45 protein-coding genes and 1 pseudogene (2 of these 46 cut by a window edge) are annotated in these 57,164 nt (G+C 69.1%); 17 read left to right on the forward strand and 29 right to left on the reverse strand.

Translation table 11 applies throughout. From position 1 onward, the window contains the following. The 4 genes from G4D83_RS29725 to G4D83_RS29740 form a co-directional block, all read right to left on the reverse strand. Window positions 1-3,719, reverse strand: partial view of a hypothetical protein gene (locus G4D83_RS29725; protein WP_163868225.1) — the 5' portion only. The gene continues 2,851 nt to the left of window position 1, outside the view; only the first 3,719 of its 6,570 coding nucleotides appear in the window; its start codon is at window positions 3,717-3,719; its stop codon lies beyond the left edge, outside the window. Window positions 3,720-3,734: 15 nt separating this feature from the next. After that, the gene (gene priA, locus G4D83_RS29730; protein ID WP_163868226.1) at window positions 3,735-6,128 is read right to left on the reverse strand and encodes a replication restart helicase PriA; all 2,394 of its coding nucleotides are present in this window, start codon (window positions 6,126-6,128) and stop codon (window positions 3,735-3,737) included. A 182-nt stretch (window positions 6,129-6,310) separates the two neighbouring features. Continuing rightward, the gene (locus G4D83_RS29735; RefSeq protein WP_163868227.1) at window positions 6,311-6,862 is read right to left on the reverse strand and encodes a GNAT family N-acetyltransferase; all 552 of its coding nucleotides are present in this window, start codon (window positions 6,860-6,862) and stop codon (window positions 6,311-6,313) included. Between the two features lie 45 nt (window positions 6,863-6,907). After that, window positions 6,908-8,380, reverse strand: a complete 1,473-nt coding sequence (locus G4D83_RS29740) for a PI-PLC domain-containing protein (protein WP_163868228.1) — start codon at window positions 8,378-8,380, stop codon at window positions 6,908-6,910. A gap of 138 nt (window positions 8,381-8,518) precedes the next feature. Between G4D83_RS29740 and G4D83_RS29745 the strand changes: the two genes are divergently transcribed. Beyond that, window positions 8,519-9,178 carry a GNAT family N-acetyltransferase gene (locus tag G4D83_RS29745; protein WP_163868229.1) on the forward strand — a complete coding sequence of 220 codons (660 nt, stop codon included), beginning with the start codon at window positions 8,519-8,521 and terminating at the stop codon, window positions 9,176-9,178. On the opposite strand, the gene G4D83_RS29750 is transcribed toward G4D83_RS29745, so the two are convergent. After that, the gene (locus tag G4D83_RS29750; RefSeq protein WP_163868230.1) at window positions 9,179-9,934 is read right to left on the reverse strand and encodes a hypothetical protein; all 756 of its coding nucleotides are present in this window, start codon (window positions 9,932-9,934) and stop codon (window positions 9,179-9,181) included. Next, window positions 9,931-10,833 carry a UTP--glucose-1-phosphate uridylyltransferase GalU gene (galU, locus tag G4D83_RS29755; RefSeq protein ID WP_163868231.1) on the reverse strand — a complete coding sequence of 301 codons (903 nt, stop codon included), beginning with the start codon at window positions 10,831-10,833 and terminating at the stop codon, window positions 9,931-9,933. Before galU ends, G4D83_RS29750 begins: the two co-directional genes overlap by 4 nt. Window positions 10,834-10,893: 60 nt before the next feature. Between galU and G4D83_RS29760 the strand changes: the two genes are divergently transcribed. After that, window positions 10,894-11,745 (forward strand): PorV/PorQ family protein, encoded by an 852-nt coding sequence (locus tag G4D83_RS29760; RefSeq protein ID WP_163868232.1) that lies wholly within the window; start codon window positions 10,894-10,896, stop codon window positions 11,743-11,745. Between the two features lie 10 nt (window positions 11,746-11,755). Here G4D83_RS29760 and G4D83_RS29765 read toward each other — a convergent pair whose 3' ends face one another. Further along, window positions 11,756-12,898: a hypothetical protein gene (locus G4D83_RS29765; protein ID WP_240356738.1), complete on the reverse strand. Its 1,143-nt coding sequence runs from the start codon at window positions 12,896-12,898 to the stop codon at window positions 11,756-11,758. 158 nt (window positions 12,899-13,056) lie between these two features. Between G4D83_RS29765 and G4D83_RS29770 the strand changes: the two genes are divergently transcribed. Next, complete coding sequence (locus G4D83_RS29770) at window positions 13,057-13,362, forward strand: hypothetical protein (protein ID WP_163868233.1); 306 nt, start codon at window positions 13,057-13,059, stop codon at window positions 13,360-13,362. Between the two features lie 4,812 nt (window positions 13,363-18,174). On the opposite strand, the gene G4D83_RS29775 is transcribed toward G4D83_RS29770, so the two are convergent. Then, complete coding sequence (locus tag G4D83_RS29775) at window positions 18,175-19,095, reverse strand: RluA family pseudouridine synthase (RefSeq protein WP_163868234.1); 921 nt, start codon at window positions 19,093-19,095, stop codon at window positions 18,175-18,177. 170 nt (window positions 19,096-19,265) lie between these two features. Between G4D83_RS29775 and G4D83_RS29780 the strand changes: the two genes are divergently transcribed. Then, window positions 19,266-20,786 (forward strand): peptidase M3, encoded by a 1,521-nt coding sequence (locus G4D83_RS29780; protein WP_163868235.1) that lies wholly within the window; start codon window positions 19,266-19,268, stop codon window positions 20,784-20,786. A gap of 18 nt (window positions 20,787-20,804) precedes the next feature. Here the strand turns inward: G4D83_RS29780 and G4D83_RS29785 are convergent, their stop codons facing one another. The 3 genes from G4D83_RS29785 to G4D83_RS29795 form a co-directional block, all read right to left on the reverse strand. Continuing rightward, the gene (locus G4D83_RS29785) at window positions 20,805-21,149 is read right to left on the reverse strand and encodes a hypothetical protein (protein ID WP_141646503.1); all 345 of its coding nucleotides are present in this window, start codon (window positions 21,147-21,149) and stop codon (window positions 20,805-20,807) included. Between the two features lie 146 nt (window positions 21,150-21,295). Continuing rightward, window positions 21,296-21,823 carry a hypothetical protein gene (locus G4D83_RS29790; RefSeq protein ID WP_163868236.1) on the reverse strand — a complete coding sequence of 176 codons (528 nt, stop codon included), beginning with the start codon at window positions 21,821-21,823 and terminating at the stop codon, window positions 21,296-21,298. Between the two features lie 212 nt (window positions 21,824-22,035). Next, a complete protein-coding gene (locus G4D83_RS29795; protein ID WP_163868237.1) occupies window positions 22,036-23,073 on the reverse strand; it encodes a hypothetical protein in 1,038 nt (345 codons plus the stop codon). 106 nt (window positions 23,074-23,179) lie between these two features. Between G4D83_RS29795 and G4D83_RS29800 the strand changes: the two genes are divergently transcribed. Beyond that, window positions 23,180-24,106, forward strand: coding sequence for a DUF2058 family protein (locus G4D83_RS29800; RefSeq protein ID WP_163868238.1), 927 nt, complete (start codon window positions 23,180-23,182; stop codon window positions 24,104-24,106). Between the two features lie 78 nt (window positions 24,107-24,184). On the opposite strand, the gene G4D83_RS29805 is transcribed toward G4D83_RS29800, so the two are convergent. Next, window positions 24,185-25,366, reverse strand: a complete 1,182-nt coding sequence (locus G4D83_RS29805; protein ID WP_163868239.1) for an acyl-CoA dehydrogenase family protein — start codon at window positions 25,364-25,366, stop codon at window positions 24,185-24,187. Window positions 25,367-25,474: 108 nt separating this feature from the next. On the opposite strand from G4D83_RS29805, the gene G4D83_RS29810 reads away from it, so the two are divergent. Both G4D83_RS29810 and G4D83_RS29815 read left to right on the forward strand, forming a co-directional pair. After that, window positions 25,475-26,281, forward strand: coding sequence for a sterol desaturase family protein (locus G4D83_RS29810; RefSeq protein WP_163868240.1), 807 nt, complete (start codon window positions 25,475-25,477; stop codon window positions 26,279-26,281). Window positions 26,282-26,332: 51 nt separating this feature from the next. Beyond that, window positions 26,333-27,094, forward strand: a complete 762-nt coding sequence (locus G4D83_RS29815; RefSeq protein WP_163868241.1) for an SDR family NAD(P)-dependent oxidoreductase — start codon at window positions 26,333-26,335, stop codon at window positions 27,092-27,094. A gap of 117 nt (window positions 27,095-27,211) precedes the next feature. Here G4D83_RS29815 and G4D83_RS29820 read toward each other — a convergent pair whose 3' ends face one another. After that, complete coding sequence (locus G4D83_RS29820; protein WP_163868242.1) at window positions 27,212-29,038, reverse strand: methyl-accepting chemotaxis protein; 1,827 nt, start codon at window positions 29,036-29,038, stop codon at window positions 27,212-27,214. 147 nt (window positions 29,039-29,185) lie between these two features. Beyond that, a complete protein-coding gene (locus G4D83_RS29825) occupies window positions 29,186-29,932 on the reverse strand; it encodes a PP2C family protein-serine/threonine phosphatase (protein ID WP_176436929.1) in 747 nt (248 codons plus the stop codon). 335 nt (window positions 29,933-30,267) lie between these two features. Between G4D83_RS29825 and G4D83_RS29830 the strand changes: the two genes are divergently transcribed. Beyond that, the gene (locus G4D83_RS29830) at window positions 30,268-31,419 is read left to right on the forward strand and encodes a hypothetical protein (protein ID WP_205522738.1); all 1,152 of its coding nucleotides are present in this window, start codon (window positions 30,268-30,270) and stop codon (window positions 31,417-31,419) included. A 188-nt stretch (window positions 31,420-31,607) separates the two neighbouring features. On the opposite strand, the gene G4D83_RS29835 is transcribed toward G4D83_RS29830, so the two are convergent. The 3 genes from G4D83_RS29835 to G4D83_RS29845 all read right to left on the reverse strand — a co-directional run bounded on the left by G4D83_RS29835 (window position 31,608) and on the right by G4D83_RS29845 (window position 35,124). Next, entirely contained in the window at window positions 31,608-32,903 is a 1,296-nt protein-coding gene (locus G4D83_RS29835) for a choice-of-anchor X domain-containing protein (protein WP_163868243.1), read from the reverse strand. A gap of 24 nt (window positions 32,904-32,927) precedes the next feature. Further along, complete coding sequence (locus G4D83_RS29840) at window positions 32,928-33,809, reverse strand: hypothetical protein (protein WP_163868244.1); 882 nt, start codon at window positions 33,807-33,809, stop codon at window positions 32,928-32,930. Window positions 33,810-34,005: 196 nt separating this feature from the next. After that, the gene (locus G4D83_RS29845; RefSeq protein WP_163868245.1) at window positions 34,006-35,124 is read right to left on the reverse strand and encodes an aminotransferase class I/II-fold pyridoxal phosphate-dependent enzyme; all 1,119 of its coding nucleotides are present in this window, start codon (window positions 35,122-35,124) and stop codon (window positions 34,006-34,008) included. A 169-nt stretch (window positions 35,125-35,293) separates the two neighbouring features. Here G4D83_RS29845 and G4D83_RS29850 point away from each other — a divergent pair, with 169 nt between their 5' ends. Continuing rightward, window positions 35,294-35,770 (forward strand): peroxiredoxin family protein, encoded by a 477-nt coding sequence (locus tag G4D83_RS29850; RefSeq protein WP_163868281.1) that lies wholly within the window; start codon window positions 35,294-35,296, stop codon window positions 35,768-35,770. Window positions 35,771-35,797: 27 nt separating this feature from the next. Then, on the forward strand, window positions 35,798-36,847 hold the full coding sequence (locus G4D83_RS29855; protein WP_163868246.1) for an SDR family NAD(P)-dependent oxidoreductase: 1,050 nt from the start codon (window positions 35,798-35,800) through the stop codon (window positions 36,845-36,847). Window positions 36,848-36,859: 12 nt separating this feature from the next. On the opposite strand, the gene G4D83_RS29860 is transcribed toward G4D83_RS29855, so the two are convergent. Continuing rightward, complete coding sequence (locus tag G4D83_RS29860; RefSeq protein ID WP_163868247.1) at window positions 36,860-37,969, reverse strand: MJ1255/VC2487 family glycosyltransferase; 1,110 nt, start codon at window positions 37,967-37,969, stop codon at window positions 36,860-36,862. A 63-nt stretch (window positions 37,970-38,032) separates the two neighbouring features. Between G4D83_RS29860 and G4D83_RS29865 the strand changes: the two genes are divergently transcribed. Continuing rightward, window positions 38,033-38,326, forward strand: a complete 294-nt coding sequence (locus tag G4D83_RS29865) for a hypothetical protein (RefSeq protein ID WP_163868248.1) — start codon at window positions 38,033-38,035, stop codon at window positions 38,324-38,326. A gap of 148 nt (window positions 38,327-38,474) precedes the next feature. After that, window positions 38,475-39,380 (forward strand): LysR family transcriptional regulator, encoded by a 906-nt coding sequence (locus G4D83_RS29870; RefSeq protein WP_163868249.1) that lies wholly within the window; start codon window positions 38,475-38,477, stop codon window positions 39,378-39,380. Window positions 39,381-39,386: 6 nt separating this feature from the next. Here the strand turns inward: G4D83_RS29870 and rsmB are convergent, their stop codons facing one another. From rsmB to G4D83_RS29890, 4 genes are read right to left on the reverse strand one after another with little or no spacing between them, the layout of a single operon-like run. Then, window positions 39,387-40,703 (reverse strand): 16S rRNA (cytosine(967)-C(5))-methyltransferase RsmB, encoded by a 1,317-nt coding sequence (gene rsmB, locus G4D83_RS29875; RefSeq protein WP_163868250.1) that lies wholly within the window; start codon window positions 40,701-40,703, stop codon window positions 39,387-39,389. Next, window positions 40,700-41,659 (reverse strand): type II 3-dehydroquinate dehydratase, encoded by a 960-nt coding sequence (locus G4D83_RS29880; RefSeq protein ID WP_338041950.1) that lies wholly within the window; start codon window positions 41,657-41,659, stop codon window positions 40,700-40,702. The genes rsmB and G4D83_RS29880 overlap by 4 nt, the downstream gene beginning before the upstream one ends. Before the next feature lie 43 nt (window positions 41,660-41,702). Further along, window positions 41,703-42,638, reverse strand: coding sequence for a methionyl-tRNA formyltransferase (fmt, locus tag G4D83_RS29885; RefSeq protein ID WP_163868251.1), 936 nt, complete (start codon window positions 42,636-42,638; stop codon window positions 41,703-41,705). A gap of 28 nt (window positions 42,639-42,666) precedes the next feature. Then, entirely contained in the window at window positions 42,667-43,248 is a 582-nt protein-coding gene (locus tag G4D83_RS29890; RefSeq protein WP_163868252.1) for a signal protein, read from the reverse strand. A 104-nt stretch (window positions 43,249-43,352) separates the two neighbouring features. On the opposite strand from G4D83_RS29890, the gene G4D83_RS29895 reads away from it, so the two are divergent. Next, entirely contained in the window at window positions 43,353-44,948 is a 1,596-nt protein-coding gene (locus G4D83_RS29895) for a HEAT repeat domain-containing protein (protein WP_163868253.1), read from the forward strand. A 24-nt stretch (window positions 44,949-44,972) separates the two neighbouring features. On the opposite strand, the gene G4D83_RS29900 is transcribed toward G4D83_RS29895, so the two are convergent. Further along, window positions 44,973-47,096 (reverse strand): FUSC family protein, encoded by a 2,124-nt coding sequence (locus G4D83_RS29900; RefSeq protein WP_163868254.1) that lies wholly within the window; start codon window positions 47,094-47,096, stop codon window positions 44,973-44,975. Between the two features lie 22 nt (window positions 47,097-47,118). Next, window positions 47,119-47,829 carry a dienelactone hydrolase family protein gene (locus tag G4D83_RS29905; RefSeq protein WP_205522739.1) on the reverse strand — a complete coding sequence of 237 codons (711 nt, stop codon included), beginning with the start codon at window positions 47,827-47,829 and terminating at the stop codon, window positions 47,119-47,121. 310 nt (window positions 47,830-48,139) lie between these two features. On the opposite strand from G4D83_RS29905, the gene G4D83_RS29910 reads away from it, so the two are divergent. Further along, window positions 48,140-48,343 carry a hypothetical protein gene (locus tag G4D83_RS29910; RefSeq protein WP_163868256.1) on the forward strand — a complete coding sequence of 68 codons (204 nt, stop codon included), beginning with the start codon at window positions 48,140-48,142 and terminating at the stop codon, window positions 48,341-48,343. Between the two features lie 164 nt (window positions 48,344-48,507). Here the strand turns inward: G4D83_RS29910 and G4D83_RS29915 are convergent. Further along, a pseudogene (locus G4D83_RS29915) lies at window positions 48,508-49,713 on the reverse strand (IS701 family transposase). 178 nt (window positions 49,714-49,891) lie between these two features. Continuing rightward, window positions 49,892-50,308, reverse strand: a complete 417-nt coding sequence (locus G4D83_RS29920; RefSeq protein WP_163868257.1) for a DUF4267 domain-containing protein — start codon at window positions 50,306-50,308, stop codon at window positions 49,892-49,894. 147 nt (window positions 50,309-50,455) lie between these two features. Between G4D83_RS29920 and G4D83_RS29925 the strand changes: the two genes are divergently transcribed. Further along, window positions 50,456-51,391, forward strand: a complete 936-nt coding sequence (locus G4D83_RS29925; RefSeq protein WP_240356740.1) for an AraC family transcriptional regulator — start codon at window positions 50,456-50,458, stop codon at window positions 51,389-51,391. Window positions 51,392-51,471: 80 nt separating this feature from the next. Further along, the gene (locus G4D83_RS29930) at window positions 51,472-51,879 is read left to right on the forward strand and encodes a hypothetical protein (RefSeq protein ID WP_163868258.1); all 408 of its coding nucleotides are present in this window, start codon (window positions 51,472-51,474) and stop codon (window positions 51,877-51,879) included. A 276-nt stretch (window positions 51,880-52,155) separates the two neighbouring features. Here the strand turns inward: G4D83_RS29930 and G4D83_RS29935 are convergent, their stop codons facing one another. Further along, on the reverse strand, window positions 52,156-54,357 hold the full coding sequence (locus G4D83_RS29935) for a metallophosphoesterase (protein ID WP_163868259.1): 2,202 nt from the start codon (window positions 54,355-54,357) through the stop codon (window positions 52,156-52,158). Between the two features lie 276 nt (window positions 54,358-54,633). On the opposite strand from G4D83_RS29935, the gene G4D83_RS29940 reads away from it, so the two are divergent. Next, window positions 54,634-55,794: a nucleotide kinase domain-containing protein gene (locus G4D83_RS29940; protein ID WP_205522740.1), complete on the forward strand. Its 1,161-nt coding sequence runs from the start codon at window positions 54,634-54,636 to the stop codon at window positions 55,792-55,794. Here the strand turns inward: G4D83_RS29940 and G4D83_RS29945 are convergent. Together G4D83_RS29945 and G4D83_RS29950 are read right to left on the reverse strand one after the other, a co-directional pair. Continuing rightward, entirely contained in the window at window positions 55,718-56,677 is a 960-nt protein-coding gene (locus G4D83_RS29945) for a nucleoside triphosphate pyrophosphohydrolase family protein (RefSeq protein WP_163868260.1), read from the reverse strand. The two genes, G4D83_RS29940 and G4D83_RS29945, sit on opposite strands and share 77 nt — an antisense overlap. Next, window positions 56,664-57,164 carry the 3' portion of a thymidylate synthase family protein gene (locus G4D83_RS29950; protein WP_163868261.1) on the reverse strand. Its footprint extends 309 nt past the window's final position, so the window shows 501 of its 810 coding nt (coding positions 310-810); its start codon lies off the right edge, out of view — the gene reads right to left on this strand; the stop codon is at window positions 56,664-56,666. The genes G4D83_RS29945 and G4D83_RS29950 overlap by 14 nt, the downstream gene beginning before the upstream one ends.

Here is a 57,164-nt window from a genome sequence, read left to right on the forward strand (position 1 = left end):
AGCAGACCGCGCAGTTCGATGAAGTCCTGCTCGCGCGACTCGATGCGCCCCAGGGCCGCCTTCGCGGCGGCGTCCACCGTGGCTCGCGCATGGGCTTCCGACCGTGCACGGGACTCCGCCTCTTCGAGTCGCCCCTGGAGCTTCGTCAGCTCCGCGCGGAGGGACTCCGACTCCGAGCCACTTCGAACGTCCAGTTCGGACTCTCGCTGCTTCGACAGCTCCAGCTCGGCTTCGAGCTCTCGCCGCTGGCGCTCTTCCCGTGCCTGGGACGTCGCGAGCTCGGCTTCTCTCGCTCGCGCCTCCTCGAGTTGCTGCTCCGACTCCGCGCGCAGCGTGGCCTCTCGCGAGTGCTCCTCTTCCAACGCGTCGACCCGCGCCTGAAGCGACTGGAGCTGCTCTCCGCTCCGGTCGCGTGCGGCCTCGGCCTCCACGCGCAGGGCCGCTTCGCGGTCCAGGATTCCTCGCAGCGACTCGCTCAGCTCGCGCGACTCCTCGATTCGCCGCTCGGCGTCCTGATGGAGCGCGGTCTCCTGCTCCAGCGCGGCCCTCAGAGAACGGACACGCTCGTGGGCCTCCTCGAGCTGTTGCTCGAACTCTTCCAGTCGAGCGTTCGTCGCGAGCGTCGACGTCTGTTCGTCGAACGAGGCCCCGTGTTCGGCCCCTGGTTCCGTTACGTGCTGGGTTCCCGGGGCGGCCTCAGACGAAGCGGTGTCCGTGTTCGAGTCGAACCACACGGCGCCAGGCGAGGGCTCGACTGGCGCGGGCCCTTCCGACTCTGAGTCGAACCACCCTACCGAGGCATCGGCCGTGGGCGTCGTGATGCCGCTGGGCCCGGGGGCGGTTGCGACAGTGCGTGGGTGCGCCTCCGCGGCCGTCGACGTCGCATCGGCGATGGCGGCTGGCGACTGGACGTCACCAGTTTCCGAGTCGAACCAGCCTCCAGCTACGTCCGGACCCGGCGGCTCGGTGCCTGGCTCCGTTCCGGACCAGTCCGTCTCGTCGTTCGCGCTCGACGCTTCGGCCCCTGGCTCCGTTCCGGACCAGTCCGTTTCCGCACGAGAGACCTCTGCCGCGGGCTCCGCGCCGGACCAGTCCGTCTCATCGTTCGCGCTCGACACTTCGGCCCCTGGAGCAGCACCGGACCAATCCGTCGTCTCGTCCGCGCTCGACGCTTCGGCCCCCGGAGCAGCACCGGACCAATCCGTCGTCTCGTCCGCGCTCGACGCTTCGGTGCCAGGCTCCGCACCAGACCAGTCCGTCGCCTCGTTCGCGAGCGACGCTTCTCCGGTGCCAGGCCGCGCACCGGACCAGTCCGCCGTCTCGTCGTCGCTGGCTGCCCTGGTGGCTGGCTCAGCGTTGAGCTCGCTCGGCGCGGCCTCCGCGCTCGTTGCTTCGGCGCCGGGCTCCGCGTCAGACCAGTCCGTCGCTTCGTTGGTGACCTCCACTTGAGCTTGCACGGGGTGCGCGCTCGCCACCGCATCGCTCGCGGAGGAGTCCACGGGAGCATTCGTTGCCGCCGTGTTCGCCGCGGCCTCGGCACCACCTGGCTCCGAGTCGAACCAGTCAGCGCCAACACTGCTCGCGGGCGGCTCCGTCGGCGGCCCGTCGGAGTCTTCCCGCCGAACCTTGGCCTGAAGCTCCGCCTCCAGCACGTCCCAGGGCGAGGCAGGCAGGCTTTCTTCTTCTGACGAATCGCTGGAAGTGGACTCGATGCTGGCCGACTCCTCGGCACCGGTCGCTTCAGTCGACCGCGCATCATCTGCCGAGCCCCCCCGCAGGGAGTTCTCGACCTCGGGGTCTGGTGGCAACTCCGTCCACGGAGACGCCTCGAGCGGCGCGGCGGGCCTTGCGCCCCCATCACGCATGGCGGCCAGCTCCGCTTCCGCCGCGGAGAGCGCATCCCCCTGTGGGGTCACCGGAGTGTCGACGTCGAAGAACCCCGCATCCCCAAGCCGCGGTGGCACCGCCGTGGGCCGTGAAACCGGCTCGGAAACGGGCTCCTCCGTCCAGGCGAGGCTCCCTACTGGCGGCGAGGGCTCGACATCACCTTCCCCCTCCGACGGAGCCCCAGTCCAGTCCGTCGGCGCCCCATCCTCCGAAGCACTCACGCCATACAGGACCGTGGCCGGACCACTCGCACCTCCCGGACTCACTTCACCTGTCACCGCGCTCGCGAAACCCTCGGAGAACGCATCGTCCAGGCTCCCGGAGGTCGCACCACTCGCCTGTGCGGACTGTCCGCCCCATCCCGCGAGCCCAGGGGACGTCGCGACTTCGCGCGAGGCACTCTCGGAGCGGCCCCACGCCATCGTCGGGTCATCGGTCCCGTACGCCGCGTCCATCGCCGCTTCATCCAGCGCATCCGTCGCGGAGCCGTCGACATCCGGGCCACCCGCCATGCCCGCGTCGTAGCCTTCCGCACCGTAGTGCGCGGCCTCTGTCGCGGGGTCCGAGGAATCGTAGCCAGTTGCAGCACCCTCGGCGTACGCGCCTGCGTCATACCCTTCGCCACCGTAGGCGCTGGCTGCGGAGTCCTCAGTGGCGGTTCCATCCGGCGCGCTGGCGTCGTACCCGGTGTCGGCGCCCTCGTGAGGGTCGGCTGCGTAGCCCTCCGCACCCGACGCGTACCCCTCGACGCCTGCTCCACCGTAGGTGCTGGCGTCATACCCGCCCGCCGCGATTCCATCGTCAGCAGGAGCCGCATACCCCTCGACTCCAGCGTAAGCGCCGGACTCGTACCCTTCCGTGGCGGCACCCGTGCTGGCTTCATCCCCTTCAGCGACAACTCCAGCGTTGGCGCTGGACGCGTACCCTTCGGTGGCGGCACCCGCGTCATGACCGTCCACAGGCGCGCTCGACGCGTACTCCTCGTCAGCACCCGCGTCATACCCGCCAGCGGAAGCGCCTGCCTCGTACCCTCCTGGGGCCACCCCACCGTCAACGCCCGCCGCATCCCCCTCCGCCCTGAACATCTCGCCCGCTGACAGCGCGCCCCCATCGAAGGCCTCGCCCTCGCCTCCCGCCACGGCCGCGCCCCAGTCCTCGCCTCCTCGCGCGGAGTGGATGGACGCCATCGCCGCGGCCTCCACCTCCTGGTTCGCCTGCTCCAGCGTCGCCCTCACGTCGAGCGTCGAGCGATGCGCCTGCTCCTCGGCACGCGCCGACCGCTCCTCGCGCGTCATCGCCGCCAGTTCCCAGTCCGTCTGGTGCAACGGCGCCAGGTCCCCGAACAACGCATTCGCCAGCGTCGGGTCCCCACCCACCGCCCCAGGCCCCGTCACCTGCCAGGCCTCCTCGCCCTCCCCGCCTCCCGCCCCTTCCCCTCGGACTCCCGGCAGGCTCCGGTTCTCCAGCACATGCCACGCGTCCGCCTCCGACGGCGCGCGGATGAGCGAGTCCACCTGCGCCACGAAGCTCGTCCCATCCAGTGGCAGCGGCGCCACCGGCGCACTGAACCCCGCGATGGCCTCGCCCAGCAGCAACACCCGGGCCGCCTTCCCGTCCGGATGCTGGAGCAATTCCTCCAGCACCAGCCGACCCCGGCCACTCTCCACGCCAGGGGCCAGCACGATGAGCGCCGGCAGGTGATGCCCGTAGGCAATGAGCGCATCCGCGGCGGAGGTGGCGAGGATGACCTCGTGGCCGTCACGGGTGAGCAGACGCCGCACTGCGGCGATGGTGGCGATGTCGTCGTGGACGAGGAGGACCGGTGCGCCCATGGGGGGGCACCGAGTCTACAGCATGGCCCCCGGATCCACGTCGATCACGACCTTCACCGCGGACGGAACGTCCACCAGGGCCGCCTCCACCCTGGCGAGCAGTGGGGCAAGCGCCACATGCGTCGGCCCCTTCAAGAGCAACTGCCAGCGCGTCTTGCCCCGGATTCTGGAGATGGGCGCCAGGGCCGGCCCCAACAGCCGCACCCCCGCCGACGCCGGGGGCATGTTCTTGGACACGAGGTTCCCCAGGTGCCGGGCCACGCTCGCCGTCTGCTCCGGGTGCTCCCCCTCCAGCCGGATGGACGCCATCCTCGCGAAGGGCGGATACGCCAGCGCCCTGCGCCACTCCAGTTCCTGATGGGCGAACCCATCGAAGTCGTGGGCCAGCACCCGCTTCACCGGCTCCGCGTCCGGGTTGTAGGTCTGCACCAGCACCCGCCCCGGGTCCTTGCCTCGCCCCGCGCGCCCGGACACCTGGGTCAACAGGTGGAAGGTCCGCTCGGAGGCTCGAAAGTCGGGAATCGCCAGGGATGTGTCCGCCATGACGACACACACCAGCGTCACGCCCGGGAAGTCGTGCCCCTTGGCCACCATCTGCGTGCCCACCAGCACGTCCAGCTCCCGACGGGCGAACGACGCCAACATCTCCGTCAGCCGCTCCGCGCTCGTCGCCGAGTCCCTGTCCAACCGCGCCACCCGCGCCGTGGGGATGCGCTCCAGGACCTCCGCCTCCACCCGCTCCGTGCCGATGCCCAATTTCAGCAGGGGGCCCGTGCACTCCAGGCACCGGTCCGGCACCGGCATCGCCAGCCCACAGTAGTGGCACACCACCCGGTTCTGGGAGCGGTGGTGCGTCAGGCACACGTCGCACGCGCTGCACTTGAGCGACAGCCCACACACCTCGCACAGGAGCACCGTGCTGTGCCCGCGACGGTTGAGGAAGAGGATGACCTGCTGCCCGCGCGCCAGCGTCTCCTCCATGGCCACCAGGAGCGGCGGACTCAGGATGGGCGCCTCCTCCGTCACCATGCCCTCGCGAGGCCGCTCTTGACGCAGGTCCACCAGCTCGATGGTGGGCATGGGCCGGTCATCCACCCGACGCTTGAGCTCCAGGAGCCGGTAGCGCCCGCGCTTCACGTTCTCCAGCGTCTCCAGCGCCGGCGTGGCCGAGCCCAACACCACCACCGCCCCGGCCTGCTTGCCGCGCACCACCGCGAGGTCGCGCGCCTGGTAGCGCAGGCTGTCGTCCTGCTTGAACGAGGGGTCATGCTCCTCGTCCACGACGATGAGCCCCAGGTTCTCCACCGGGGCGAACACCGCCGAGCGCACGCCGACGGCAATCTTCACCTCGCCCCGACGCAGCGCCTGCCAGTGGAACAGCCGCTCCCTGTCTTTCAGCCCCGAGTGCAGCACGGCGACCTCCGCGCCGAAGCGGCTGCGGAAGCGCCCCACCAGTTGCGGCGTCAGCGCGATTTCCGGCACGAGGATGAGGCTGCCCTTGCCCAGCGACAGCGCATGCTCCGCGGCGCGCAGGTACACCTCCGTCTTCCCGCTGCCCGTGACGCCGTGGAGCAGGAACGGCTGGAACACCCCGGTGTCCAGCGCCGCGCGCAGCTCGATGCCCGCAGCGTCCTGCTCCGACGTGAGGCGGTCCGGACGGCCTTGAATCAGGCCCTCCTTCACTCCCGCCTCCAGCTTCTTCTCCTCGACGCGGACCAGCCCCTTCTTGGCCAGGTTCTTCAAGAGCTCACGCGCGCCGGGGATGGCGTGGCTCACCTCCTCCAGCGGAGCACTGCCTCCCACGGCCAGCAGATACGCGAGCACCGCGGACTGCGCATGCGCGCGAGCGAGCGCCGGAGGCACCTCGCTCACCAGCGCCACCGCGAACTGCTGCACGTCCGGCTTCGCTTCCTTCTCGTCCAGGGGCTTCGACAGCCCGGGAGGCAGGGCGCCTCGGATGACCTCGCCCAGCGGATAGCGGTAGTGCTCGGCCGCGAAGCGCAACAGGGCGATGAGGTCCTTGGGCAGGGAGGGCGAGTCCTCCAGCACGCGCTGGATGGGCTTGAGCCGGACCTTCTCTCCGAGCGGCTTGTTGGCGGGCCCCAGGTAGAAGCCCAGCGCGGTGCCTCGGCCGAAGGGCACCAGCACGCGCTGCCCCGGCGCCAGGTGGCCCAGGAGGGCCTCCGGCACGGAGTAGGTGAACTCACCCCGGACGGGGCGGGCCACGGCGACGGACGCCAGGACGGGAGGACTCTCGCTCACTGCGGGCGCCACTGTAGCGGCCTGTTGCGGCGGGGACAGTTCCCGGCGGCGCCTCGCACCCGAGGTGCGCACCTCCATGGAACCCGTGGTGGAGGGTGCGTCCTCCACGCTCTGGGTCGGCTCGTCCCACAAGGGTCGCTGTTCCATGGCACTCCCTTCAACCACCGCCCCTGCCCCGTCCGTCCTGCCACCGGCAACCACAGTGCCAGGGCTGTCTGACATGGCCCCGCCCTCCGGTCCACGTCCTGACACATGCCGCGCGCGCATCCACCCTCCCCGCCCCGTGGGAGTGCCTGCTCGCACGTCACCTGGCCGGGCGGACGTTGGACTCAGCCCCCCATCGCTCGCGGGTCCATCAACAGCGCACAGCGCCGCTCTCGGGGCAGACCCGAGCGTGCTTCGTGCGCCAGCACCTCGCGGAGCCGAGCATCCAGCGCGTCGTCCGGAACGCGGGTGAAGCCAAGCCCGACATAGAAGGGCTCGTTCCACGGCACATCGCGGAAGGTGGTCAGGGTGAGCGTGGACAGGCCCGTCTCACGGGCAGGCGCGGCGGCGGCCTGGAGCAACGCGCGGCCCAGGCCTCGCCGCTGATGCGAGGGGTGCACCGCCATCTGCCAGACATGCAGCGCGGAGCCCACCTCTTGAGCCGTTAGGAAGCCCACGACGCCCGCGTCCTCGTCCCGAGCCACCCATACCGTGCCCGCGAGGATGTGAGGGCGGTGGTCGGCCTCCTCCATGACGTCGTCGTCGGCAATCCAGGCCAGGTCGTCGAGCTGACGGAACACCTCACCGGAGGCCCGTTCGAGCGCGGCGAACCGCGCGCCGTCCTCCTGGGTGGCGAGGAGCACGGCGACGCGGGACTGGGAGTCGGAAGGAGGCATGGGCGTCGGCTCGACGGCGTGCGCCCGACGACAGGACGACGCGGGTCAGTATTCGGCGAGGCGCGTGTACCAGGGCGACTTGCGCAGGTCGACCACCCCTGTCACCCCGCGCTCCCGCAGCTCCTCGGTGGCCTGCTTGGGGTCGCCCACCGGACTCTTGCCGGGGTGCTGGTACGAGTTCCAGACCGAGACGCTCCCCTTCTCCTCCAGCAGCTTGAGGGACGCGTCGATCTCCTCGTTCTTCGCGTACCGCTCGTGGGTGAGGCTGTCGTAGTTCACGACGTACGTCACCGGCCCGGGGCCCGCCTGCTCGGCGACGGCAATCATCTCCTTCGCCTCCGCCTCGTTGAGCTTGCCGTCGCCGTTGGAGGGATTGACGGCCAGCGTGGCGTTGGGGAACAGCTCGCGGATGGTGGAGCCGAACTGCTTCGTCTCGCCGATGCCCACGTTGAACATCAGCCGCTCGTCCGGAATCCCCGACTCCTTCGCCAGCTTGAGCATCTCCTCGAAGGCCGCCTTCTGCTTCGCGGGGTCCTCGACCTTCGGGTCGTCGAACTTGATGTCGAGCTTCATGCCGACCCCCAGCTCCTTGCCCTTCGCGAGCCAGTCCTTGAGCGAGAGCTGGTTGCCGCCCTCGCCATGACTCATCTCCAGGACTCCGTCCGAGTTGAGCTGGACGTCGCCCTCGAACCAGTTGTGGTCGCTGTTCACCGCGTCGGCGAACTGCTCCTGTGTGTTCGTCAGGTGGGCGTTCTTCGCCTCGGACAGCGGCTGGCCGGGCTTCCACCGTCCGCCGTAATCGAGGGCGTCATGGTCCTTGGACAGCTCCTTCGCGGCCTGCTGCTTGCCCAGGCCCTGGAGCTCCGTCACGGTGGCGCCGCCCAGCCTGGCCACGCCCACCGCGTGGTCCTTCTTCAGGGACTTGAGCACGTCGTCGAACTGGTTGAGCTGGCCGTCGTCGGGCAGCCCCGTCGCGAGCGTCTTGCCCAGGGACTTCAGGGCCTCGGGCCCCGCCTTCTCCGCGACGGCGGCCAGCGCCGTCAGCGTGTCACGCGTGACGTCCTTCTTTCCGAACGCGTCCTTCGTGTCGTCGTCCACGTCATTGCCAGCCCGGTGCCCCAACACCTGGCTCACCTGCTCCAACGTCGGCTGCGCGGCCTGGAGGAGCTTGTCCGCGTACGTGGGGTCCGCGCCCGTCGCCGGGTCTCCGTGGTGCTGGTTCACCAGTTCCTGGAGCTTCTGAGCCGCCGCGGAGGCGCCGCCCGTGCGGAAGGACTCCGCCACCGCCTGGGCCTCCTGCGGGATGAGGTCCTGCGCCGGAGGCGGCCCCGCGACGACGCCGAGCGCGGGCATGCCCGGCTTGGGCGCGGCGGCGGCGACGAACTCATCCTTCGTCGGCATCCCCGTCGGCGGCGCGAGAGGAGGCGGAGGCGGAGGCGGGGACTCCGGCAGCTCGACCTTCAGGGGTTGGGGCTGCACCAGACCACCAGAGCGAATCTTGCTGTCGAGCCAGGCCATCGGGGACTCCGTCCTTGGGGTGGGAGACGAAACAGGGACCTCTGACAAGTAGAGTCCGCTGCTCCCCAGGTGGCGCATTGATGGGGATTTACGCCGAGGCGCGCGGGCCCGCTGGGGGCGGACTACAGTCGCGTCACCATGACGGTGAGCGTCCAGAATCTCGGGCCGGAATTGTTGGAGCAGGTCGGCCCGATGTGCGCGCGGGCCTTCGACGACTACCCCTTCCTCGCGGAGCTGTTCCCGGGCTCCTCGGAGAAGCGCGCGCATGTGGCCGCGGCCTTCTACCTGGCCACCGTGCGCGACTGTCTGGAGCACGGCGTGGTGCACGCCACCGTCGAGGATGGACGACTGACGGGGGTGGCGGCTTGGCTGCGGCCCGGAGCGTTTCCGCAGTCACTCCGCAGGCAGGCCGGATTCCTGCCCACCGTCTGGGCTGGCCTGCGTCACTTCCCGGGACGCGCGCGGCTGGCGATACAGGCGCTGGCGAGGCTGGAGCGCTACCACCCGCACACGCCCACGCATTGGTACCTGGCCACCATCGCCGTGGACCCGGCGCACCAGGGGCGCGGTCTGGGTGTGAGGTTGCTGCGCGCGGGCCTGACCCTGGCCGAGGAGACTCGCGCGCCGTGCTTCCTGGAGACGGCCAAGGCCTCCAACCGCGACTGGTACGCGGGCTTCGGCTTCGAGCTCCAGCGCACCGAGCCGTGCTTCGACGGAGGACCGCCCCAGTGGTTCATGTGGCGGCCCTCCAAGGCGCGCTCCGACGCGGGGCCGGAGCGCACGGCGGTGCCCGGGTGACTACGGCGTGAAGAGCTTGTCGGCCAGCGTGGCCCGGGTGTCGCCCTTGAGCGCGGTGAAGCGCACGACGCGCTGCTCTCCCCGCCACACCTCGATGCTGCGCGGCATCGCCTCACCCATCGCGGGCGAGTTGTAGTCCAGGAAGCGCACGTCCCACGCCACCTTCGCCGAGTCCGTGTAGCGCAGCCGCGCGGGGCGGAAGGAATCCTTGTACACCCAGAACTGGGAGCGCCCCTCGGCCTGGTCTCCGAGCACGTACGCGACTTCTCCACCGAAGCGCGCCAGGCCCGTGCGAGTCGTGTCGACGCCCAGCCCCTGAAGGTACTGCTGCATCGACTCCTTGGTCTGCTGCACCGGGCCACCGCCCGAGGCGAAAATCGGGCACACCTGCGCGACGAGCACGGAGAGCGAGGGGATGTCATTGCCCTCCAGCCGACGACGCCCCGCCACCTGCACCACGGCGGTGCGCGCGTTGCCGTCCGGCACCGAGGCCTCGAAGCGGCAGCGGCCCGGCACGCGCAGGTACAGCACGCCGTCTCCCTGCAGGTCGGGACGGTCCGTCGCCGCTCCCAGCGCCGAGCCCGCCTCCTTCACCGCGGGGCCACTGAAGCTGAGCGAGCCTTCCACCCGCACACCGGAGAGCTTGAGTTCATCTCGCTCGCCCACCATGCGCCGGAGGATGGAGCCCCCCGGCAGCACGTAGGCGACAGCGGTGAAGGACAGCAGGACTGCGACGAGTGCGACAATGCGCTTCACGGCTTCTCCGTCTTCACGACCTCACGCATGTACTCGAGCAACCCGCCTCGCAGCTCGGGGCGCTTGAGGGCGTAGGCGATGTTCGCCTTCAGGTATCCCACCTTGTCGCCCGCGTCATAGCGCTGACCCTTGAATTTGTACCCCAACAGACCGTGCGACTTCTGGAGCGTGGCCAGGCCGTCGGTGAGCTGGATTTCCCCGCCCACGCCCGGCGTCTGGGTCTCCAGGATGGGGAAGATTTCCGGCGGCAGGACATAGCGGCCGATGACGGCGAGGTTGGAGGGCGCGGTGCCCTTCTTCGGCTTCTCCACCACGCGGTCGATGCGGATGACGCCGTCACCCAGGTCCGTGCCCGCGGCGATGCCGTACATATGCGTCTCGTCGTCGGGCACCTCCATCAGCGCGATGACGGCCTGGTTGTACTGGCGGAACACACGAGCGAGCTGGCGGATGCCCGGCTCCTCGGCGTCAATCATGTCGTCGCCCAGCAGCACGCCGAAGGGCTCGTCGCCGATGGCGCTCTTGGCGCACAGCACCGCGTGGCCCAGGCCCTTGGGCTCCTTCTGACGGATGCTGACGACGCGGACCAGTTCGGCGATGGCGCGCAGCTTGTCCGCGTCCGCCGTCTTGCCCCGGGCGCGCAGCGTGGTCTCCAGCTCGAAGCCGATGTCGAAGTGGTCCTCGATGGCGCTCTTGCCCCGGCCATTGATGAGGACGACGTCTTCGATGCCGGCGGCCACCGCCTCCTCCACGATGTACTGGAGGGTGGGAGTGTCCACGATAGGCAACATCTCCTTGGGGATGGACTTCGTGGCGGGGAGGAAGCGAGTGCCCAGCCCGGCTGCCGGGATGACACACTTGCGGATGAGGGGCTCTGCCTTCGGTGCGTTGGCGGACATGGGGCCAGGGAATCTATTGGCGCCCACCCACCCCATCAAGCTGGTTAGGATGATGCCCCCATGTCGCTCCGTCCCGTCGTGCTGCTGTTCGCCGTGTGTGTCTCCACCGCCGCCCTGGCCCAGCCCGAGGAGGACTTGAGGGATGTCATGAGCGCGCGCGCCTACGGCATGGGTGGCGCCTACCGCGCCCTGGGCCTGGGCACGGAGGCCGTGCTGGGCAATCCCGCCGCCATGGCCCTGTATCCGGCCTACCGCGTCGAGGGCACGGGGGCCTGGGACCACCGTCTCAAGGAGGGCGTGCTCGGCGTCTCCCTCATCGACGGCGCCACCAGCAGGCTGGCCATGGGTGTGGACTACCACTGGGTCAGCCTGGGCCGCGGCGGGGCTCGCACCACCGCCCATCTCAGCTCGCTGGGCGTGGGGTTTCCATTGACCCCGGGCATCCTGCTGGGCGCGGCGGCGCGTTATCTGCGGATGAGCGGCTCGGACCGATATGCCAACTCGGTGACAGTCGACACGGGGCTGTTGTTCCGGCTGTCCGAGTCCCTGGTGGCGGGCATCTCCGGGCACAACCTCATCAACACCGACAACGTGGAGTTGACGCGGTACTACTCGGGCCACATCGGCATCAACTCGGGGATGTTGACGCTGGCCGGTGACGTGCGCGCGGACTTCGAGACGAACGACAAGACGACGCTCACGTACAGCGGCGGGCTCGAGTACATCCTCGGGATGCAGGTTCCGCTGCGCGCGGGCTATCAATATGACGGCTTCACGCGCACGTCGCGGTTGAGCACGGGCCTGGGCTTCATGACGGAGACGGGTGGCGGTCTGGACCTGGCGTACCGGTACGAGCTGGGTGGCGAGAAGGGCCGGATGCTGGCGCTCACCATCCGCATGCAGATGAACTGAGCGGGGTGCTTCAGCGGGCAGGCACGCGCAGGGCGAGGTAGCGCTCGGACGCGGCGAAGCGCAGCAGCTCCACCAGCTCCGAGTCGTTCGAGCGGCGCGAGCGAATCACCGTCACCGCGGGCCCCACGCCACCGCAGGCCACCAGGCCCGCGCGGTTGGCGGAGTCGCGTGCGGCATCCGCGAGCGCCGAGGCGTTGAAGTCCCGGGTGCCTGAATCGAGCAGCTCCAGGGTGCGCTCCAGAGCGCGCGGGGACAGTGTCTCGCGCACCAGCCGCGCGTCGGAGCTGGAGTCCTTCGGGTTCTTGAGGACGGTGGACAAGAGGGCCAGGGCGCGCAGGAGCTGGGCGCCCTTGAGCGCGCGCAGGGCGAGCAGGTCGGGGGACAGTGACACGAGGGCGCGGCCCGCGTGGAAGCGCAGCTCGGCGGCGGGCAGGGGCTGGTGAATCGCGGCGCGGCCCACGAGGAGGCGGGGCTTGTCGGTGTGGACGGCGGTGAAGGGCGGGCCATCGTCCTCGGCGAGCACGAGCTCCGGCAGGTTGACCGCGAGCACTCGCGCGGAGGTGTGGAGGGCGTCGAGGACGGCGGGCGCGCCCGGGCCCGCGACGGCGCGCAGGGGCTCCGAGGCATCGGCGGCGCGGCCCTGGGCGGGGAAGAGGCGGCAGAGGGCGATGCCCGCGTAGGCGAGCAGTTCGCCCGAGGTGGTCCGCAGTCCGGGGTGACGCAGGCCCGCGCGCTCGTCGGCGGTGAGGGGTGGCCGCTGGAGGCGGGACACGGGGACTTCGCGCCCGGCGAGGGCCTCGACGATTTCGCGCATGAGGGCGGCGCGCGGGGCGTCGCCTCGGGTGTCGAAGAAGTCGGCGAGGTTCGCGTAGGAGACGGGGTCTAACGGGCGCTCGCGGAGCTGGCGGAAGACCTCCGGCTCGGTGTCCGCCGGTGGAGCGGGCTCGGGGATGATGGGATTTTCGCGCGTCTCGGCGGCGCCCACGGGCTGCGCGGGGGGCTTCGAGATGAAGGAGCGGCCCGGCGCGGGACCGGCGGAGGTGCCCTCGGGACGCGAGTTGCGGAGGACCCGGCGCACGGGGTCCATGCGTCCCGGCGGGGCTTCCCAGGAGATGACGCGCGTCTCGGGGACGGACGCGGCGTCGAGGTCCATGGGCTTGCCGCTCATCAGGTCGATGGCCTTGCCACCTCGCGGTGCGTCCGGAGGACTCGCGGGACGGGAGGGGGCGGCGGCGCGTGGGGGAGGACTGTCGGACGGCGGGGCCGCGCGGGCGGGGGGCGCGGGGGCGCGTTCTCCGGGGGCGCTGTCAGATGGAGCGGCTGCGCGCGCTGGGGCTCGCTCACCTCGTGCGGCGGGAGGAGATGCGGGGGAACTGTCGGGCGGTGCGGCGGCTCGTGCTGGCTGTGCAGGAGCACGTTCTCCGCGCGCGGCGGGGGCACTGTCGGCTGGTGCGGCACCGCGCGCGGCTCGTTCTCCGCGTGCCGCAGGCGCACTGTCGGCTGGTGCGGCACCGCGTGCGGGTGGTGCGGCGGCTCGCTCGCCGCGCGCAGCGGGGGCACTGTCGGCTGGTGCGGCACCGCGCGCGGGTGGCGAGGAAACTCGGTCACCGCGTGTAGCGGAGGCACTGTCAGATGGTGCGGCGGCGCGTGCGGACGGCGCGGCGACATGTTCGCCGCGAGCTGCGGCAGGAGCGTTGTCGACCGGAGGCGCCGCACGTGATGGCCGCGCGGGGGCTCGCCCACCACGTGCCGCAGGCGCACTTTCGGGCGCAACGGCACCACGGCCGGACGGCGCGGGGGCTCGCTCATCACGTGCAGCGGGGGCGCTGTCGGACGGTGCGGCGGCTCGTGCGGAGGCGCGATCACCACGTGCAGCCGGCGCACTGTCGGCCGGCTTTGCGCCATGTGCTGGCGGCGCGGGAGCCCTGCCGTCGGCCGGATTGACCGAACGTGCTGGCGGCGCGGCGGAACGTTCGCCGCGAGCAGCGGAAGCACGAGGTGCCTCAGGAGCCGCTGGTCCCTTGGCTTCAGCGGCGGGCTTGTCCGCGCGCGGCGCGGGCGCATTCTCGCCGAAGACCACCGTCGACCCAGAAGGCGCGGGCCTGTCCAGCTCCGGCCCCAGCGCGCCCAGTCTGTCCTCGTATGCCGCGGGCCCACGAGCGGGCGTGGACTTCTCGCCGCGCGACGCAGCGGCAGCGGGCTTCTCCGCGCGCGCACCCACGGGCCTTTCGCGAGCGCCTTCTGCTCCAGCAGATGCGGCGGCTGAACCCCCTTGCGGTGCGGACCGCTCGAGGCGTGCACCCGCGCCACCACCCTGCGCACCCGAGGTGCCCGCTGGCGGCGCGGACCTCGCATCTCGTTGCCCCGCGCCTTCGCCTGTCCCACCGGGAAGAGCACTGGGGTCGGAGGTCGACGTAATCTCTTCGGACAGGTCATCGCGTCCGGCCGCGACGAGCGACGTCGTCGTCATGGGCAACGGAACGAGGAGCGCCTTCGGTCCACTCGGCTCGCGGCGAGGTGTCGCGCTGCGAGGAGGCTCGGGAGGAAGCACCGCCTCCCGTTCTTCACGTGCGAGCCTCAGTCCCTCCGCGCGACGGGCATAGACTTGCGCACGCTCTGAATTACCGAGCGACTCACGCCACATGCGCGCCAGTCGGTCCCAGGTCTGCTCGCGTTCGAGTTCATCCTCGGTCGCGGTGGCGGCGTGTTCGAGCGCCCAGGCCGCCTCGCCCTTGTTGTCTCGCGCCAGCAAACGCTCCACGAGCAACAGCCACGCTTCCTTGTGTCCTGGCTCGAAGCGCACCGCCTGACGCAGCTCGTTCAGCGCGGCCTCGGCATCCCCCGATGACTCCAGGGTGGCCACCAGCTCCAGGCGAGACTGCCGTGCGACAGGGCCCCGCGACTCGCGAGCTATCTGCGCGCGCAGAAGCTGTCCGAGCGCCGCCGTGTCACCCAGCTCTCGCGCGAGCCACAGGAGGCGCTCTCGAGCCTGCTCGCTGTCAGGGCTCTCGATGAGCACCTCGCCCCAGGCCCACTGCGCGAGGCGGGAATCATCGAGCTGTTCCTCCGCGGTGCGCGCGAGCACCCGGAGCGCCTCCGCGCGGTCCGCCGCCCGGCGCGGCGTCGTGGCGAGCACGGAATGCAGTCGCTTCGCGACAGCCGAGCGCTCCGAACCCTCGACACACGACAACAGGCCCGCGAGCGCGGGAAGCAAATCTGGAGCGAGCGCCTCCGAGGCCTCGAAATCCGCACGGGCCTTCCCAGGCTCCCCCATGTGGAGCCAGCGCTCTCCTCGAGTCAGCAGCGCCATGGCGCGCGCGCGGCCCGTCCTTGCCCGCTGGATGGCCTCATCGAGCGCTCGGCGAACCAGTGAGGCGTCGTCCCGCGAGGCCAGCAAGCGGACCTGCTCGCGCAGCGCGGAGCGGTCTCCGGTCAGCTCGACAATCTCCCGGTACATTCGCGCGGCGCCAGCGGGGTCCTGGAGTTCGGTCTCCATCACCTCCGCGAGTCGCGTCAGTGCTTCCGCGCGAGCCCCCGGGTCTTTCGCCCGGTCCGCGCGCTTGAGATAGAGCTGGGCCAGCTCACGCCACGCTCGACGCGCGACGAACTGCGCCTCCAGTTTGTGCGAACGCGCCAACTCCTCCGCGTCTTCTCCAGGAGTGGGCTCCGCCACACCCGAGCGCCCGGGCCGGGACGGGGCCACGGGGTCAGGGCGAGAAGAGACAGGACCACTCTTGCCTGGGACTCCAGGCTCCGAAACGCCGGCGGGTGCGCCCCCCAACGCGGCGAAGAGGTCAGCGAGCGGGACCTCCATCGTCTCCGAGCGCGGAGCGTCTTCGCCTCGCTTGGGAGCCGGAGCAGGCTGGGGCTTGGAGCGAGCGGGCTCCGTGCCCACCGGATGGAGGACGGGTGGTGAACCCGAGGCGGCGGGCTTCCCCTTCGAGGGAGGAGTCGCGGTCCCGCCAGGAGACCGCGCGGGGAGTGGCGCCTCCTGAGGATGCACGTCCCAGGGGAACAGGTCTTGGACCCTGACAGCGGGCATCTCCACCTGGGTCTTCGCGCGGAACTCGCTGTCGTCCTCCGGTTCGACCGCGGCAGCACGCGCGGAGCTGGGGGCATCCTCCTCGGGAGGAATCGCCTTGTCGCTCGGCTCGGTGCTGATGGGCGAGGCCGTCGGAGCGGTCAACTCCAGGCTCGCCGCGACCTGTGCATCAGGACTCGGAGTCGACTCGTGCGACGAAGCGCGGGTTGAAGCCGGCGTCAGGCGCCGCGCGGCGGAAGCGGGTGCAGGGTCCACCGCGCCGTTCGGAGTGGTTCCTGCGGACACGTCACGAGTGTCGAGCAACCCCTCGCCAGGGTTCGCCTCTGTCGGCAAATCCGTGGCGTCACTTCGTTCCGCGCCCGAGGCCGTTCCGCGCGAAAAGGCATCCGCATCGCCCGGCCCGACAGTGGAAGCCACCTCGGTCGGCAAGGCATCCACATCACTCAGCCCGACACGCGAAGCGACCTCTGTCGACAAGGCAGGCACATCACTCGCCCCAGGAGGAGCTGCCTGATTCGGCGAAGCATCCACGCCGCTCGAACCAGTGGATGCCACCTTGCGCGGCGACAGCTCCACGCCGCTGGTCCCAACAGAAGCCGTCGTGCTCGGCACAACCTCCGCGCTACCTGGGACACTGAAAGCCGTCGTGCTCGGCACAACCTCCGCGCTACCGGGCCCGAGGGAAGCCGTTTTGTCTGGCGAATCCTCCGCGAGGCCAGTCCCGACAGAGGCCGCATTGTCTGGCGAGTTCTCCGTGACGCCGGCCCCGACAGAGGCCGCATTGTCCGGCGAGCCAACCGCACTACCCGGTGCACTGGAGGCCGCATCGTTCAGCAGGGCCCCTGAGGCACTCCGCTCGGCACTCGAGGCCACATCGTTCGGCGCGACCGCTTCATCACCGTGCCCGACACGTGACACCTGCTCGGTCGCCAGCGCCCCCGTGACGCGCTGCCTCGCGACCGAATCCACCTCGGTCGGAGAAGCCTCTCCGTCGAGCAGCCCCACCTCCGAAGCCGCCTTCGTCGACAGGTCCACGGCGTCACTCCGCGCCGCACCAGGACCTGAATCCTCCGACGACTCCCCCGCCCCGCCCTCGACCTTCGAGCCCGGCACCACCGCATCCACGGGCAATCCACCGGTCCGCATCCCCTGCCCGGCAACGGAGGGACCCGATTGAGGCACCGACTCCGTCGGCGCCACATCCCACGGAAACGGAACATCCGCTGGAGCCTGAGGCGCGGACACTGCGTGCTCGACCGGACGCGTCCCCTTCCCACTCGGCACCACCGGGGTCGGAGCCTCCGGCGCGCTCCCGCCCTCGGGCCCAACGCCCCGAGCCGATGCCCCGCCAGGCACCGTCAACCCAAGGGGCGGCGCCTCCACCTGGAACTGCACCCGAGCCAGCTCCATCGTCAGCGTGCGCGGCGGAGGCACCACGGCGGGCGGACCCAAAGTCGCTCCCGTCGCATCGACCACCGTCGCCGCGTGGTAGTCGACCTCGTCCTCTTCCCAGACCGCCAGGGCCTGAACGCCCGACTTCTTCGTGGGCAGCTTCTCCAGCACGGCGCTCGGCGGAGCCGGTGCGCGCCCTCCATCCCCTCGGCCCTTGGCTCGGAGCAGTTCCAGGATCCGCCGCGCGCGACGTTCCTCGGGGAACTCCCCGACCAAGGCTTCGAGCACGGAAAGAGCACGGGCCGTCTGATGCGTCCGGCGCAACACCCTCGCGAGCTGGCGACGCACGGCACGCCGCACCTCGGCGGGCGCGGTGGCCGGAACGGAATCCAGCAATCCGATGGCAACAGTTTCAGCCCCAGCGGTTCGCGCGAAACGCACCAGCCCAGCAGCCAGGCGGGGGGACATGGGCAGGGTGTGGCAGGCCTTCTCCAGCTCCTCGAAGGCCCGAGAGGGAGCACCTTCGCGCAGCCAGCGCACAGCGGCCCGGAAGTGGCGAGCCACCCCGGCTTCCGCATCGTCCGTCGGCCCGACCTCGAGCATGCCGGATCGCGGCACCTCCTGTCGGACGGCCGCGGGCTCCGGCGTGCCGGCGCCCTTGCCGTTTCTCACGCCACCCATGGGTGCGGCAGTCTACACAACGCGGGCCATCCGGGCTGTCACCGTCATGCTTCCCGCGCGAAATGCCGAGCCCACCGTGGCCCGAGCGGCGGAGAGCCTCCTGGAAGGCACCCTCCAGGCCCTTCGGCTGCTTGCTGTCGAAGCGGGCTCAACGGATGGCCCCCCGCGCCGTGAGGCCGGTACTGCCCGCCCGCGACTCGCCCGTGGAGCCACTTGACGGGGAGGGCCTGGGTCTGGTGGCGACCCTGAACCGGGGGAGCCATGAGGCCACGTCGCCAGGATGAGGCGGAGGCACTCCGCCGCGGCGCATCCCGTCACTTCTCGGGCACGGCCCCCTGAGGCACCGCGACGCCCGCGAGAGTGAAGAAGCGCAGCAGGTCCTCGGGCACCAGGGCCTCCACACGCAACGGTGCTCCCGTGGCCGGATGCGCCAGCTCCAGCGCCTGCGCATGCAACAGACACCGAGCCACCTCCACCCCTCCCGCCCGCGCCGCGCCGCCATACCGCGAGTCCCCGAGGATGGGCGCTCCGAGCGCCGTCAGGTGCGCACGCAACTGGTGCGTGCGTCCCGTCTGAGGCAGCAGCTCCACCACGCAGAACTCCGGCCCCGCATACAGCGTGCGGAAGTGCGTCAGCGCGGGCACGCCATTCGCCGCGCGACTCGCCCGCCAGCGCCCCGGACGCGACGGGTCCTTCGACAAGGGCAGGTCCACCGTCCCCGACTCCGGCAGCCCAGGCCCGGTGGCCGCCACGTAGCGCTTGCGCGCCCGGCCCTCGCGAAACTCCGCCGCCAGCGCGGACGTCGCCTGGGGCGTCTTGCCGAACACCGTCACCCCCGACGTCTCCCGGTCCAACCGGTGCACCAGCCCCGCCTCGCGTCCCAGGTAGCCACTCACCTGGTCCACCAGGCTCGCGCCCACGCGGGCCTCCGTCGGCTGTGCGTTGAGGCCCGCCGGCTTGTCCACGGCGAGGACGTCCGCATCCTCATGCAGCACGCGGAACGTGGGCGCGGCGGGCGCCTCCGCCAGCGAACTCTGGCCGCCCTCCTCCAGCACCACCGCCACCACCTGCCCCGGCGTCAGCCGCGCCTTCGAGTCCCTGCAGCGCCGCCCCGCCACGTACACCGCGCCCACCTCCACCAGCCCGCGCGCCTGCTCCACGGGCAGGCCCAGCTCGAAGGCCACCGCCTCCACCACCGCCCGCGCGCCTTCCGCCCGGAATGTCCGACGCTTCACGGCCCACCTCACACGCGTCCAATGCCGGGCTGCTCGCTACAGAAAGGCACGGCGAACCACAAGCAGGAGCCTTCCTCCTCCCAGGATTCGCTGTCTGACAGGCTCGACAATCGACCGAGCGTCGTAGCCTCGGCCCTTTGTGCTCGCGAGCCCTGGTACGGTCCGCGCCCATGGACCGCCCCCTACACGCCGTCCGCACACGGCTGGACGACTTCCTCGCCGAGCTGGCCACCCTTCAGTACCGGCATGGTGCCGGCCTCGCGCGAGAGCTTCCCATCGCGAGCCTCCACGCCTCCTTCCCGGAGCTGTCCGCCCCGGAAACCTTCGTCGCCGCCACCGAGGCACTCGCCAAGGCCCGCGCGAAGAACGACCTCGTCGCCATCCGCCGCATCCAGCTCGTGCGCGAGCTGGTGGCCACCCAGGTGGAAGAGGCCCTCGCCGCCCGTCCCGCCCAGGCCATGGCCACCGTGGAAGCCAACGCGGTGCTCAACGTCGACGACGAGTCCTTCGACTTCGCCGGAGCGATGAGCCGACTCCCCCACGAGCCGAATCGTGCCCGCCGCGCCGGCCTGGAGCGCGCCGTCGGCAACTACCTCTGGGAGAACCGCGGCCCCTATGGCGACCGCCGCGAAGCCACGCTCCTCACCGCCGAGAAACTCGGCGCCAGCGACTACCTCACCCTGCGCGGGAACATCACCGGCATCGACTACCCCCAGCTCGCCGAGGCCGCGAAGCTGACGCTGAAGCACACCGAGGACGCCTACCGCGACGTGCTCACCTACGTGCTCAAGAAGACGGACCCGCAGTTGCGGCCCCTGCCCGGTGGCGACGCGCGAAGGCACGACGTCCAGGCCGCGCTCCAGGCCCCGTGGCTGGATGAGCACTTCCGCAGGGAGGACGCGTGGCCCGCCGTGCGCGAGTGGCTCGGTGAGTGGGGCTTCACGCCCAACGCCGGAGGCCGCATCCGCATGGACGAGGAGGACCGCCCCGGCAAGTCGCCCCGCCCCTTCGTCGTCACCATCCGCGTGCCGGACGACATCCGCGTGGTGCTCCAGCCCCGCGGTGGACTCGACGCCGTGGGCAGCCTGCTCCACGAGCTGGGCCATGCCCACCACCGCGCCCACGTCTCGGGGGACCTGCCCATGGAGCTGCGCCGCCTGGGCGACGCGGCCGTGACGGAGGCCCACGCCGCCGTCTTCGAGCGACTGCTGCTGTCCTCCGACTGGCTCAAGCGCTACCTGGGGCTGGCGACGACGCTCGCGCGAGACACGTCGCGGATGGCCGCCTTCCAGTCGCTCAGCGTGCTGCGCCGCCACTGCGCGAAGCTGTCGTACGAGATGTCGCTCTGCATGAAGGGCCCGTCCACCGAGCGCGCCGACGAGTACGCCGACGGCCAGCGCCGGGCCCTCTTCGCGGAGCCACATCCCGGGTTCTACCTGTACGACGTGGACCCGCAGCTCTACGTGGCGCACTACCTGCGAGCCTGGGCCCTGGAGGCCCGACTCACCAGGCGCCTCACCGAGCGCTTCAACGAGGACTTCTGGAGGAACCCGAACGCCGCCACCTGGCTGAAGGGGCTGTACGCTCGGGGTGGAACGGATGACGCGGAAGGACTGGCCACGGAGGTATCGGGCGCGCCGCTGGCATTGCCCGAGGCGGGGGAGCGCCTCGTGGCCATCCTCAACCGGTAGTGGTGGCCGCGCGAGCGACTACTTCTTCTTGCGCAGCGCCCGAACGATTTTGTCCTTCGTCGGGTTGGCGGCCGTCTCGCGTGCACGAGGTGCTTCGGGCGCCGCCGCCTTGGTGGCCGGCGTCTTGGCCGCGGCGCGAGCGCGCATGGCCTTCATCAACTGCATCTCGATGACGAGCAGCTCATCGCCGAGCTCCTCGTTGTCGCCGGCCGCGCGCGGAAGCGGAGCTCGCGTGCTGGAAGCGCCGGCGCCATGCCGCATGCGCAGCGCCTTCTCCTCCTCGGCCGTGAGCGTGCGCGTCTTCTCCAGCGCCGCCTTGACCTCCTTGGCCGTCACCGTGCTACTCCCGACCTTGCGCTCCATCTCCGCTCCCTTGTTGTGCAGCACGCTGAACATCCGAGCATGTCGGATGCGTCCGAGCCGCAACCGTCGGGGATTGTAGAGGACGCAAGAGTTGGCGCAAATTTTCTTCCAACAGGTCGCTCCCGCCCTGTAGCGCCAGGGGGTGCCTACAGGTGCATTCCCACTCCCAGGAACGCGGTGGAGAGCGCCTGGCGCCGCCCGGAGAACGGGGAGCCGGTGGCGGAGAAATTCTGGTAACGGGCCTGGGCGGACAGGAACAGCCGGCCCCCCAGCTCCACGTCCATTCCCCCGCACAGCTCCGGCCCCAACTGGAGAACACGCGGAGCCTCCTCCCCTTCCCGTCCATGGGACACCAGGAGGCTCACCCCCAGCCCCAGGTACGGGCGGACCCGGTGTGCCTCCGGGAGCGTGACTCTCAGGGACATGGGGGTCGCCTCGGTGAGCCGGCGGTTGGAGGCCACGTGTCCGCCCACCTCCAGGAAGGACTGCTCCCGGCGATAGCTCCACCCCAGTCCGGCGCTGTAGCCCACCTCGCGCCGCCCGTCCGAGTCCTTCAGGGCGAACGCCCCCACCGGGAACGCCGTGACGCCCAGGCTGCGGGAGGGAGGCTCCGCGCTCGCGAGCGGCGCGAAGAGCCCGCACAGGCACAGGAGCAGGAGGGGGAGACGGGGCATGGGGCCCGAGGAGAGCAAGGCACACGCCACCCGAGGACCCGCGTGAATCCAGGGACTTGAGCGGCGCGACAGCACCGCGGCCTCAAGTGTCCGGGCGATGCGGTCAGGGCAGGCAGCCTGGCTCGGTGCGCCGGGGCGCCCGCCACCCATGACTCGCTTGTCCGGCCTTCCGACGAGGACGCCCACCTGGGGCGCCCCACCCATGAAACGGACTACTCCGTCGCGGCCTCGTCCTCGGGCTCGGGCGGCGCCTCGCCCGGCGTGGTGCTCTTGGCACCCTCGGGCTTCGCGCGCTCGATGCCGAAGCGGTCCAGCGCGTCGGCGATACCCTGGGGCTTGTCCGCGTCCGGGAGGAACTCCTCGGGCGGCGCGAGCCTCGGGTCCTTGCCCAGCTCGGACAGGGCCGCCTCCAGCGTCAGCCGCAGCTCCGCCGCCTCGGGCGTCTTCTCCGACGGCACGCCCACGCGCCCATCCAGCCGCGCCTTGAGCACCACGGAGGTGGCCGCGTCCACCAGCACCTCGCCATCCAATGAGCGCGGCAGCCGGTGGGCGAAGAAGTTCGCGCGCCGACGCGTCGTCTCGTCCGAGCCGCCCTTCGGCTCGAACAGCTTCGGCAGCGGCCGGGAGCCATCCCCTTCCGGCGCGGGCGCCAGCGTCACCACGTAGCGCCACGCCGTGCGCCCTTCATAGGTGACGGTGCCCTGTGGGGCGAGCTTGAGCCGCCCCTGGAACAGGAGGTCGAAGTCGCGGATGGCGCCGGTCAGCTCCGTGCGGGTGCGCTCGGCCATGCCGCGGTCGCGCAGCCGCTGACGGAACGGGCCGTACCGGTTGCGGGCGAACACCTGTCCGCCCACGCGCATGACCTCCAGGCCCTGGTCCCGGGAGTTCTCCAGCACGCCGTGGAAGTCGCCGCTGACACCCCCGGGCCCCGCGCGGAACGTGCGCGTCTCGGTGAGCTTCACGGGGTTGGACTCGGCGGAGGTCCACTCGTAGCCGAGCGTGGACTGGTAGCGATGGGGCCCCAGCCGCTCGGTGATTTCGGCGGCGTCCATGCCGAGGATGCGGCGGGCCACCTGAGGGTTTTCCGCGACATCCTCCGGGGGGAGCTTCTGCTGGGCGGAGGCGACCACCTTCGGGGGGTCCTCCGGCGAGAAGATGCGCGCCTTGGCCGCCTTGTCGACCGGGTCCGAGCAACTGGCGGCGGCCAGCGCCAAGGCGAGGGTGACGGCGGACTTCTTCAGACGGCTCACGACTCCTCCGGAGGGGGTACCACGGGGGCGGCAAGTTACGTGGCGCATACAAGAGCGGCAAGCAGCGGCTTGCGTGCGGCCGTGCAAGGGATAGAACGGCCTTCTCATGCAGAACCTGCGCGACAAGTTGTTGAAGGCGGGCCTCGTCTCCGAGGAACAGTCCAAGAAGGCTGATGCGGCAACCAGCCAGACGGAAGCCCGGAGGCCCCAGCCCCAGGAGGGCGGACGTCCAGGCGGCAACCGTCCTCCGCCCCGGCGTGACGAGAACCGGACATCCGGTGCTCCGTCTTCCCGAGGCGAGGACCGTGGCCCCAGCGGCCGTGAGGGCGGAGGCCGTCCCGGCGGCGGACGTCCCAGCGGCGGTGGAGCGCCTCGTCCCGGCGGAGGAGCGCCCCGACAGGGAGGCTCCTTCCGTCCCGGTGGCGGTGGCGGCGGAGGAGGTGGAGCGCCCCAGCATGGGCGTCCCGCCGCCGTGGCCGAGAAGCCCATCCCCAAGCTGCCCCCCATGCCCGGCTCCAAGGCCTACCAGCGCGCCGAATCCAAGCGCCAGGTGGAGCTGGACAAGGCGCTGCGCGAGCTGGTGTTGGGCTCGCAGGTGCCGCAGGAGCCCGGGGAGACGGCGTTCTACTTCATGACCCGCAAGGGCAAGCTGCGGCGCATGGAGCTGACGCCGGAGCAGGCCAAGCGACTGGAGGACGGCGAGCTCGGCGTGGTGGAGCGTCCGGACCCCGCTCAAATCGAGCACTCGCTGGTGCCCGCCGCGGCGGCCGAGCAGATGTACGCGCTCTCGAAGAAGGCGGTGCGCTTCCTCAACCGGAAGGACGACCCCGTCGGCTTCATGAACGACGAGGAGCTCAAGGCGCAGCAGGCGGCGGAGGCCGCTGGCACCGCGCCGGAGCTGTCCGACGAGTCCCCGGCGGAAGGCGCCGAGGCCTCCTCTTCCGAGGACGAAGCAGCCGCTCCCGTCGAGGCCGAGGCGACGTCCGCCGAGGCCCCGAAGGCCGAGGGCGGCGAGAGCAGCAGCCAGGGCTAGGCGCCCGGCTTCACCCGAGAAGGCCCTCCCCTCTCCCACGCAGCCGGGACGAGGGGAGGTTCCCGTGTGTGAAGCGCGTCAGTCGAAGGCGTCGAGTCCGGTGATGGCCTTGCCCAACACCAGCGTGTGCACCTCGTGGGTGCCCTCGTAGGTGAAGACCGATTCGAGATTCAGCATGTGGCGCACCGGTGGATAGGCGTCGGTGATGCCATTGGCGCCGTAGATGCTTCGCGCGACGCGGGCGATGTCGAGCGCGCTCTTCACGTTGTTGCGCTTGGCCAGGCTCACCATGACGGGCGTCACCTTGCCCTCGTCCTTGAGCCGCGCCACGCGCAGTCCCACGAGCTGCGCCTTGACGATGTCCTGGAGCATGTCCGCCAGCTTCTCCTGCGTGAGCTGGTAGCCGGCCACGGGCTTGCCGTTGAACGACGCGCGGGACAGCGAGTATTCGCGAGCGCCCTCGAAGCAGGCGATGGCGGCGCCGGTGACGGCGAAGGCGATGCCCAGCCGCGCGTTGTTGAGACAGGACAGGGGCCCGCGCAGGCCCACCACGCCGGGCAGCACGTTGCGCGCGGGCACTCGCACGTCCTGGAGGGACAGCTCGCTGGTGATGGACGCGCGCAGGGAGAACTTGCCGGGGATGTCCCGCGCGGTGAAGCCGGGCATGCCCTTCTCCACCAGGAAGCCCCGGACGGACTCGGGGCCGCCGTCGTCCGTCTTGGCCCACACCACCGCGACGTCGGCGATGGCGCCGTTGGTAATCCACGTCTTGGTGCCGTTGAGGACGTAGTCGTCGCCGTCCTTGCGCGCGCGGGTGCGCATGCCTCCGGGGTTGGAGCCGAAGTCCGGCTCGGTGAGGCCGAAGCAGCCGATGACGCGCCCCTTGGCCATGCCCGGCAGGAAGCGCTCCTTCTGCTCATCGCTGCCGTACGCGTGGATGGGGTACATGCAGAGCGAGCCCTGCACGGACGCGAAGGAGCGCAGCCCGGAGTCGCCTCGCTCCAGCTCCTGGAGGATGAGGCCGTAGCTGACGGTGTTCATCCCCGCGCAGCCGTACCCCTGGAGGTTGGCGCCCAGCACGCCCATCTCCGCGAGCTGGGGCACCAGGTGGAAGGGGAAGGTGCCGTCGCGGAAGTGCCCGCCGATGATGGGCAGCACCTCGCGGTCCACGAAGGCGGCCACCGTGTCGCGAGCGGCCTTCTCCTCGGGGGACAGCAGGTCATCCAGCCGGAACAAGTCGGTGATTTCCGCGCGTGCCATGGCGCCGTCCTAATGCCCGCGTCCAGGAGCGTCAAACCGCCCGTGCAACCCGGCGCGGCTCCGGGGGTTAGCATGGGTGTCGGTGGCAAGGGCCGGAGGTGGAGCGCGATGGTGCACGCATTCATGGCGATGTTTCCCCTCGTCCTCGGGCTGTCGGGGGCGCTGAAGGCGTCGATGGTGGGCCTGGGGTGGTGGGCGGCGGGCTTGAGCGCGGGGGCTCGGCGGCGCGTCTACCGCAGGCCGCTGGCGCCGGGACAGCTTCGCAGCGAGGCGTGGGCGGCGGTGCGGGTGGTGCTCTTCGACGCGGTGCTCGTCGCCGCGTTCCGCGTCGTGTACCAGTCCCGGCTGGCGCCCTTCAGCGTGGGCGCGACGGTGGCGACCTTCGTCTTTCTCTTCGTGGGCTTCGAGGTGTGGTTCTACGTCACGCACCGCCTGCTGCACACCCGCGCGCTCTACCGGTTCCACGCGCAGCACCACGTGGCGCAGGTGACGAACCCGCTGACGTCGCTGTCCTTCTCGCTGGTGGAGCGCGTGGTGCTGCTGGGAGGCAACTTCGGCCTCGTCATCCTGGCGCTGGAGGTGATGCCCGTCACCCAGGCGGGAGTGGCGCTCTACATCGTCTCCAACTACGTGCTCAACGTGGTGGGCCACGGGAACACGGAGTGGCTGCCGGAGCGCTTCGTGTCGACCTGGCTGGGGCGTCAGGTCCTCACGCCCACCTTCCACGCCATGCACCACGCCCGGTACCAGGGCCACTACGGCCTGTACACCACGGTGCTGGACAGGTGGTTCGGCACGGCGTTCGACGACTATCCCCAGGTCCACGCCCGTGCGCGGGCCGGCCAGGGACTGGAGCGCGTGGGGGAGCGCCTGCGGCCCCAGGCCCCGGCTCCGGCGCTCGCCCCCGCCGGGTGAGGCCTGTCGTCAGGCGTGCCCGTCCCGGCCCGGGGCGCTAGGCTGCCGCGCATGACGACGACCCAGAAGACCGTGGTGGTGACGGGCGCGAGCCGAGGCATCGGCCGGGCCGTGGCGTTGACCTTCGCTCGCGAGGGCTACCGCGTCTGGGCCCTGGCCCGCGCGGCGGACGCGCTCGAGGTGCTGGTGAAGGAAGGGGGCGAGCGCATCCGTCCCCTCGTCGTGGACGTGGCGGACGAGGCCGCGCTGGTCGCCGCGACGAAGACGATTCTCGCCGACGGACCTCCGCGCGTGCTGGTGAACAACGCGGGCATCACCGTGTCCGCGCCGCTGACGAAGACGAGCACGGCGGACCTGGCGCGGGTGATGGCCATCAACGTGACGGCGCCCTTCCTGCTCTGCCGGGAGCTGATGCCCGCCATGGCGCAGGCCGGCGGCGGACGCGTCATCAACATCGGCTCCATGGCCGCCGTGCGCGGGATGAAATACACGTCCGCCTACTGCGCCTCCAAGCACGCGCTGCTGGGCCTGACGCGCGCGCTGGCGGCGGAGTACGCGAAGAAGAACGTGACGGTGAACGCGGTGAACCCGGGCTGGGTGGAGACGGACATGTTCTCCAACGCCACGGCGGCCATCTCCCACACCACCGGCCGCACGGGAGAGCAGGCGCGCGAGGCGCTGGCGTCGATGAACGCCATGGGTCGCATCATCCAGCCGGAGGAGGTGGCCTCGCTGTGCCTCTTCCTCGCGTCGGACGCCGCAGGCGCCATCACCGGCGCCGCGCACGCCATCGACGGTGGCGAGCTGGGCTGAGCCACGACTGCCCCTCGGCGCTGGTCGCGCGGCCGCACATCCGGGAAGCAGCGCTACGAGCCGACGCCTCCTCTCCTGGCGTCGCCGCGTCCAGCCCGCCCGAGGCGTTGCGGCGCCTCAGAGCTGATAGCGGCCGACGATGGCGCTCAGCTCACCCGAGGCGGCGGAGAGCTGGATGGCGGCCTGCTCACTGGCCGCCATGCGGTCGACAATCTGGTCCGCCACGTCCGTCATGGAGCTGAGCGCGGCGAACAGCTCCGCGATGCCCGCGTCCTGCTGGCGCACGGCATCGGAGATGCTCTTCACCGTCTGGCCATTGCTCTGGATGATGCCGGCCAGCGAGCGCAGGCTCTCTCCCGCCGCCTGCACCTGCTCCAGCCCGCCCTCCACCTCCCGCGCGCCGCCCTCGCTGATGCGCACGGCCTCCGAGATGGCCTTGCCGATGTCGCCCAGGATGCCCTGCACGCGCGTCGTCGCGCCCGCGGACTGGTCCGCCAGGGAGCGCATCTGCCGCGCCACCACGGAGAAGGCACGGCCCTGGTCCCCGCTGCGCGCCGCCTCGATGGAGGCATTCAGCGCCAGCACGTTGGACTGGTCCGCCAGGTCCTTCACCGTGCGGGTGATGTCGCCCACCAGCCGCGTGCGCTGATGCAGCACGGTGATGGTGCGGCCAATCTGCTCGACGTGCGAGCGGATGTGCGTGAGCCCGCCCACGCTGCCGGACACGGCGGCCTCGCCCGCCTCACCGAAGCCGCTCGCCTTCTCCGCCTCGCGCTGGATGGTCACCACGCGCTTGGCCGCCGCGCGCGACGACTCCTGGAGCTGCTGCGCCGCCAGCTGCGTCTCATGCAGCGCCACCGCCTGCTGCGACACCGCCTCGTTCTGCACGGCCGCGGACTCGGAGAGCTGCGCCGAGGCGGACTCGAGCTGCTCGGCCGAGCCCTTCAACGCCATCAACAGCGAGCGCAGCTGCACCATCATCTCCGCGAACGACGCGGCCAACCGGCCAATCTCGTCCTGCGAGTGCACCTCCAGCGTGCCCCGGAAGTCGCCCTCCGCCACCACCCGCGCCGCCGCCGCCGTCAGCTCCCGCAGGGGCCCCGTCATCCGGCGCACCAGCAGCAGAATCACCCCGCCCGCCGCCAGCGCGGTGAACAGCCCCAGCCCGACGATGAGCAGCACCGCGGTGCCGAAGCGCGACGCCTCCGTCTTCTCGTCCCGCGCCAGCACCAGCTCCAGCCCCTCGCCCACCGGCAACCTCGCCACGCGGAACGACGAGTCCTCCACGTCCACGCGGCCCTCGTCCACGTCCGCGTCCACCGCCGCCAGCAAGGCCTCCGGCGCCACGACGTCCACGGACCGGGCCACGAGCCGAGGCCCCACGCGCAAGAGCAGCTCCACGCCCCGCTGATTCCTCAGGTCCTTCAGCGGCGCGTCGTCGAACCGGCTCCCCAGCACCAGGTGTCCCACCGTGCGCCCGTCCACCTCCACCGGCCGGGACATCGTCCAGAAGACCGCGTCGCCCACGTAGAGCACCCCGGGCGCGCTGCTCTTCACCCGCTGCGCGAGCGCGGGCAAAGGCTCCCGGTACGAGCCCGCGAGCAGCCCGCCCTCCGGCCCGGTGATGAGCAACAGCTCCACCGACACCAGCGTCTTCTCCGCCTCGGCGAACGCCTGGAGTGCCTTCGCGTCCACCGTCGCTCCGGAGAGCAGCGAGCGAAGCTCGGCGTTGGCCGCGGCGCTGCGCAGCAGCACCTTCAGCGTGCGAGCCTCCTGGGCCACCAGGCGACTCCAGGCGGACTCGTCGTGGATGAGGGCCTGGGCCAGCTCCGTGTTCATCCTGGAGCGCAGCACGACGCCCGTGAACGTCACGCACAGCGCGGTGAGGGCCAGGATGACCAGGGTGATGGCGATGGTCAGGCGAGCGGCGAGGCTGTGCGTCATGCGCTGCGGTGTCGGACGAGAGGGGAAATGACCGGGGTGGGGGAACCCCCGAAGCCACACCCTACCCCAAGCTTCCGGGATTGCGCAGTAAGGCCGGGATGACCCGGCTCCTCACGGTTGACCCTCCCACCTTCACTGACGTCCGCCTCACGCGTCGGCGACCCGCAACACCACGGCGGTGATGTTGTCCTTGCCTCCGGCCTCGAAGGCATCCGCCACCAGCGCGTCGCACACCTCCCGCGCGGAAGCGAGCGACAGGCGCCTCATCAGCCCGTCCACTCCCAGCGGCTCGTAGAGGCCATCCGAACACAACAGGAAGACGTCTCCGGCCTCCGCGTGAAGTCGCTGCAACGTGGGCTCCGCGTTGTCCGTCCCCAGCGCGCGGGTGATGAGGTGCCGCCAGTTGGAGGCGCCTCCCGGGGGCTCCATGCCCACGTCCTTCAGCTCCTCGATGAACGAGTGGTCCCGGGTCAGCGACTCCAGCTTTCCAGCCCGCAGCCGGTACAGGCGGCTGTCCCCCACGTGAGCCACCGCCGCGCCGTCCTGCCCCAACGCCAGGGCCACCACGGTGGAGGCCATCTCGCTCAGCCGCCCCACGCGCTGGGCCTGGAGGTTGCGCTGGGCCAGGAGCGAGCACGCCGCCAATAGATTTTCCTCGCGCGTGCGACGGGGGTCGGCGACCTCCGGCCACACCGCCTCCCGCTCACGCTCCCATTGCTGCCCCAGGCCCGCGAACGTGTCCACGACACAGCGGCTCGCCACCTCGCCGCCCTCCTGCCCACCCAGCCCATCCGCGACCACGTACAGCCCCAACTCCGGCAGGACACAGTAGGAGTCCTCGTTGTGGGGCCGGCGACCGATATGGGTCTGTCCCGCGCTTTCGATACGCAGCATGACACCGCCTCCTCGAGCCTCTCCCCAGCAAGCGGGAGGCCAGCGCCCATCCCCAGGTGGGCACCCTCTACGGATACCTCTCTTTGTGCGGCGGCTGGAGCGTGAGTGCCATCGGACCTCGGCGTGCGCCCCGCACCCGTTCGGTGCCTGACGTTGCAAGCACCCTTCATCCCGAAACGTTGTCCAGTACGAGGGGTGGCGACCCCACAGGTGATGGGCGCTCGCCCCACTCCTCCAGGGTGGATGGGGACCTCACGGAAGGCCCCTGGCAACTTTCACCCGGGGCGTTCGACAATACGGATGATGTCCGCCGTGTGCGCCCTGGGAGGTGACCGATGACTTCCATCCGCCGTCTGTCTTCGAGCATCCTGTCCTCGCTGCGGCGCACCTCGCTCGACGTGGACAACAGCGTCGCGCCGCTCACTCAGAGCGAGTCGTTGGATCCGGTGTCGAAGGTCCGCCGGGGCTACTCCGACGAGAGCGACTTCCAGGCCGAGGGCGCGGATGGCGCGGACGCCCTCCTGGCCTCGTTCGACACGGATGAAGTTGGCGAAGAGGGCCCGTCGCGAGATTTGGACCATGCGTCGCTGCGCGTGTTCTCCGGGGAGAGCTCCTTCGAGTCCGCGGCGCCGCGCTACGCGCAGAGGCTCGGCTCGCAGCTGCCCTCCGCGCTGGGAGCGCCGCGCGACTTCGGCAATGGCGTGGAGCGGGCGTCGCGGCGCGCGGAGGCGGCCGTACCGGATGCGTCGGACATCCTCTCTCCAGACGAGGCGGCGTGGGAGCTCCAGAACCTGGACACCTCCTCGCCTGGCGTGGACGCGCCGGAGGACCTGCTCTCCATGATGGGGACACCTGCCTCCTCGGTGCGGGTGGACCCTCGTGAGCTGGACCTGGACTGGTTCGAGGGCGGCGTCCCCGCCACCGACGAGGTGACGCAGGAGGGCGGCGCGGTGGAGGGTTCAACGGCGGCGAGGTATGCGTCCGGGGAGTTGATGGATGCGTCCGTGCGACCCGCGGGACCGGAGGAGTTCCTCGCGGACTTGAGTGATTTGGGCAGCCTGGTTCCGGACGACGAGGAGCCCGGCCCGGCGGACGCTGCCTTCGCGGGCGTGCTCGGCTCGCTCGCGGCCAACCCCGCTGCGGCCAGTGTCCCGGTGAGCGCGGCGCTCGGAGCCCAGAGCGTGGACGTGGTCGCCGACGCCGTGGAGCTCCAGCCCGACGCCCAGCCGGCCGAGCCCGCCTCCGTGATTGCCCAGCCGCTCCTGGAGCAGCTCGCGACGGAGGGAGACAGCTTCGTGGAGCAGCCCGGATTCACCCCGTCCGGCACGGAGCAGGCCTCGCTCACGGCCGAGGTCCTCGCGGCTCAACCCGCGACGCAAGAGGCGGCCCTCGACGCGCCGGACGCGAACTTCGTGGAGGCCGAAGAGGTCCCCGATGTCGACATCGAGCCCGCGCCGGTGGGCGACGACGAGCCGCGCGTCGCATGAAGCAGGCCGAACCAGTGGGCAACGACGAGCCGCACGCCACATCATGAAGATTCCCGTGCCGGCCGAGGGACGGCGCCTCACGCCGAGCCTCGACTCCCGTGCTGTCGCGTGGAGCCCGGCTCAGTGGACTCCGACGTGAGCAATGCCTCCTCGAGCGGCCGACGTCCGCGGCTTCGCGGGGACGCGACTCAGGGGCGCTTCCCCTCGTCGAACGTCTGGTCGAACATGTGCTGCGCCTCGTCGACGTCGCGCGTGTACTCGTCCACGTAGCGTCGGCGCTCCTCGCTCACCCACTCCGCGGGAGAGAAGGACGTCGGCGGATACTCGTTCGTGGTGTGCACGGAGCCACGCATCGTGGTCATCAGCTCGCGGTCCGGGTCTCCCGACTCCTTGAGCAGGAAGCCCTCCACGTCGCGCAGCCGCAGCGGGAACGTCGGCGCCTCGTCGAGGACGAGCTTTCCGAAGACGGTGAGCTTCACCTCCTGCTGCCCCTCATTCAGCTCCTCGTTGAAGGAGACATGCGCGAAGGGCTCGCCGCTCTCGTCGTCGATGCGGCCAGCCACCACGTACCGCCCCGCCTTGCGCACGTTGATGCCCAGGTAGAGCCCCAGCGAGCCGTCCGCCAACACCTCGCGCACCTTGCCCGTGAAGGCCGCTGGCGGCGAATTCGTGTAGAGGATGTCCAGGAACGCCGTGCCCTCCGCCTTGTCCGAGCGCACCTGCACGTCCACGCGCAGCGTGCCCGAGTACAGCGGGAAGCCCTGCTTCGACGGCTGGAAGCGACCGGTGAAGATGCCATCTCCCGCCAGCGCGTCTCCTCCGGCGCCATCATCCGTGAAGGCCACGGGCACGGCGGGCACCGCCCCCGCCCCTTGCATGTGCTCGGCCTCATGCGCGGACGCGGACAGCACCTGACAGGGCCTCGGCTGGCGCTGCGCGTCCTCGCACGAGACGAAGAAGTGCACGACCTCGTCACCCACCACGAAGACGCGGTCCTGCTTCAGCCGAAGCTGCACGTCCGGGTGCTCGCGACTCAACGGACGCGTGCGCTCCGGCTCCGCGAGCTCCACCTGGTCTGGATGCTCCCGGATGGAGCGGGACTGCGGCGGGTAGCGCGTCGCGGACACATAGGACTCCAGCGTCCGCTTCGCCCGCTCCAGCCGCTCCGCCCACAATTCGCGGCGCTCCAGCCGCTCGCGCTGCGCGGGGTCTAACACGGACACACGCATGTCCTCCGTGCCCGGCGACGAGCGCCGCTCCAGCGCCGCGCTGCTCCCGGAGCCCGACTTCGGCGGGGCCTCTCCGGGAGCGCGCTTCTGGCCATCCGCCAGCGCGGGAGGCTCATTTGAAACCTCCTCGTCGCCGGCCACCCGGCGCCAGCTCCACCACCCCACCCCCGCGACGACCAGGGCAATCACCAGGAAGCCCCACCCGAGACGGCGCGGGCGGGAGACAGGAGCGGGAGGGGAGCTGTTGGGCGTCATGGATGGTGCTTCAGTGAGCCAGGCTCAGTAGGCGAACTTCACGACATCCTCGCGGACCTTCGCGACGATGCCACCCCAGTTGCCGTTGGCGTAGTGGTTGAACGCCTCGCCGTCATCGCGCAGCGACACGGTGTGGAAGCTCCACTTCGCGCGGCCGTCGCTGGTGTTCGCCGTGCCGGTGTTCAGCGTGCCGCCGCAGAACCAGTCACCCGGGTTGCACTGCGAGCTGCCGGAGCTGCCCGACACGCCGCCCGTGGAGTGATAGGAGACGACCTCGTCGTCCTGCCCGGGGAGGATGCCCGAGTAGAGCGTGCCCTTCGCGCCGGCGAACATGTAGAACCAGACGTTGCGCGTGGTGTTGTGGTTGTACAGGGCGCGCGACGTGGTGGTGACCAGGTCCCTCACCAGCGGCTCGTTCACCGCCCACTCGCCCACGTCCGCCAGCTCGCTGCCACCGCCGGCGCCGGACGCGACGTTCACCCACTTGATGTTCCAGCCCGTCTGCGTGCTGCCGTCGGTGTTGCCACACACGCCGCTGGCGTTGGGCGACGCGTTCTTCTTGCTGCGCGCAGAGCCGCCGTACAGCGACAGCGCGTAGCCAATCTGCAGATTGCCCGCGCTGTGCACGGCGATGTAGCACCAGTTGTTTCCGGTACAGAAGCAGTCCAGGGCGTCGCGTACGCGCGCGTTCTGCCCGCCGACGCTCTCCTTGCCGTTCCAGTTCACGGCCTTCTTGTTCACGCCCGCCGCGGTGCCCGCCGGGCCCCAGTAGCTGAAGTCGCCGTAGTTTCCGGCCTGCGTACCGCCGCCGTTACGACCGTGAATCCACAGCGTGTAATTGGTGGCGGCAGCCTGCGTGCCAACCAACAACGTGGCCGCAATCGCCATACCCATCAGCTTCTTCATCGTGAACGCCTCCGCTCGGGAGTAGGGGGAGCTGCCCTCGCCTGGTGGGGGACCGGGCGAGGAAGCCGCCACTCTAGAGTCTCGGGCTGTAAAAGGTCGAGAACACGGAAACCGGGAAGCCAATGCAAAGCCTGACGCGTCGCGTCGCCCTCTGAGACACGGCTTCACAGCGGCCGTGGCATGTCACGCCTTCATCTCACCGGGTGTCGATGACGAAACGCTCCAGCCGTGTCAGGGCCTCGGGAAGGCTCGTGCGACCCAACCCCAGACGGAAGTGATTGCCAGGGAAGTCGTAGACGTCACCTGGTAACAACAACACGCCTTCGCGTTGCACGAGCGCATCGGTGAACCGGGCCACGTGCTGCTCTCGCAGGAGGCGCGGGAAGGCCACGCTGCCGGCGCGCGGGCGCACCCAGTGGAAGGTGTCCGCGTGGCGCGCGAAGAACGCGTCCAGCAAGGCCAGGTTCGAGGCGAGCAGCGCGCGGCTTCGCGCCAGCACCCGCTCCTTGGCGCGCAGGGCGATGAGGGCCAGCACCTCGCTGGGGGCGCTGTTGCAGATGGTGGTGTAGTCCTTGTACGCCATGCACCGGCGCAGCACGTCCTCGTCGCGACAGGCGAGCCACCCCACGCGCAGCCCCGCGAGGCCAAACGCCTTGGACATGACGCCCAGGCTGAAGCCGCGCGGTGACAGCTCGACGGCGGCGGGGAGCAGGTCCTTCGCGTCGTGCTCCAGCAGCCGGTACACCTCGTCGGACAACAGGTAGATGCCGCGCTCCTCGCAGAGCGCGCACAGCGCCTGGAAGGTCTTCAAGTCTGGAAGCGCGCCGGTGGGGTTGTGGGGGAAGTTCACGACGATGATTCGCGTCTGGGGCTTGAGCGCGCCGCGCAGGGCGTCCAGGTCCAACGCCCAGCCGGTCTCCTCGCGCAGCGGCAGCAGCGTCACGTCCGCGCCGGTGGCGCGCGCCACCTCGTGCAGGGACTGATAGCCCGGCCAGGTGACGACGGCATGGTCGCCCGGGCCCAGCAGCACGTTCATCAGGATGAAGACGGCCTCCTCCGCGCCAGCGAAGGTCAGCACCTGCTCGGGCGACAGGCCCTGGTAGAGCCCGGCAATCTCCTTGCGCAGCGCGGGCAGACCGGGGGCCTCGGTGTAGCCGAGCGTCAGCTCCTCCCAGCGGGCCAGGCCGTCCGTGTCGGCGAGAGCCAGCAGTTCCTTCTGCTTCCAGCCCTCGATGTCCGAGGAGCACAATGTGTAGGGCGCGGCGAACTCCCAGCGCGCGAAGTACCGCTCCAGTTTGAAGTCAGGGATGCGCATGAAGCGACTGTCTGCCCTCTTGGGCGCCGTCCGTCCAGCGCCACCCGCTCCGCGCGCCCTCCTCCGGGCAGGCAGTCGACACCCCGATGCGAGCCCTGGAGGACTCCGCCGGATGCATAGCTTGAAGGGCGACCTTCAGACGCAGGCCCTACTCGCCGCGGGAGCCCCTATGCCCACGCCCACGCACGACCTTCACCTCACGCTGTTGGATCCAGATGGAGGGTGGGTCAACGCCCCCGTCCATGTCTCGGAGCTCGACGAGCTGCCCGTGCTCCTCCACTTCTTCTCCATGGCCTCGGACAGCGGCGCCCAGGACTTCGCGGCGCTCCGGCGCTTCCTCGCGGAGTTCGGCCCCCGGGGCCTCAAGGTCATCGGCGTGGACGTCACCCACTCCGCCAGGGAGCTGCGCGACACCAACGCGGTGGAGGCCTTCGCGCGCGAGCACGGCCTCGTCTATCCCATCGCCGTGGATGACGGCTCCATGGCCCAGGTGTACGGCGTGAAGCAGACGCCCGCGTGGCTCGTGTTCGACGCGGACGGCCTGCTTCGTCACCACTTCATCGGCGAGGACGCGGCCCGTCAGGCGCGCCCCGTGCTGGAGCGCTTCACCCAGTACGACACCTCGGCCAGCGCTCCCGCGCCCTGACGCCCTGCTCCCCTGGAGAATCCTCACATGGCTGAATGGCGCAAGGACAAGCAGGCCCCTCGCTTCACCCCGGGCACGCTGGCGGCGGCGGGCATCGGCGCGACGCTCGGGCTGCGCAAGGTGCTGGGGCGGACCCGCTACTCGTTCAACGGGCGCACGGTGCTCATCACCGGGGGTTCACGCGGACTGGGGCTGGTGCTCGCCCGCGAGTTGGTGAAGAAGGGCGCGCGCGTGGCCATCTGTGGCCGCGACGAGGCCTCCCTGGAGCGGGCGCGCACGGAACTGGAGCGCGACGGCGCCCAGGTGTTCGCCGTTCCCTGCGACGTGAGGGACCCGGTGCAGGTGGAGGCCACGGTGAGCGCGGTGCACGAGCGCTGGGGCGCGGTGGACGTGCTCATCAACAACGCGGGAGTGATAACCGTGGGGCCGCTGGAGTCCATGACGGTGGAGGACTTCCAGGACGCGCTGGACACGCACCTGTGGGGCGCGCTGTACACGACGCTCGCGGTGCTGCCAGAGATGAAGCAGCGGGGCGAGGGGCGCATCGTCAACATCGCCTCCGTGGGCGGCAAGTTCGGCGTCCCGCACCTCACGCCCTACTCCGCCAGCAAGTTCGCGCTGGTGGGCCTGTCGGACGGCCTGCGCGCGGAGCTGCATCAGGACGGAATCCGGGTCACCACCGTGTGCCCGGGGCTGATGCGCACGGGCAGCCCGCGCAACGCGCGCTTCAAGGGCCGGAACGAGGCGGAGTACGCGTGGTTCGCCGTGGGCGACTCGCTGCCCGGATTGACAGTGGGCGCCGAGCGCGCGGCGCGCCTCATCCTGGACGCGTGCCGCCGGGGGGACGCGGAGCTGCTGGTGGGCCTGGCCGCGAAGCTGGGGGCGGTGAGCCGGGTGCTCGCGCCCGGACTGACGGCGACGCTGCTCGCCTGGGCCAACCGGCTGATGCCCCAGAGCAGCAACCCGGACTCGCACACCGGAGCCCAGAGCGAGACGCCGCTCACCCGCTCCTGGCTCACGGAGCTGTCACGCCGCGCGGCGGAGCGGAACAACGAGCTGAATGTCCCGCTCCACTAGGCGTGCACGCGCTCAGTCCCGCGCCATCTCCATGGCCCAGTGGCCCCGGTGCTCATACGCCAGGGCCAGTTGCTCGTTCAGGGCGGCAATCATCTTCGTGTTGCCCTCCTGCTCGTAGCCCTTGAGCGCCTCCTCGCAGCCCGGCACCCGCGCGAGGAACTCCTTGAGCGCGTCCACCGTCAGCGCCTTCACGTACATCCCGTACCCGAGCTTCTCCAGGTACAGGGCGTTGATGATCTGCTCGAACTGGCCCTCCAGCGGGATGCTGAGCATGGGCTTCTTCAAGTAGACGGCCTCGCTCATCAGCGTGAAGCCGCCGCTGGCCACCACGCCGCGCGACGTGCGCAAGTCGTCGATGAAGCCCTTCTCGCTGAAGGGCCGGTACGTGAGGTTGCCGTCCACCAGGTCCTCGGTGAGGTCGCGGCGCAGGCCGTACACCCGGCAGGGGATGCCCGCGGCCTTGAGGATGTCCGGCAGCGCCGTGTTCGTCGTGGACGTCTGGTACACCAGCAGGTGCTCACCCGGCTCCGACTTCGCCTCGATGATTTCCGGGCGGAGAATCGACGGGGCCAGCGTGGTGCGCCGCTTGCGCGTCGGCGGATAGAAGAACGTGGTGACGAGGTAGTGGAAGGCGCCCGGCAGCTTCGCCTTCACAATCGCGCGCGATGTCTCGTAGCTGTCCTCGTACCCGGCCAGGAGCGCGGGCTCGTGCTGACAGCGGTTGATGACCTGCATGTTGTCCACGCTGATGACCGGCAGCCGGTGCGTCTTCGCGAACAGGTAGCTGAACGTCTCGAAGTCGCTGACGACGACGTCCGGCTTGAAGTCATCCACCAGCTCGAAGTACTGGCGCACGTTCTGCGGGAAGCCCTTCACCGCGCCCGTGAGGTTCTGCAACACCGTCTGCCACTTCTTCACGGAGTTGCCTTCGTACGCCAGCGTCAGCCCCCAGATGCCGTGCACGTTCTGGAAGCGCTTGGCCAGGTAGTCCTGGGCGCGGCCCGATACGACGATGTGGACCTCGTGCTCCTTCGTGAGCGCCTCGAGCAGCACCCGGGAGCGCGTCGCATGGCCCATGCCTTCGCCGACGACACCGTAGAGGATTCGCATGCCCGGAAGCATACGTCGCCTCCCCTGCCCCCGTTGAGCCCGCCCCTCCCCCGCGGCTATAGCTACCCACCCACCATGCCCTCCCCCCCGCCGCCGCCCCCGAAGCCCTCCCTCCCGCGCGCCGCCGCACTGGGGCTCGCGGGCGGCATGTTCCTGGGGGGCCTCGGGCTGCTCGCCGCCGGCCTCAAGGGCACCTTCGGCACCCTGGACTGCACCCAGCTCTCCGGCCCCGAGTGCGAGCTGCTCCAGCAGGCCAGCCACGAGATGGGCCGCTTCCAGACGCGCTTCGGCGGCGCGCTGGTGGCCCTGGCCGCCGCCCTCTTCGTCCTGGTGCGCCGGCGGATGCTTCCCCCTCCCGAAGCACCCTGACGCCCCCGGGCGGCCCCGCCACCCAAGGCCCCTCCCGCTTCCTCTGCCCGACAGCCGGCCAACCCGAGGGGTTAGCGCATTTGGCGGAGTGACGTAGGAAGGCTAATTAATAGTGGCCTGACCATTAGGTTGGGAGTAGGAGCGGCCCATGCAGCTCGAGTCCCTGAAGATGTTCTGTGACGTGGTGGAGACCGGCTCCTTCTCGCGAGCGGCCCAGCTCAACCACGTGACTCAGTCGGCGGTCAGCCAGCAGATTCGCGCGCTGGAGAACCGCTATGAGCAGAAGCTCCTGTCGCGCAGTGCCCGGCAGGTGACGCCGACGCCCGCGGGCGAGCGGCTGTTCCGCGGGTGCAAGGAGATTCTCGCGCGCTTCGCGGAGGTGGAGCAGGAGATTCGCGAGCAGGCCACGGAGGTCGCCGGCACCAGCACCGTGTCCACCATCTACTCGGTGGGTCTGCACGAGCTGAACGCGGTGCAGAAGCAGTTGCTCAAGGCGCACCCCAAGGTGAACATGCGGCTGAACTACCGCCGCAATGACCAGGTCTACGACGACGTGATTCTGGGCGCGGCGGAGATTGGCATCGTCGCCTATCCGCAGCCGCGCGCGGGCGTGGACATCCTCCCGTTCCGCGACGACAAGCTCGCCATCGTCTGCGCCCCCAACCACCCCTTCGCCAGCAAGCAGAAGGTGAGCCTCACCGCGCTGTCCGGTGTGCCCTTCATCGCGTTCGACCGCGAGGCGCCCACGCGCAAGGCGTTGGACCGGCTCTTCCGCGAGAAGAACATCGACATCAACCCGGTGATGGAGATGGACAACGTGGAGACCATCAAGCGGGCGGTGGAGATGGGCCTGGGCGTCGCCATCCTCCCCGTGTCCACGGCGCAGAGCGAGGTGAAGGCCGGCTCGCTGGTGGCCAAGCCCTTCGCCGAAGGGCCCGTGTCGCGCCCCATCGGCCTGCTCATCCGCAAGGGCAAGTACCTGGACCGCGCCTCGGCGGCGGTGTTGGAGGCGTTCAAGGCCGCCGCCAACCTGCCGGTCGCCGAGGATACGTAGTCGTCGCTAGTACATCTTCCGGAGGCGCGCGGCGAAGAACCCGTCGAAGCCCTCCGGACCTGGCAGGGTCCTCAAGTACGCCTGGGTGAGCGGCAGCTTGAGGCCCGGCAGCACGGGCGGCTCGGCCGTCCACTCCGGGTGGCTGCGCAGGAACATCTCCACCTGGTCCTGCCCCTCCTGCGGCTCCAGCGTGCACACCGCGTAGACGAGCAGTCCGCCCGCGGGCACCGCCTCCTGGCAGTTCTCCAGGATTTTCCGCTGGAGCGTGGCCAGCCGGGAGACGTCCTCCTCCTTGCGGCGGTAGCGCAGCTCCGGGTGTCTGCGCAGCGTGCCCAACCCCGAGCACGGCGCGTCCACCAGCATCGCGTGGAACTCGCCCCACGCTTCGGGGAAGGGCTCGGTGGCGTCGTGCGCGTAGGCCTTCAGTCGCGACGTCAGGCCCAGGCGCTTCACCTCCGACTCAATCTTGCGCAGCTTGTGGGCGTGCAGGTCCACGGCGACCACGTCGTGCGACTGCGCCTGGTGACAGGACTTGCCGCCGGGCGCCGCGCAGACGTCGAGCACGCGCGCGTTGTCGGGGATGGCGCCGTACACGCCGACGAGCTGGGCGGCCTCGTCCTGCACCTGCCACAACCCCTCCGAGTAGCCGTACACGTCCTCGATGCGGCCCACCGGCGGAAGGATGATGCCCACGGGCGAAATCGTCGCGGCCTTCGCGTCCACGCCCACTTCCTGCAACTGCGTGAGCAACGCGTCGCGCGTCACCTTGGACGTGTTGGCGCGAATCGCCACGGGCGGGGACTGGTTGTCCGCCACCAGCATGGACTCGGCGCGCTCGCGGCCGAACTGGCGCAGCCAGCGCTCCACCAGCCACTGCGGATGACTCTCTCGCACGGACAGGTGGTGGGCGATGTCCGTGGGCGAGGGCAGCGGCGGCGCGGGCAGCTCCGCGAGCTTGCGGAGGATGGCGTTGGTGAAGCCGGCGGCGCGGGCGAGCCCCACTTCCTTCAGGGCCTGCACCGTCTCCGCCACGGCGGCGCGCGCGGGCACACGGGTGTGGAATATCTGGTACGCGCCGATGCGCAGGGCCGCCAGCACGCGGTCCTCCATGGCCTCCAGCTTGCGGTCGGCGAAGCGGGTGATGGCGTAGTCCAGCGCGAGCTGCCGGCGCGTGGTGCCGTAGGCGAGCTCCGTGGCGAGCCCCGCGTCACGCGGGTCCTTGGGAGGTGACTCCGACAACATCGTGTCGAGCACCACGTTGAGATAGGCGTCCGTTGCTCGGACGCGCGCCAGCACGAGGATGGCGAGTGCGCGGGGATTCATCCTTCGTCGAGCCGAGTCATCAGGTCCACGAGCTGCTCATCCGAGAGCCTTGTCGCGGGGAGGTGGGACAGCGTGAGGCGCTGGAGACTGTCTTCCAGCAAGTCCCTCTGACCATTCTCGGCGGGAGCGCCGCCTTGGATGGCCTCGTAGCGCGAGCGCGCCCAGGTGGACAGCTCAGAAGCAGTGAGCTTTCCGGAGAGCCGGTCCGAAATCTTCTGGCGCACCAGCACCCGCGTGAGCAGGTCCGTCGTCGACGCCACCGACTTGGAACCGCGCCCCAGCGTCTTGCCAGATTTGGAGGACTCCGAGTCCTCGGACTTCGCGGCGGCCGGCTTGCGTCCAATCGACTTGCCGGAGCCCGAAGCGCCCTGCCCCGACGGGAGCGCCAGCGGCTTCGCGGGGACTCGCGCGAGCGCGCTCCCTGTCTCGGTGGCGCCCTTGCGGCCCATCGACTTCCCCGAAGAGGAGGACGAGGACTTCGCCGCCGCTGGAGCACCGCTCTCCTGCTTGCGGCCCAGGGACTTCTTCGGCTCCGGGGTGCCGGGCGTGAAGACGCCGCTGGCGAAGGTGTCCAGCGCTTCCAGGTAGGGCTCGAAGCCGCCGCCGGCGCCGTGCACCTGGAGGACACACGCCTCCCCGACGACGGACTCGCGGGCCGGGGGACGCAGCAGCACTTCGATGGCGGGCAGGCCCACCACCTCCAGCCCTTCCTTGAGGGCGTACGAGCCGAAGAGGCTCGCGGGGTTGATGAGGATGCCCTCCACCGCCTCGCGCTCGGCGGCGAGCGTGTCCAGCAGCACGCCCTCGTGGTTGGACTGGACGATTTTCAGCGTCAGTCCCAGCTCCTTGGCCCGCGCGCGCAACGCGACATCCAGGTCCGACAACCCACGCGTGCCGTCGCGCACACCCAGCAGATTCAGGTTCGGCCCATGCAACACCAGCAGTCTCATGCCCATCCGCCTGTACTCGAAAAAGCGCGTCCCGTCCGCGACATATCCTCTACGTGCCGAACGGTTGGCTGCCCACGGCCAGCTTGTGGCCCATGAGGAACTCCGCCGCCTTCATCACCCGCTTGCCCTCTGGCTGGATGTCCAGCAGCACGAGCGAGCCCTCGCCACATGCCACCTCCAACCCCTCCGGCCCCGACGCCAGCACCGTGCCCGGCGTGCCCTGGCCCTCCGCCACGCGCACGCGGTGCACCTTCACCAGCTTGCCCCCCAACGTGGTGAACGCCCCGGGCCATGGCGTGAAGGCGCGCAGCCGCCGCTCCAGCGCGACGGCGGGACGGGTGAAGTCCAGCTTCCCCTCGTCCTTCTCGATGATGGGCGCCAGCACCATGCCCTCGGAGGGCTGGGCCACGGGCTTCAGCTCACCACTCAGGTACGCCGGCAGCGACTCGCGCAGCAGCTCTCCGCCCAGCGCCGCGAGCTTCGGGTACATCGTCGCGCTCGTGTCCTCCGGGCCGATGGGCAGCCGCTTCATCGCGAGCATGGGGCCAGTGTCCAGGCCCTCGTCCATCACCATCAGCGTGACACCTGTCTCCGTGTCACCGTAGGCAATCGACCATTGAATCGGCGCGGCGCCCCGGAAGCGCGGCAGGAGCGAGCCGTGCACGTTGACGCAGCCCTTCTTGGGCAGGTCGAGGAGGTCCTTGGGGAGGATGCGGCCGTAGGCCGTCACCACGCACACGTCGGCTTCGAAGCGGCGCAGCTCCTCGGCGAACGGAGGGGTGCGCAGCTTGACGGGCTGGAACACGGGCACGCCTCGCGCCAGCGCCAGCTCCTTCACGGGCGGCGCCGTCAGCGTGTTGCCCCGGCCCTTGGGCTTGTCCGGCTGGGTGACGACGGCCACGACTTCGCCCAAATCGAAGCAGGCTTCGAGCGAGGACACGGCGAAGTCGGGCGTGCCCATGAAGATGATGCGGGGTCTGCTCATGGTGTTGCGGTTCTCCTGCGGCGACGCTTCAAGCCACGGACTTGAAGGTGCCCCCGGTGGGATTGTCCACTGCTTGACGTTTGCGCGTGTGCAGTTGGTTCAGCGTCTCCAGCGCCTCGCGGGCCTCGGGAGTGGTGGCCACGGGATTGAGCGCGGCCAGCGCCACCTCCAGGGCATATGCCTCGTCGGCCTCTCGCTGGCGGATGCGATCCACCGCCTCGCTGAACCTGTCAAAGAAGCGCTTCAGCTCATCCTTCTTCCGCAGCGGGCGCAGCCGGGGATAGCGCCCGGCGGCCAGCGCCGCGACATAGAGGCTCATCACGTGCACGGGGCCGGCGACCCGGTGGGTGAAGAGCAGCCCGAACAGGCCCAGCAGCACGCCCATCCCCGCGGAGCCCAACGCGGTGAGCCAAAGGAGCGATTGCCCGCCGTCCACGCCCGCGCTCACGGAGGAGACGTGGAGGCGGTGGGCCAGCAGTCCGAACACCCCCATGCTGCCCGCGCCCATGCCGGCCAGCAGAAGGATGTACTTGAGCTGGAACTCCCGGTCGAGCAGGTACGTCCGGCGGGTGTAGCCCGGGCGCGACGCATTGTGAGTGTCGTCGGACATGTCGTTGACCAGCGTACCCCAGGTGACGCGGGCGATTTGCTTCCTTCGTGACAGGAGGTTTACGACGGCGGTCAGGACTACCCCGCAGACGTCCAGGAGCCTGCATGAGCCGCCCCATCGCAGCGTGGTGTGTTGCCGCAGCAATCCTCTGTCTCACCGGGTGCAAATCGGACCCCAACACGCCCGAGTACTGGCAGGGGACGTTGCAACAGACGCGGCGCGCGGAAGACAGGGTCCGGCTCATCGAGGCGATGCGCACGAAGACGAAGGTGAACGAGACGTTCCTGCCCATGCTGCACGAGGCGCTGGGACAGGAGCGCAAGCCGGAGGTGAAGGCGGCGCTGGCCCGGGCGATTGGCGACGTGCACCACGCCTCGTCGGTGGAGGCGCTGTCCGCGGCCATCGACCCGGCGGCGGGGGACATGTCCGCGCAGCTGGCCAACAAGGCGATGGTGACGGCGCTCGGCGAGATTGGCGACGTGCGCGCGGTGCCCGCGCTGGTGCCGTTGCTGCGCGCGAAGGACACGTATGCGCGCATCGAAGCCATCCAGGTCCTGGGGGCGATGAAGGCGAAGGAGGCGGTGGAGCCGCTCATCGCGCTGGCCACGGACGAGGGCGTGGAGCCCTTCCTCAACAAGAAGGCCATCGAGGCGCTGGGCCACATCGGTGACGGCCGCGCGGCGCCCGCGCTCATCCGGATGCTGACGAAGGAGCGCAAGGGCAAGTCCTTCTACGTGGAGAGCAGCTTCGCGCTGTACCAGTTGGGGCAGCCGGCGGCGGATGCGCTGCTGCCGGCGCTGGAGGGGCGGGACTCGGAGCTGCTCGCGTGGGCGAAGACGAACGGCGTCAACCCGGCCAGCTACCCCATGAAGGCGGCGACGGTGCTGGGCGACTTGCGCGAGAAGCGCGCGGTGGAGCCGCTGCTCAAGCTGCTGACGTTCTCGCATTCGGACGTGCAGATTCAGTCGCTGGTGCGGATGCAGGCGGCGGACGCGCTGGGGCGGCTGCGGGCGCCGGAGGCGGTGAAGCCGCTGACCACGCTGGTGTTGGAGACGGACCCGACGGTGCGTGACGCGTACGTGCGCGCGCTGGTGCGCCTGGGTGGACGCGACGCGCTGCCCGCGCTGGAGAAGGCGGCTGGCACGGGGGACTGGTACTCGCGCGAAATCGCGGTGAAGGGCCTGGCCATGCTGGGCGACGCGCGCGAGCAGCCGCTGCTCCAGAAGATCGCCGCGGCTGAGCCGGCGCGCACGGCGGCGGACTGCAAGGCGACGGGCGAGGAAGGCTGCGACAACGCGGCGGCGCTGGGCAAGAAGCGCGCGGACACCGTGACGGGACATGCGGCGCTGCTGGAGGCGGGACAGGCATGCTCGGGCGATGCGGGCTGCTGGGTGAAGCGCATGGACAAGGCGAGCAAGCCGATGCTGGAGCGCGCGGCGCTGGAAGTGGGCCGCACGGGCTCGGGTGAGCATGTGCCGGCGCTCGCCGCGAAGCTGGGAGAGCGCGACACGGAGGTGCGGCTGGCCTTCATCCTCGCGACGGGGTGGCTGCTGGATGGCTCGCAGGACGCGGTGAAGAAGGTCCGAGAGACGGCGCTGCCCACGCTGCGCAAGCAACTCCAGGACGAGCAGGGCGTCACCCAGCTCGCCAGCGTCAACGAGGACCTCCGTCGTCTGCTGATGCGCATCGAGCGCACCTGAGTCGTGCGTACCCGTGGCGGCGCCTCACGGAGACAACTGGGGCGCCGCGCGCACCGTGGCGTGATGGAGCACGGTGAGCTGTCGCACCAGCCGGTCCAACTGGGTGCGTGACAGCACGTCCGTGTCCTCCTGTTGCGCCGACATCGTCTTGGGCAGAGGGGATGGCACGCGGCGGTGCTCCACCGCGACCGCCAGGTCCTCCAGCACGTTCCCCGCGTAGCTCGCGACGGGTGACAGGTCCTGTCGGCCATGCCACTGGCGGCTCGCGGCCAGCGCCGTCACCGCGGAACCGAAGCGGCGCGCATACGTGAGCATCGCCATCGCAGGTTCAAGCTGTCGCGAAGAGCCCCGGTACTCGGTGAGCAGTCGTTGGAACGACGCCTCTGCGGACAGCAACTGCAAGCCCAGCTTGCGCCGGGCCTCGCGCACCTCCGGCTCCGCGTCCGAACCCGCCGACGCCACGCTCAGCAAGTAGTCCCGATCGGCGCGCAGCGCATTGGCCACCTCCTCCGGAAAGCGCACGCGCTCGGGACTCGGCCACAACAGCCGCGCCCCGATGAGCGCGATGGCGCCGCCAATCATCGTGTTGGCGATGCGCACTCCCGCCAACTCCCAGTCCCCCGTCTGAATCTCCGCCAGCAGCACCAGCGCCGGCGCGAGCAGCACCTGGAAGAACGAGAGGCTCAGCGGCTTCACGGCGATGGCCACCGCGAAGAACACCATGATTGCCACCAGCAACACGGCCGGGTCTCTAACGAGCGCGACGAGCCCCGCCGCCAGCGCGCTCCCCAGCAACGTCCCCCCGGCGCGCTGCAACCCGCGCTGGAACGTCATCCCCGAATAGGGCTGAAGCACCACGATGACGGTGATGATGACCCAGTAGCCATGGTCCAACCCCAGCCCCTGCACGAGCGCGGTGGCAATCGCCGCGGCGACACCCAGCCGCAGCGCATGGCGGAAGATGACGGAGCCGATGCTCAGGTTGTCGCGCAGCGGCTCCAGCAACGGGCGCCCCCGAAGCGAGGCGGGATGCGGCCCCATGGGCAGGTCCGACTCGATGGGACGGCCGTCCTCCAGGTGGTTTGCCACCTCCAGCAGCGCCTCGGTGTACTCGCGCAACCGGACCAGCAACGCCTCCGCATGCGAGTACGCCGCGCGCGCTGAATCAGGCAGCCCGCCCTCGGCCACCTGCGCCGCCAGCGCGCGTCGCACACGCTCGGCATTCCACGTGGAGGGCTCCGGTTCTCCCTTCTCCTGCTCCAGGGCGCGCGCGATGTGGCGCAAGTCCCGCGCAAGCTCCGAGAGCGCTCGCTGCACCTCCGCGCGCAGGGCGTGGTAGCGCGTCTCACGAGGTGACACCTCCAGCGTCTCCGGCAGCGCCACCAGCAGCGCGAGCACCGCGTCCACGCCCTCCAGCAGCACCAGCAGGTGCTCACCCCGGTCGCTCTCCCCCGCTCGCCCGCGTCGAGTGGACGCAAGCACACCACGGGCCTCCTCCAGCGACTGGCGCACGCGGGACTCCCAGTCGACGACCTCCACCAGATTGGGCGGCGCGGTGGGCCCTTCGAGTGGCCACCTCCCCACCTCCTCCGCGCGGTCAGCGAGCTCGCGGTAGCAGCGGGCGATGGCGAAGCGCGCGGGGCGGTAGGGCCGCAGCGGCCACAACACCAACGCCAGCATCATCGCCCACAGGCCACCCATGATGAACAACCCGGAGCGGGACAGCGCGGCGGCGTAGTCGTGCGCGGGCAGCGCCAGTGACACCACCGTGTAGTTGGCGAGCACCACGCCCATCAATCCCGGCGTGTCTCCATACGAGCGCGCGAAGCCGCACGCCGTCACCCAGCAGAACGTGAGGAGCACGGCGGCCCACGGCGGCAGGTGCAGCGCGGAGACCAACCCCATCACCGCGCCCAGCAGTGTCATGGCGCCCATGGTGACCGCGCGGTCGCGATAGGGGCCACCCCGGTCCACGAGCGTGACGAAGAGAGCCGCCATGCCCACCCACGTCGCGGCGGGCAGGTGCTGCGTCGCGGCGACCACCATGGGTACACCCACCGCGAGCGCGGCGCGCAGGCCCGCTCCCAACGCGGGGCGCGCGGGCTCCAGTCGGACGAACGACTCGACGTGACGCCTGAACGAGTTCATGGAGCGAAGGAGGTCTCCATCGTCACACGGCGCCGTCCTGCTCGCCGGTCCACTCCAGGACGCCAGGGCCCGCGGCGGCGCGGAAGCAATCCGAAAACCAGGCCGTGGCCAGACGCCATGCGGTGGCGAGTGGCACCGGCTCGGGGAAGCCTCGCGAAGCCCCGTCGAGGAGCTGGAGGCCCTTGCGTGTCTCGGCGGGAAGTCTGTCGAACACGCTCCGGACCAGTGCCACCCGGTCCGGGTCATCGCCCGCGCCGATGAGCAACGTGGGCACCCGCACGTCCGCGAGGAGCGCGCCGGCCTTGTCGGGCCGTCCGCCCAGCGTCACCACGGCCTGCACGCCACCGGGCTGGTGCGCGGCGGCCACGAGCACGGCGGCCGACCCCAGGCCCGTGCCGAGGTAGCCCATGGGAAGCAACGAGAGGCTCTCGTCGCGCTGGAGCCAGTCGCGAGCCACCTCCAGCCGGTGGGCGATGAGCTCCACGTGAGGGCCCTCGCGCAGCGTCCAGTCCTCGGCCATCTCTTCATCGGCGGTGCGCAGCTCCAGCCACAACGTGGCCAGCCCGGCCGCATGCAGGGTGCCGTGGAGTCCGCCTCCGCCCGCCTCGGCTCTCGGCACCTCCTCGTCTCCGGCGAGGAGCACGAGCCCGCTCGCTCGCTCCGGAACGACGAGCCGGCCCGAGAGCAGGCGTCCGCCCACGCCCACCTCCACGTCACGCTGATGCACGCGCATCGACATGCCTCCCACGGACATGGCAGGCCACCGCAAGGGCCCAGGTCCGCCGGGTAAAGCTGGGACCCGTCCGCGCTTCTGGCAGCACCCTCACCGCCGGATTCAGGGCAGGCCAGCGGACAGGGGCTCGGCGCGTCCCAGGCAACGGCAAGGTGAACAGCCGTTCCCGCCATCTCGTGACAACCACTCCCGAGCGCGAGGGACGACATCAAAAGACAACCATCCAGGACCGCCCGTATTCGGCTGGAAATGAGTCACTGGACGACCGGGTAGCACTCCCGCGCGGAACCTTCCGCGCATGGGAGGCAACATGCGTCGAATCATGATGAGCGCTGCACTGGTGGTGGGATTGGGCGGAGGCTTCACCGTGGGAGCCAGCCCGCTGTCGACGGAGGCCGCGGTCCCGCCCCTGCCAGGCATCTGCAGCCGCACCTTGTGCCAGCACCAATGCAGCCTGTCGGGAGCCACCGGCACCTGCTTCAACGGGATGTGCATCTGCACCATCGACTTCTAACACTACTGCGTCAGGGGCCCGATGGGTGGACGGGGAGGCCGAGCAGGCGACGTGAGTCGCGGTGGGGGTTGGTGCGGTGGCAGGTGGGGCAGCGCGGCAACCAAGAGGCAATCACTCGCGCCATGGCGAGCCGTGCGGTGATGAGGCTGTCGTGGAAGTGGCGCTCAGGCCGAGAGTGGCTGCGCGTGGGCTTCAGCCGTCCTTCGGGCCGAGGGGGGAAAACGCCGCGTGCGTTCCGCCACGAGGAAGGCGTAGCAACACAGCGCGACGGAGACATGGTGATGCCAGCCGGGGAAACGGCGGCCTTCGTAATGGTCCAGGCCCAGTTCCCCCTTGAGGTCCTCGTAGACGCGTTCGGTTCTCCAGCGCTGCATCACCAGACGGATGAGCTGCTTCTTCGTCCGGCCCTCTGGCAGGGATATCAGGAAGTAATTGGCGGGCTCGGGCTCACCGTCGCGCCACTCAATGAGCAGCCCCAGGGGCTCCTGCTCTCGCAGGGGGACGCCCGCGGCGACGACGCGGCGCAGAGCAAAGCGTGCCGACAAGGCGTCTTTCGTACCCTGGCGCCAGGTGCACCGTCGGAAGCCGCCTCGTTCATCAAGGTGCAGGGCCAGGTCCGAAACGCTTTGTGCGTCCTTTCGGGAGCGGCCCTTCGCATCCAAGAGGGAGACGCTCGTCTGTGGGGCCACTGCCACCGCGTAATGCAAGCCCAGCGAGCGAAGGCGCGCACGAAAGTCGCTGGAGCTGCCATAGGCGGTGTCCGCCAGGAGGACGCCCGGAGCCACCCCGTCCCCCACGGCCCGCTCAATCATCCGCAGCGCCAGTTGGGGCTTGGTCCTGAAGGCAACCTCGGCGGGGATGCGGGCCTCGCGGCGACGCGCCTCGTCGCTGGCCCAGCACTCGGGGAGGTACAACTCGAAGTCGACGGGCAGGTGCTCGGTGCGGGTGGCCACGCTGAGGCTGACGCCAATCTGACAGTTGGTAATCTTCCCCGCCGAGCCGGTGTACTGCCGCTGGACTCCCACCGAATGCTTGCCCTGCTTGAGGAAGCCCGTGTCGTCCACAATCCAGGCTTCCACCGACGCCTACTGCGTCATCGCCTCCAGCGCATACCTCGCCGCCTGGCGCCGCACGTCCCGGTCGCTCCACTTCGAGTCCACCGCGAAGTGCAACAGTCGCTGGTGCATGGCGTCCACCCGCGCGGGGTCCGGACACGCGCGGGCGGCCAAGGGCTCCACGCTCTTGCGCTCGCCATCCCCCAGCAGGCCCATCGCGTAGAGGGCGAACGAGCCCCGCCGACTCTCCTCGCCCAGCACCTCGCCGATTTGCTGGAAGTACCTCTCAAGCCGCTGCACCGCAGCGGCGTTCATGAAGGAGTCCATACCCCATTCATGAGTGGGGCCGATGGCGGCCAATGCAATGAGGGCCTGCCCGCCCAGCCCTCCGTCGCCCATTCCCTCTTCGGCCTACCCCTGATGCAGTAGTGCTAACCCACGGCAGGGCACGGAGTCCGAAACCAGGGCGTCATCACCGCTCCCTGGTGTTGAATCAAGAGGTGACTTTCTGGGGGCGCAGCAGCGCGGCGGCCAGCACGACTCCGTAGACCGCCGCGCTTCCATGGACCGCGAGCGCGAAGGCGAGTGAGGCACCGCCATGCATCACGGTCAGCGCGTCCACGGTGGGCATCACGATGCAGGCGAGGACGAGAACGCCCGCGGCCTGTCGCTGTCGGATGGCCACCAGGGCGAACATCGCCAGTGCCAGGCCGAAGTCCCTGCCCGCCTTGACGTACAGCCAGGGGATGACCTCGCTTCCGGAGTCGGCCAGACCGAACCCCCTGGCCGCGCTTACCGGGTCCCGCGCGGCATTGAGGCTGAGGAACAACATGAAGGCACCCAGCAACAAGGTGAACAGGGCCGTGGGGGACGTGAGCTTCCAGGGCAACTGCGAGGGGTTCGTGTTCATGAGGCCTCCAGATGAAACGCGGGTGTCGTTCATGGATGGGAATGTGACGTGCTGGCCTCGGAGGCGCCATTCTCGGATGGCTCAACCTTTTGTCTGAAGCGCTCACGGCGCGAGCGTTGGGGACAGCCCGCTGCTAGCCTCGAGGGCATGGACCTCTCGCATGCTTCCGACCTGCTGGGGCAGATTCTCGAGCGAACCCGTCTGCGAGGGCAGCTCTACTGCCGCACCGTGGCGCGGGCTCCCTGGGGGCTGCGCTTTGCTCCCACGGCCACGGCGACCATTCACCTGGTCATCGCGGGCTCCTGTCACCTCACGCAGGGCCGGGACGCCGTCGCGCTGGGACCTGGTGATGTCGTGCTGCTGCCGCGCGGCGACGGGCATGCCATGGCGGACTCGCCCCGCAGCCCCAAGGTGAGGGTGGAAGATTGGCTGGCGACACGAGGCGAAGGGGCTTCTGGGTATGTGCTGGGTGGGGCCGGTGTGGAGTCGCGGGTGCTCTGTGGCTTCTTCGCGTTCGACGAGCCGGGGGCTCATCCCGTGTTGCGGCTGCTCCCCGAGCGGGTCCACCTGCGGGGAGCTTCCGAGGACGCGCGTGCTCTGTTGCCCACGGTGTCGTTGCTCGAACGGGAGTACGCGCGAGGAGAGAGGGGCGCCTCGGTCATCGTCTCCCGGTTGCTCGACATCCTCCTGGTGCAGGTGCTTCGTGCCTGGGCGGATGCGCAGCCACCGGGAGGCGCGGGCTGGTTGGGGGCGCTCGGCGACCGGACACTCGCCAGCGCCCTGGGCTGGATGCATGCGGAGCCGGGGCGGAGTTGGACCGTGAGCGAGCTGGCGCGGCGCTCGGGGACCTCAAGGGCGACGCTCGCGCGGCGCTTCGCGAGCGAGGTGGGCGTGGCGCCGCATGAGTACCTCACGCGGCTTCGGATGCAGGAGGCCGCGCACGCGCTGCGTGAGGGACAGGACGGGCTCGCGGCCATCGCGGGCCGCGTGGGTTACGAGTCCGAGTTCGCCTTCAACCGGGCTTTCCGGTGGGAGATGGGAGTGCCTCCCGGTGAGTACCGGCGCAAGGCTCGTGAGGGCTGACGTCGTTTAGACTTCCTCGAACTCCGCCCCCGAGACCTTCGCGGTCAAAGGGAGCAGTTGATGGATTGGATTGATGAGGTATGGCCGAAATAACGAATATCGCAACAGAGGTTCGGCAGCACTGGCTGGAGTGGCCTCTCAACGTCCAGCCGGTCGCGATGGAGGAGGTCGTGGACGTCTGGCGGTCGCTTCCGGGCGTACTTCTGGAAGAATACGAGGCGTTCCTCCGCACCGCCGGGCTTCCAACGGATGAGGATTCCCGGGGGTTTCGTTTCTGGTTGCCCGAGGAACTTCGCTCGACCGCCGACATGCTGCGGGACGCCGGGTACGGCTGCAACGCCACGGAGGCGTCTGTCATCTTCGCCGACTACTTTCAGGAGTCGTGGCGGTACACGCTGAGGGTGTCAGGACCCTGGAAGGGCTATGTGTCTCTCGTCCTGGGCACCAAGAGCGGCAATGATCCCCGACTCCCGCTGGGGAGCCTGTAGGAGTTCCTGATGGCGTACATCAAGGACGACGATGATGTTCTCTGTCGGCGGATGCTGGAGATAGGCGAGGAGCACTGACGTAAAGGCCATGCCCATGTCTCGCAGTGTTCCTTTCTCAGACGTGTCTTCGGCCGGGAGAGCCATGGAGCCGGGGCACGCGCAGAGTGCCGCTCGCCGTTTGAACCTACGGTCCACACGAGGCGTGGGAGAGCTGCGGAAGCGGGTCAGGCACAGACTCCCAGCGCTCAATTCGTGGCTCTGAAAGCGACTCCGAACTCAGCGGGTCGGTGCTAAGAGGCCGAGTGTCATTCCCTCCAAGTCGGTAACGAGCCCCTTGGCAGTAGGGGCCCAGCGCCTGAATGCGTCAGGCGTCTGGCCAGAATCCTCGAAAGCCTCGTTTGCTCGAGCGAGATCACTTAGGCGCCGGGCGAGTTCCGTTGCATCGCGGTCGTCCGCGTTGGCCGCAATCTTAAGGTAGGAGGCGAGCGTGTACAAACCTTCAATGGCGAGTGGGACGGGCTCGGAGTTGTATTCCTGGGTAGATGCTCCGAGGTCAGCTAATGTCCTCTGCCAGTCGCCGAGAATTTGGCGCTGCGTATCTCCATGAATGCTCCGATGAGCGAGCGCATTTGCCAGCAGATGAAGTTTCTCGGGCGCCTGATCGAGCCAACGGTCGATGACTGGCATGGCCACCTGGGTCGGTGAGCGTGAGATAGTGCGGGTGTCGGCGGCGATCGTCGTGATGTGACCGGGCCGGAAGCCGAGTGCCGTGCAGATCTCTCGTTGGAGTAGACGCAGCTCAGCTATGTTAATTGGCCACCAGCGAGTGATCTCCTGTGCGCGGTAGAATGCAATCGCATCAACGACAATGCCGCCCGATCCGATGGAGCGCCGGCGGAATTCAACGAGACAGAAGGACGCAAACTCCTCCCCGCTCGCATCGCTGTTAAAGTCTCGTAGAGGGTCAACAAGAGTAGCTATTGCTCGGGTGCTCTCTTTGGACCTCAAAAGTTGAATAATACGCTTAATTTGATTTACCTTCCCGCCGTAGCGGCGAAGCCGGACGCCGTGGATATACGGAATGCGATGTTCAAGGGATGATTTTTCCATCTGCCACCACTTCACCAACTCGCCCAACCAGGTCTGTCGCTCATGGCCGGAGAGAGACTCCGGTGCTGGGTACTCCGTTGGGATTGGTAATGCGGTTCCATCGTCCTGCGGGAGATTGAGATGGACAATAAGAGTCCCTCGTGACGCATCTTCCGCTGCGGCCGCGCAAGCGCGTGCATAGACCTCATCGAGGCTGGAGCCCTCTACAACGGTCGGCGCACCGGGGGTGACCAAAACCGGGCCGGAGGCTTGCCCTTTCGACACCCAGAGTCGCCGCTCAATCTCAGGGCTTCGGGGCATTTCTGCTCCAGCACGCGGAAGAGGAATCGGTTCGATCTGGACCCTAGGCGTGTACGGTAAACCGGACAGCGTGATCAGTCGCACCGCATCTTGCTCGCGCCCTACTTCGTACGTAGCGCCTGAGATGACTAGAGTGCGATGCGCATCCTCGCCATCAGCTGAGTAGATGTGTTCAAAGTGCGCGGCATGCTCATGCTTGTGACCATGCATAACAACGCCAAAGCCGTTCCCTCTTAGGAATGCGCGCACCTGCTCAAGGTTGGAGATGTCAGCAAACGGCTTCAACTCTTCTCTGAGACTGGGCGAGCGGAGATGATGGTGCATAACCGCGATGCGGAGCTGGCGTCCATTGGTCGGCTTCGGCGTAGCTGCCACGATCGTCCGGAGCGCCTCAAGCTGTCCTTTGGAGACCCGAGCCATGTCGTACCGAGCCAACGCCTCAAGCTGAGACCGCAGGGTCTGCTCTCGATTCGCATCACCTTCAGCGAGGAGCCTGGGTATTCGGTCCCATACATCTTTCAGCGGCTCGGGCAGGATCGAGGTCACGTGCGACCAGTTGCTCGTGTTCACCGGGTAGATGGCCCAGCGATGATCCGGTGCCAACAGACAATGTGGCCCGACGCGCCCGCCAATCAGCCGGGTATCGACGCCATCGAGCCAGGGGACGATGCAGCCCGCCCTCGACCACACGCCTACGAAAGGCGCATAGCGTTCTGGGGTGCTTGGTGCCGTGCCGCGCAGAACATCATGATTGCCCGGTGTCGCAACAATGCTCTCCGGCGTTACCCCGAGCGAGCCAAAGTGCTCAAGCAATAGCTTAAGGAGAAGCTCGTGCCCCCCAGGCCGGCCTCGGTCCTGGGCATCACCAGAGAATATTACACCATCGAGTTGCCGACCTTCGCGTCGCAAACGCTCAGCAAGTCGAGCAAATAGGAGGTCTAGAACCTCTTCGCGGGTGTCCTGGTCGGCCCCAGGGACTTTGACCTTGTGATCGTCACGCGGAAACTCGGAGCCGGGCCCGGAAATGTGCGCATCGGTCACATGAAGAAGAGTGGTCTTGGTGATCATCGGCCTTTTATAGCGGAGCACACTCGGGTGCTGAACAGCGGGGCCCCAACGACCCATCAGCAGAGTGGGTGAATCAGGTGTAGTGTACAGAAGTTCACCGACTACTCCCCTATGAGGTTGCTGGTGCCTACAACCACCCGCCCTCATGTTTCTGCTCTGCACCTGAAGAGGCACCCAATCAGCCAAGGTGTACCTGCGATCCGCAGCTCACGCCACGCCCACTGCGATGGCCCAGCGCCAGGACCAACTTCGGAGGCCGCAAGTCCGTCTGTTACAATGATGGCCGGTACCCAGCCATTGTTCTTCGTGCCCCCGGTCAGAATCCAGTTCCGGCTCGGCTTCGGATGCGCCAAACTCAGGGAACAGGGAGGAAACTTGGGACGAATAATCCGAGCAACGTCGGGCAAGACTTTGACTACTACGCCCGTATTCGACTCCTACTGGCGCTTTGCCGCCGCCCGGCAGGATCTCTTCATGCGCAGGATTCGGGGCGAGCCGCCACCGTGGACTACCGACCCGATTATTGCTGCCCATCGCTTCACGAATGCGTACCGCGCGGCCGACCGAGTAAGCCAGTATCTCATTCGGAATGTGATCTACGAGGGGGACACGAGCGCCGAAGAAGTCTTTTTTCGAACCATACTCTTCAAACTCTTTAACCGGATCGATACTTGGAAGCTTCTGGTTGAGCAACTCGGAGAGACTCCATCGTGGAGAGACTTCGAGTTCGAGCGGTATGCGCGTGTTCTTGATTCAGCTTACGCGCGGGGCAGCCGGCTCTATTCGGCGGCCTACATCATGCCCTCGCCACCTTTCGGCAATGCGCGGAAGCACCGGAACCATCTTCATCTACTTGACCGCATGATGCGCGACGGCGCACCTTTGCGTGTTGGACGAGCCTCGTCTCTCCAAGGAGTTTATGAAATTCTTCGTGGATATCCCTCGCTGGGCGACTTCCTCGCATTTCAGTTCGCCATCGATCTCAACTACAGTGAAATCGTGGATTTCTCGGAAATGAGCTTTGTTGTCGCTGGGCCTGGCGCACGCGATGGAGTCGCGAAGTGCTTTAGCGACACTTCGGGGATGACGGAGGCTGAGGTGATTACTCATATAGCTGCGACTGCCGCCGAGGAGTTCTCACGACTCGGTCTTCAGTTCCAGAAGCTCGGAGGCAAGCGTCCACTTCAGCTTATTGATTGCCAGAACCTGTTCTGCGAGGTGAGCAAGTACGCCCGTGTCGCGCATCCAGAGTTCTATGGCGCATCTGGTCGCACACGGATCAAGCAGAAGTTCTCGGCGAACTACGCCGCACTGCCACAGTTCTACCCACCCAAATGGGGAATAGTAGTGGCAGAGGAGACTAAGAACCCTTCTTCCCCTGAGCAACTGTCAGACGTCTCGCAGCTCTCGCTTTCGTTCGTCCATCCGGCGGGCTGAACATGAAGGAGCGACGCGCGAAGTCTCCTGTCACGATGCCTCCATCGTGGGCTTCGACCTGCCGCCACACAGCCAATCCCTTAAGGATTGCTTCTTCCCATTCCGCTTCGGTTCGAGCGTGAACCTCGAAGCCACGGGTGAGGGCGCGTACGCCGCGCAAAGTCTCTGAGTCAATCCGGGCTATTTCCTTCGTCGCCGCGAGGTTGTGCTCGATGTAGTCGAACACCATAGCGACGATTGCTTCATCGATAACGTTAGCCCGCCCACCATCTTCGACTTCGTCTGTCTTCCGTCGGCTCCTACGCTTCCTGTTCAGGAGCTTCCGAGCAACAGGTGACCACCCAAGCAATGCGACGAAGGCAAAATGCATCACATCGTGAAAACGGTAGCCATCGACTTTATGTGCATTATCGGTAAGAAGGTCACCGATCTGCCTCCCGCGATAGTCCAACAGCGCGACACCGGGGCGTCCATCTTTAAAAGGTATATAAGTAAAGCGGTACGTGAACCTCCGTGGCAATCGCTCCTTTTGAGGGAACGACGCATCGAGCGGTGCCCGCCTCTTCGGCCGCGACCATCGCTCGTGAACTTTCTTGAGATTGGCTGCTGCAATCTTCTCAAGGGACAGGTCGAACCTTGTTGCGACGGCTGAAACATACCAAAGAGTATCACCCAATTCTTCAGCTAGCCGATCGCGGAACCGCAAATGTCCAGGCCCATCTCTAAGCAGTTTTTTGTACTCGGCGAGGAGCGTTCCGACTTCTCCTACTAGGCCGAGGAGGGGAACTACTTCCGCCTTCGTCAGCTTACTTTTGGTCTTGGTGGCTCGCCTCTGAAATTGGTCTGTCTTACTTGCCGCAGTTTGATACTCACGCAGCCTCATGAGCCACTCCCTCAAATGCTAGGCGCGCAGATTTTACGAGTTGCAGCGCCTCGCTGACCTTCCAGTCTCCACCGTCAGCTTCGAGCCGCGCGTAGCTTGAAACACTGACCAATGGGCCAGGGGCGAGGCCAGTCTGGTCGCAGATAAATGCCTGGAGGTCAGCAAGCCCGAGGAAGTTTCCGAGCGCTCTGGCGACGTATGAGTGTGAACGGTATAGGGCCGTCAGATAGAGACTGTCCGTTGCACCAATCTTGAGGCTGACGTGAGAGAGACATGGACCACCGCGTGGCCGGCGACAGTCAGTGACGGGATCATACAGCGGAAGATCAATCGCAGAGTCTGTCAGCGACAGTTCGTAGCAGGCGCGCATACGTGGGCCTTTCTCCTTGAGTTGAGTCTTCATCTTCTCAATCAGAATCTCAAGTGGGTTAATAGGCGTCTTAGAGCCGGCGGGCCAGCGAACTAGGCGGTGTGCGTAACGCCCCCA

It is taken from the genome of Myxococcus eversor, assembly GCF_010894455.1.
Lineage (GTDB): Bacteria > Myxococcota > Myxococcia > Myxococcales > Myxococcaceae > Myxococcus > Myxococcus eversor.

Coding starts and splice junctions, on each gene's coding strand:
- priA (WP_163868226.1), bottom strand. CDS start 6,128: ATGGAACAGCGACCCTTGTGGGACGAGCCGACCCAGAGCGTGGAGGAC.
- G4D83_RS29735 (WP_163868227.1), bottom strand. CDS start 6,862: ATGCCTCCTTCCGACTCCCAGTCCCGCGTCGCCGTGCTCCTCGCCACC.
- G4D83_RS29740 (WP_163868228.1), bottom strand. CDS start 8,380: ATGGCCTGGCTCGACAGCAAGATTCGCTCTGGTGGTCTGGTGCAGCCC.
- G4D83_RS29745 (WP_163868229.1), top strand. CDS start 8,519: ATGACGGTGAGCGTCCAGAATCTCGGGCCGGAATTGTTGGAGCAGGTC.
- galU (WP_163868231.1), bottom strand. CDS start 10,833: ATGTCCGCCAACGCACCGAAGGCAGAGCCCCTCATCCGCAAGTGTGTC.
- G4D83_RS29760 (WP_163868232.1), top strand. CDS start 10,894: ATGTCGCTCCGTCCCGTCGTGCTGCTGTTCGCCGTGTGTGTCTCCACC.
- G4D83_RS29765 (WP_240356738.1), bottom strand. CDS start 12,898: ATGGACCTCGACGCCGCGTCCGTCCCCGAGACGCGCGTCATCTCCTGG.
- G4D83_RS29770 (WP_163868233.1), top strand. CDS start 13,057: ATGGAGCGGCTGCGCGCGCTGGGGCTCGCTCACCTCGTGCGGCGGGAG.
- G4D83_RS29780 (WP_163868235.1), top strand. CDS start 19,266: ATGGACCGCCCCCTACACGCCGTCCGCACACGGCTGGACGACTTCCTC.
- G4D83_RS29785 (WP_141646503.1), bottom strand. CDS start 21,149: ATGGAGCGCAAGGTCGGGAGTAGCACGGTGACGGCCAAGGAGGTCAAG.
- G4D83_RS29790 (WP_163868236.1), bottom strand. CDS start 21,823: ATGCCCCGTCTCCCCCTCCTGCTCCTGTGCCTGTGCGGGCTCTTCGCG.
- G4D83_RS29800 (WP_163868238.1), top strand. CDS start 23,180: ATGCAGAACCTGCGCGACAAGTTGTTGAAGGCGGGCCTCGTCTCCGAG.
- G4D83_RS29805 (WP_163868239.1), bottom strand. CDS start 25,366: ATGGCACGCGCGGAAATCACCGACTTGTTCCGGCTGGATGACCTGCTG.
- G4D83_RS29810 (WP_163868240.1), top strand. CDS start 25,475: ATGGTGCACGCATTCATGGCGATGTTTCCCCTCGTCCTCGGGCTGTCG.
- G4D83_RS29815 (WP_163868241.1), top strand. CDS start 26,333: ATGACGACGACCCAGAAGACCGTGGTGGTGACGGGCGCGAGCCGAGGC.
- G4D83_RS29820 (WP_163868242.1), bottom strand. CDS start 29,038: ATGACGCACAGCCTCGCCGCTCGCCTGACCATCGCCATCACCCTGGTC.
- G4D83_RS29825 (WP_176436929.1), bottom strand. CDS start 29,932: ATGCTGCGTATCGAAAGCGCGGGACAGACCCATATCGGTCGCCGGCCC.
- G4D83_RS29830 (WP_205522738.1), top strand. CDS start 30,268: ATGACTTCCATCCGCCGTCTGTCTTCGAGCATCCTGTCCTCGCTGCGG.
- G4D83_RS29835 (WP_163868243.1), bottom strand. CDS start 32,903: ATGACGCCCAACAGCTCCCCTCCCGCTCCTGTCTCCCGCCCGCGCCGT.
- G4D83_RS29840 (WP_163868244.1), bottom strand. CDS start 33,809: ATGAAGAAGCTGATGGGTATGGCGATTGCGGCCACGTTGTTGGTTGGC.
- G4D83_RS29845 (WP_163868245.1), bottom strand. CDS start 35,124: ATGCGCATCCCTGACTTCAAACTGGAGCGGTACTTCGCGCGCTGGGAG.
- G4D83_RS29850 (WP_163868281.1), top strand. CDS start 35,294: ATGCCCACGCCCACGCACGACCTTCACCTCACGCTGTTGGATCCAGAT.
- G4D83_RS29855 (WP_163868246.1), top strand. CDS start 35,798: ATGGCTGAATGGCGCAAGGACAAGCAGGCCCCTCGCTTCACCCCGGGC.
- G4D83_RS29860 (WP_163868247.1), bottom strand. CDS start 37,969: ATGCTTCCGGGCATGCGAATCCTCTACGGTGTCGTCGGCGAAGGCATG.
- G4D83_RS29865 (WP_163868248.1), top strand. CDS start 38,033: ATGCCCTCCCCCCCGCCGCCGCCCCCGAAGCCCTCCCTCCCGCGCGCC.
- G4D83_RS29870 (WP_163868249.1), top strand. CDS start 38,475: ATGCAGCTCGAGTCCCTGAAGATGTTCTGTGACGTGGTGGAGACCGGC.
- rsmB (WP_163868250.1), bottom strand. CDS start 40,703: ATGAATCCCCGCGCACTCGCCATCCTCGTGCTGGCGCGCGTCCGAGCA.
- G4D83_RS29880 (WP_338041950.1), bottom strand. CDS start 41,659: ATGGGCATGAGACTGCTGGTGTTGCATGGGCCGAACCTGAATCTGCTG.
- fmt (WP_163868251.1), bottom strand. CDS start 42,638: ATGAGCAGACCCCGCATCATCTTCATGGGCACGCCCGACTTCGCCGTG.
- G4D83_RS29890 (WP_163868252.1), bottom strand. CDS start 43,248: ATGTCCGACGACACTCACAATGCGTCGCGCCCGGGCTACACCCGCCGG.
- G4D83_RS29895 (WP_163868253.1), top strand. CDS start 43,353: ATGAGCCGCCCCATCGCAGCGTGGTGTGTTGCCGCAGCAATCCTCTGT.
- G4D83_RS29900 (WP_163868254.1), bottom strand. CDS start 47,096: ATGAACTCGTTCAGGCGTCACGTCGAGTCGTTCGTCCGACTGGAGCCC.
- G4D83_RS29905 (WP_205522739.1), bottom strand. CDS start 47,829: ATGCGCGTGCATCAGCGTGACGTGGAGGTGGGCGTGGGCGGACGCCTG.
- G4D83_RS29910 (WP_163868256.1), top strand. CDS start 48,140: ATGCGTCGAATCATGATGAGCGCTGCACTGGTGGTGGGATTGGGCGGA.
- G4D83_RS29920 (WP_163868257.1), bottom strand. CDS start 50,308: ATGAACACGAACCCCTCGCAGTTGCCCTGGAAGCTCACGTCCCCCACG.
- G4D83_RS29925 (WP_240356740.1), top strand. CDS start 50,456: ATGGACCTCTCGCATGCTTCCGACCTGCTGGGGCAGATTCTCGAGCGA.
- G4D83_RS29930 (WP_163868258.1), top strand. CDS start 51,472: ATGGCCGAAATAACGAATATCGCAACAGAGGTTCGGCAGCACTGGCTG.
- G4D83_RS29935 (WP_163868259.1), bottom strand. CDS start 54,357: ATGATCACCAAGACCACTCTTCTTCATGTGACCGATGCGCACATTTCC.
- G4D83_RS29940 (WP_205522740.1), top strand. CDS start 54,634: ATGATGGCCGGTACCCAGCCATTGTTCTTCGTGCCCCCGGTCAGAATC.
- G4D83_RS29945 (WP_163868260.1), bottom strand. CDS start 56,677: ATGAGGCTGCGTGAGTATCAAACTGCGGCAAGTAAGACAGACCAATTT.